Annotated in this window: 21 protein-coding genes and 2 pseudogenes (1 of these 23 running past the window's edge); 18 read left to right on the top strand and 5 right to left on the bottom strand. The window is 42.9% G+C overall.

Annotated features, from left to right (window positions below; all coding sequences use genetic code 11):
* Positions 1-307 precede the first annotated feature (307 nt).
* Together HMPREF0106_RS19865 and HMPREF0106_RS19870 are read left to right on the top strand one after the other, a co-directional pair.
* Positions 308-652, top strand: a complete 345-nt coding sequence (locus tag HMPREF0106_RS19865) for a hypothetical protein (RefSeq protein ID WP_009039104.1) — start codon at positions 308-310, stop codon at positions 650-652.
* A 333-nt stretch (positions 653-985) separates the two neighbouring features.
* The gene (locus HMPREF0106_RS19870; protein WP_004307476.1) at positions 986-1,462 is read left to right on the top strand and encodes an HU family DNA-binding protein; all 477 of its coding nucleotides are present in this window, start codon (positions 986-988) and stop codon (positions 1,460-1,462) included.
* Between the two features lie 96 nt (positions 1,463-1,558).
* On the opposite strand, the pseudogene HMPREF0106_RS19875 reads toward HMPREF0106_RS19870, so the two are convergent.
* The 4 genes and pseudogenes from HMPREF0106_RS19875 to HMPREF0106_RS19890 form a co-directional block, all read right to left on the bottom strand.
* Positions 1,559-3,214 (bottom strand): annotated as a pseudogene (locus HMPREF0106_RS19875) (RagB/SusD family nutrient uptake outer membrane protein).
* Between the two features lie 8 nt (positions 3,215-3,222).
* Positions 3,223-5,994, bottom strand: a complete 2,772-nt coding sequence (locus tag HMPREF0106_RS19880) for a SusC/RagA family TonB-linked outer membrane protein (RefSeq protein ID WP_009039103.1) — start codon at positions 5,992-5,994, stop codon at positions 3,223-3,225.
* 27 nt (positions 5,995-6,021) lie between these two features.
* Positions 6,022-7,818 carry a RagB/SusD family nutrient uptake outer membrane protein gene (locus HMPREF0106_RS19885; RefSeq protein WP_008776100.1) on the bottom strand — a complete coding sequence of 599 codons (1,797 nt, stop codon included), beginning with the start codon at positions 7,816-7,818 and terminating at the stop codon, positions 6,022-6,024.
* An 11-nt stretch (positions 7,819-7,829) separates the two neighbouring features.
* Entirely contained in the window at positions 7,830-10,955 is a 3,126-nt protein-coding gene (locus HMPREF0106_RS19890) for a SusC/RagA family TonB-linked outer membrane protein (RefSeq protein WP_008776101.1), read from the bottom strand.
* Between the two features lie 485 nt (positions 10,956-11,440).
* Here HMPREF0106_RS19890 and HMPREF0106_RS19895 point away from each other — a divergent pair, with 485 nt between their 5' ends.
* The 5 genes from HMPREF0106_RS19895 (at position 11,441) to lpxA (ending at position 21,545) form a co-directional block, all read left to right on the top strand.
* A complete protein-coding gene (locus tag HMPREF0106_RS19895; protein ID WP_009039101.1) occupies positions 11,441-14,548 on the top strand; it encodes a glycoside hydrolase family 2 TIM barrel-domain containing protein in 3,108 nt (1,035 codons plus the stop codon).
* 181 nt (positions 14,549-14,729) lie between these two features.
* Positions 14,730-15,905 carry an efflux RND transporter periplasmic adaptor subunit gene (locus tag HMPREF0106_RS19900; RefSeq protein WP_004316811.1) on the top strand — a complete coding sequence of 392 codons (1,176 nt, stop codon included), beginning with the start codon at positions 14,730-14,732 and terminating at the stop codon, positions 15,903-15,905.
* A gap of 16 nt (positions 15,906-15,921) precedes the next feature.
* Positions 15,922-19,353, top strand: a complete 3,432-nt coding sequence (locus HMPREF0106_RS19905; protein WP_009039100.1) for an efflux RND transporter permease subunit — start codon at positions 15,922-15,924, stop codon at positions 19,351-19,353.
* A gap of 11 nt (positions 19,354-19,364) precedes the next feature.
* A complete protein-coding gene (locus HMPREF0106_RS19910; protein ID WP_032851057.1) occupies positions 19,365-20,756 on the top strand; it encodes a TolC family protein in 1,392 nt (463 codons plus the stop codon).
* A gap of 18 nt (positions 20,757-20,774) precedes the next feature.
* On the top strand, positions 20,775-21,545 hold the full coding sequence (gene lpxA, locus HMPREF0106_RS19915) for an acyl-ACP--UDP-N-acetylglucosamine O-acyltransferase (RefSeq protein WP_009039098.1): 771 nt from the start codon (positions 20,775-20,777) through the stop codon (positions 21,543-21,545).
* 84 nt (positions 21,546-21,629) lie between these two features.
* Here the strand turns inward: lpxA and HMPREF0106_RS19920 are convergent, their stop codons facing one another.
* Complete coding sequence (locus tag HMPREF0106_RS19920) at positions 21,630-22,271, bottom strand: carbohydrate-binding family 9-like protein (protein WP_004310385.1); 642 nt, start codon at positions 22,269-22,271, stop codon at positions 21,630-21,632.
* Between the two features lie 187 nt (positions 22,272-22,458).
* Here HMPREF0106_RS19920 and HMPREF0106_RS19925 point away from each other — a divergent pair, with 187 nt between their 5' ends.
* The 11 genes and pseudogenes from HMPREF0106_RS19925 to HMPREF0106_RS19975 form a co-directional block, all read left to right on the top strand.
* A complete protein-coding gene (locus tag HMPREF0106_RS19925) occupies positions 22,459-23,469 on the top strand; it encodes a LacI family DNA-binding transcriptional regulator (protein WP_008023950.1) in 1,011 nt (336 codons plus the stop codon).
* Between the two features lie 125 nt (positions 23,470-23,594).
* A complete protein-coding gene (locus HMPREF0106_RS19930) occupies positions 23,595-26,231 on the top strand; it encodes a family 78 glycoside hydrolase catalytic domain (RefSeq protein WP_009039097.1) in 2,637 nt (878 codons plus the stop codon).
* A gap of 122 nt (positions 26,232-26,353) precedes the next feature.
* Complete coding sequence (locus HMPREF0106_RS19935; protein ID WP_009039096.1) at positions 26,354-28,756, top strand: glycoside hydrolase family 2 protein; 2,403 nt, start codon at positions 26,354-26,356, stop codon at positions 28,754-28,756.
* Positions 28,757-28,761: 5 nt separating this feature from the next.
* Positions 28,762-29,730, top strand: a complete 969-nt coding sequence (locus HMPREF0106_RS19940) for an ROK family protein (RefSeq protein WP_004310376.1) — start codon at positions 28,762-28,764, stop codon at positions 29,728-29,730.
* Positions 29,731-29,735: 5 nt separating this feature from the next.
* Entirely contained in the window at positions 29,736-30,314 is a 579-nt protein-coding gene (locus HMPREF0106_RS19945; RefSeq protein WP_004310374.1) for an SIS domain-containing protein, read from the top strand.
* 22 nt (positions 30,315-30,336) lie between these two features.
* On the top strand, positions 30,337-31,938 hold the full coding sequence (locus HMPREF0106_RS19950) for a hypothetical protein (protein ID WP_009039095.1): 1,602 nt from the start codon (positions 30,337-30,339) through the stop codon (positions 31,936-31,938).
* Between the two features lie 136 nt (positions 31,939-32,074).
* Positions 32,075-33,229 (top strand): annotated as a pseudogene (locus tag HMPREF0106_RS19955) (MFS transporter).
* Positions 33,230-33,241: 12 nt separating this feature from the next.
* Positions 33,242-35,341, top strand: a complete 2,100-nt coding sequence (locus HMPREF0106_RS19960) for a glycoside hydrolase family 36 protein (protein WP_004310368.1) — start codon at positions 33,242-33,244, stop codon at positions 35,339-35,341.
* Positions 35,338-38,847, top strand: coding sequence for an alpha-galactosidase (locus HMPREF0106_RS19965; protein ID WP_009039094.1), 3,510 nt, complete (start codon positions 35,338-35,340; stop codon positions 38,845-38,847). The genes HMPREF0106_RS19960 and HMPREF0106_RS19965 overlap by 4 nt, the downstream gene beginning before the upstream one ends.
* Before the next feature lie 37 nt (positions 38,848-38,884).
* Positions 38,885-40,633 (top strand): hypothetical protein, encoded by a 1,749-nt coding sequence (locus tag HMPREF0106_RS19970; RefSeq protein ID WP_004310365.1) that lies wholly within the window; start codon positions 38,885-38,887, stop codon positions 40,631-40,633.
* Positions 40,634-40,661: 28 nt separating this feature from the next.
* Positions 40,662-43,098, top strand: partial view of a SusC/RagA family TonB-linked outer membrane protein gene (locus HMPREF0106_RS19975; RefSeq protein WP_009039093.1) — the 5' portion only. Its footprint extends 803 nt past the window's final position; the window shows 2,437 of its 3,240 coding nt (coding positions 1-2,437); the start codon lies at positions 40,662-40,664; the stop codon falls past the right edge of the window.

The raw sequence follows: 43,098 nt of genomic DNA, 5'->3' as shown, positions 1-43,098 counted from the left end.
CTCTAAATAGGCTCGCAACCTTGATATTCTATCGGAGCTTTGCAGCTTGGCGGAGAGAGGCCGTTACGTGGGCTAGCCTCAAGTGCTTTCTCTTTTATGGTGTCCTCTTCCCGCCTATCAGTCTTTATCTTAATACAACAAAGATAATAAGACTGATATTTTCCTGATAAGATGCGGAGGTAATTATTCGTCTCGCTTGACTTTTTTAAAATAAATTTCCGACCTCTTATCTATTAACTGCAAACTTAGAGCTCTCTTTTTTAAACCGCGCACCACAGGGAAATGATGCGACAAACATAACAAAGATATGTACGATGACTTGAAAGAAAACATTATTCTATTAATGCAGCACCCTATCGCGCGCCGCCCCATCTCCAACTTATCAGATGAAGAACGAGAAAAAGCATTCGACTTGTTGAACTATCTTTCAACTTTATCCGTTGACGAAAACTATACCTTGTTAGATTACATCCAAATGGCACGTCTTGAATATGCACTTGGAGAGCTTGAGTATCAAACAACCAATGATACAGAAAAAGTAATACGACATTTTAGAACCGCCCTCCAACATCTGGAGAAAGGAGGGTTCGACTTAAGTATAAGCAAGTGGACAGAGTTAGTCAGCCTGCGAACCAAAGAAGATACGGAATAATTCAGAATCATACTCCTTACCAGTATATATAGAAGATAGACAACAAAGCGAAAAAGATTGCTTGTGCAAGTAGTCCTTTCGTTCTATCTTCGAAGAGGATGCCTTCCCCACACTTGATACCCCAATATCTTGATCGGCATCCTCTTTTTCTATCTTTCTGCGAAATCTTTTTTACATAGAATTTCCCAATACAGCAGCATTCTACTTATTAACTAATTTATTAACGCACAATTCTTTTTCAGCTTGGTCATGAATTTCGGAAATCATATCTTTGCATCGTGATCACAAAACAACAATAAAACAGATTAACTAACTATTAAAAAAAGAAAGATTATGGCATTAAAGTATGTTGTCAAGAAAAGAGTTTTCGGCTTTGACAAAACAAAGACTGAAAAGTATGTAGCACAGAATGTAATTACCAATACGGTAAATTTCAGAGATTTATGCAAGGAAGTATCCATGTTCGGTATGATTCCCGAAGGCGCAGTGAAACACGTGATTGACGCACTGATTGATGCGTTGAACACGAACCTCAACAAAGGATTGTCTGTGCAATTAGGTGACTTCGGATGTTTCCGTCCGGGCATGAACTGTAAAAGTCAGAATGAAGAAAAAGATGTAGATGCCGATACCGTTCGACGAGTGAAAATCGTATTTACTCCGGGATATAAATTTAAGGATATGCTGGATAATGTAAGTATCTACAAGACGGAAGGAAACGGCGGCACCTCTTCCGGAAATGGAGGGGGAAATAAACCGGAAAATCCGGACGAAGGCGGTAGCGGTGAGGCCCCGGATCCTGCAGCATAAAACTGGAACAAGGGACCACACATAGAAAAGGACTTCTTCCCATAAAAATGAACCCTAAAAGTTAGACAAAAACTTTTAGGGTTCGCTTAGTCATAGTTACCAGCCTGTATTTTGACCTAAATTAGGATTCTTATAATATTCAGTCTGTGGTATAGGATATAAGTACATCTTATCATCCCAGTTACGTGTTTCAAGCAATTCTTTCTTATAAACAGGCAAGCCGTTTTCCATAGTGATCTTGATGCAATAAATAGCTTTGGTTTTATCACCGATTTTCCAACGGCGGATATCCCAGAACCTATGGTCTTCGAACGCAAGTTCCACTCGTCTTTCACGACGGACGCTTTCAGTAAACGCATCGCCGCTTGTTGTAATGGCAGGCATATCAGCAGCAGCACGCACCTAATTCAGTGCCGCACGTGCAGACAACGGATGGTCATTATCCGTATAATCAGCGTCTTTCCAGGCATCCATTGCTTCCGCATAGTTCAGGAGAATTTCCGCATAACGGAATATGATGAAATGGTGCGGCTTCTTTTTCTCATTGGAAGGAGCTAGAGAAACAGTCTCATTCATATACTTCTTCAAATAATAACCTGTGGTAGTCGCTCCGGTTGTTCCGGCACCGTCTTTTCCTCCTTCATAAGACTGGATGGTCGAGTTCATCCATGTATCGCCATTGCAAAGCACCGTTTTATAGAATCTCGGGTCTCTGCCTTCATACGGATTCTGCCCCGGTGTAATCTGTTCCCAGTCAAAGTCTTTTCCATTAGTCATCTGGAAGGCATCCACCAGGTTCTGGGTGGGCACGTTGCCTGTTTTCCCCTTTTCATAACTGATGGGCAAATTGTTAGCTTCAAAATCAAAGCTTTCCCCATTTCTACGTTCAAAAATTAATTGCGGAGATTTCAATACATCGTTTCCACCATTCTTGTCATACAGAGGATCTACATTCGTCTTCGGCAAACTGTACCAGTTCTCTTTTATGATAGCATAAGCCGCATCGGCAGCCGCTTTCCATTTATCGGCATCCTGTGCGGGATTATGCAACAAACTCGCCGCATAAAGAAGAGCACGGGATTTCAATGCCAACGCTGTACCTTTGGTCACGCGTCCCGTCTCCGCCCAAAAGTCCTGATGACTGACAGGCAGAGTTTTGGCCGCGTCACTACATTCATCACAGATATATTTTATCACTTCATTGAAAGAAGTCTTTTCCACGCCGTTGATTTCATCCAAAGCATACGTACGTGTCAAAAGTGGAATATCACCGTATCGTTTAGCCAGTTCGAACAGATAAAAAGCTCGCAACACCCGTAATTCTTCACGATACATGGTAGCTTTGGCTATGTCTTCTTCATACGTATCGTTCCAGCGGAAACGCTCCAGTTTTTCCTGTGAATAGTTTTCAAGAAATGAATTGACGGAACGGATAGCTCCATAGCACTTCGACCACATATTATCGACTGCATTGTTGGGACTCCAGGCATTGTTATAAAAGTCGTGAACACTATTATCACTCCAGACATAAACAGAATTATCCGTTGCAGACTCCCTCAAAGCCCCGTCGAGCACTCCGAGATCTCCGGGCAACTGGCTATAAACGTAGGTAGCCAAACCTTTCACATTGCTAAAGTAGGAATAGGCCTCTTCCCTGTCCAAGCCTGTCGATTCGTCCAATTCGAGCAAGCTACACCCCGATACGGATAATAGCAAACCTGTATATAATAGGATATATTTTCTCATGGTCATCTCACATTTTAGAAGTTAATATTCAACCCGAAATAAACAGAAGTCATATCCGGATAATTGATTTTCAGATCTTCACAGTTCATATACTTCACATGATCGAGCGAAAAAAGATTGTTAGCTCTCGCATACACCTGAATCTTCTCCATTTTCACTTTCTTCGCCCAAGAGGAAGGAAGGTTATAGTAGACATTCAGGTTACGAAGTTTGAAATAGCTCCCGTTTTCCAACCACTGTGTACTGTTTCTGAAGTTATTGGCATTATCCAGCGTAGTCAGGCGGGGGACATTTGCGATGTCTTTCGTTTCTTCCGTCCAGCGGATTCTGTCATTCAGATACCAGTTGGAAATATTCGTGTTGTTTCTCAACGGCCAGTATACGCTGGCAGTGTTCAACATCACACTATAATGGGCTACTCCTTGAAACAGAGCATCCACGCCGAAACCTTTATATTCAAATCCCAAATTAATGCCATAATAAATCTCCGGTATGGCAGTGGAATATCCTATCGCCTTCTGGTCATTGTTGTCAATCACGTTATCGCCATTCAGATCCCTGTACTTGACATCACCTGGACGTACTTCCGAGAATTTCTGCACCGGACTGCTCTTTATGTCCGCCTCATCTCTGAAATAACCGATAGCCTCCCAGCCAAAACACTGCCCGACAGGGTAACCTTTTTTAGACAAATAGCCATACGGCTGATATCCCTCACCATTTTCTACGACTTTACTTTTGGCATAGGAGAAGTTGGCTCCGATATAATAGTTGAAGTCCTTGTATTCCTTTTTCCACATGGCAGAGAGTTCCGTTCCTTTCGTTTCCACCTTTCCTGCATTCATCTGCGGAATAGTAACCCCGATTGCCGATGAGATCAGCCCACTTCCGTCAATCAGGATATTAGTGCGCTTGTCATAAAAACCGTCAATAGAAAAAGTCAGTCCCTTGAACAGGCTCATATCCAAACCGATATTATATTTATCCGCAACTTCCAGATCCAGTTGTTCCATTGCCAACACTCCTTCCTTCAGGCTACTTCCGGCAGAAGTATTTCCGGCCTGAAAATAGTAAGCACCGCTTCCTACCCAATATTGCTTATCCATGTCATAATCATAAATATCATATCCGGAGCGTCCGTAAGAAGCACGAAGCTTCAGATAATCAAAAGCGGAAATTTCTTTCATGAAATTCTCGTTCGAAAGTATCCAGGCGGCAGAAATGGCGGGATATGCACGATACTTGTCGTTCTTCCCCAACACGCTGCTACCAAAACAGTTGGCTACGATATCCACCATATAACGGTTGTCAAAATTATAACCTGCGGTTCCGATAATGTATTGACGGTAACGACTGTTATTAGCCCCTGTCAACGTCATTGATTCTTGACGAAACATAGCACTGGCCGTAAAATCATGTTTATCCCATGTCCGGTGATAATTGACCTTCGCTTCAAAATTGGCATGTATGTATTGATTGGCCAATCCTTTGTTGCTGATTTCCAGTTCATCGTTAGGATTTCCGTAATTCGTGTAAATCGGTTCTCCATCTGTGCCTTTTTCAATGGTCTGGTACATAAAACTTTTCTTGGCTGTTTCCTGATAGGTCGCATTATTATCATAAGCAATAGCGAGTTCCGCACTCAACCCGCGAGTCAATACAGACAAATCCTGCACCAACCGTAAATCCGCCTGCAACATACGCTGATTCAGTTTATAATAACCTACGTCCGCCAGATTGGCTATCGGGTTTGTTTTCAGCACATTGTTACTGCCCCAGAATCCATTCTGTGTCTGCACGGGAAATGCGGCGGACGGGGTGTTGAAAATCTGTTCAAACAAAGTAGCTTCCGACGTGGTGGGACGCTTGGTCTCTCGCAGCATACCGAGCATACTCAATTTCAATTTTGTCGCGTCCGTAATATCCACATCCAGATTCATGCGAAGATTGAGGAAGTATTTCTTCATCTGGGAGTTATAGCGATCTGTATAATCAGTGTACTTGCTATTCAGCAGTCCCATATCGTTTTTGTAATTGAGGACACTGAAATAACGAAGCCGCTTGCCACCTCCGCGGAAAGTGATGTCCAGTTGATGACTGGTTGTATGATTGCGTAACGCTTCTTTCTGCCAGTCCACATTCGGATAAAGATCGCTATTGCCTCCGGACAGGAAAGAAGCCTCATCCATGTCCGGTTGCAAACCATCATATCTCAATGCTTCATTACGGGCTTTGGCATAGGTATAAGCATCGGCAAATTCCGGCTGATTAACAGGGAAGCCTAAACCAAACTTATAGTCTACTTTTATATCCTTCTGGCTATATATACCGCGTTTGGTAGTTATCAATACCACTCCGTTGGCGCCTCTGCCTCCCCAAAGAGCAGTAGCAGCACCGTCTTTCAAAACGGATATTGATTCTATTTCCGAAAGGTTGATATATTCGAGAGGGCGTGCAAAACCATCTACTACAAATAAAGGTGTATCTCCATTCAAAGAACCGCGTCCCCGCACATTGAGACGAGATTTATCTGTGCCCCAACTAGTGTTCTGCATCACACTCAATCCCGGCAACAAGCCATAAATGGCATTGTAAGGACTAGTGGCAGCATTTTTATCTAATTCATTCGAATAAATGGTAGAGACAGCCTGTGTCTTCCGTAATTCGGTGGTCGTCTGTGTGCCCAGATCGATTACCTTATCTTGTCCTTCATTATTTTGCGCTATACCCGTAGTGGCAAACGCCAACGAGAAAGCTACGATATAAAGTGATTTATTCATAATCATTCTTCTTATTGTTCAACGATTTGATTATTACCAACCCGGATTCTGAATCAATCCATATTTCTTGTTTATCTCATCTATAGGCAGAGGCAACAGGAAATACTTGTCGTTCCACTTTTCAGGTTTTGCATACTGACGCGTTTCCGCCATTGCATGAGATACGGTATAAGAAAAGCCGCTTGGCTCACCGGCCGCTTTTTTAATAATCAGACGTGACAATTGTCCGGTAAATATATCTGAGCGTTTCCAACGTACCAGATCGAAATAACGTACTTCTTCATAGCCGAATTCAATGGCTCTTTCGCGTAATATTGCTTCACGCAACGGTTTGCCGGCCGGAACATCTGTTGCCGAAATCGCAGGCATACCCGCACGCAGTCTGGTTTTATTCAGATAATCATAAGCCGTATTACCAAACTCATCACGGACTTCCGCCTTATTCAATTCGTTCATCGCTTCGGCCATATTCAAATAAACCTCCGGAAGACGGATCAACGGACAAGAATAAAATTTACCATTCACTTCGTCATTGAAGTTCCGTATGAATTTTCTCATGGCAACCCCATTGTAACTCATTCGTCCGTCTTTATAAGGCGCCTGGGTGGCTCCTTCGTAAATTTGCACTTTCTGGGCGCCCCTAAACTTATCTCCATTCACAGCAACCGTTTCATATAAGCGGATGTCTCTTCTCGGATTTCCGTCCTTATCAAAGAAGGGGAATTTTTTATGATCAGGATTGTTCCAGTCGAATTCTGTCCCGTCTTTCATCTGAAACATATCGACATAGGTCAGTGTAGGAGAAGCAACTCCATAACGTACCTGGGCGAACGGTGTCTTTCCCGTAGCATAAGTGGTGAATCTTCTAGAAGAAATCAAGACTTCACCGTTATGGCGATTGAAATATCCTGCTGCAAAATCATCGCGGGGATTACCTGTATTCACCAGTTGATAAGCGTCTGAGTTCTTTTTATTAGCCCGCATAAATTCTAATCCGGCATCCAACGCCTTCTGCCACCTGTCCGGTGAATAGTTGCCATACCAAGTAAGGAACTGAGACGAAGCATCTCCTTCCAGATAGGGCTTTTCAGCATTAAATAAAGGACTCGCCACAAACTGAAGCACTCTGGACTTTAACGCTAAAGCAGAAGCAGCCGTCATTCGTCCGTCATTATCTGCATTCACCTGCCAAGGCAGTACAGAGGCCGCCGCATCCAGTAATCCAACAATCTTCTGTACGGTTTCTTCTACTGTCATACGGGGAAATTTCATCGCATCTTCTGCCGTATATGCATGGTCTATCCACGGCATACCACCATAATAACGGAGCATTTGAGAATAATGATAGGCAATGATTACTTGCGCTTCCGCTTTTCCTATCGCTTTCTCATCCGCAGTCATATCCGGCACTCTATCCACATTCTCAATGTAAATGTAGGCTCTTCGAATACCATAAACCGGCCCTACTCCTATCGTAGTATTGGCGACATCCAACCGATATGGAAGATGTTCCAGATATGTATTTGTTCCGTCCACTGTTCCTGTATAGAATTTAGGCGCTCCCTTTTTCGTCCAGTCACCCAGATCGGTTAGCATTTCCAGAACGCCATATCCCAGACGTCCTTGCATCGGCAGATAATCCGGCAGGGAATGATAAGTTTCCGCCAGTGCCTGCTCAGCATATACCTTTTTGTTAAAAACAGAATCGATATTCTGTTCGTTACTTATCGGCTTATCCAGAAATTTCTCTCCAAATTTAAGGTCTTCGCACCCTATCAGTGTCAATACAGAGAGAGAAAGACAACCTATATATTTTTTATAGTTTTTCATTGTCAGCACTATTAAAAGGTTAGATTAATACCTAAATTATATATTTTAATGATAGGGTAAGAATCCGCATTATTCGGATTACATTCAGGGTCCATGATGTCAAACTTATCAAAAGTCAGCAGATTATAGCCTGTCAGTTTTATGCCTAACTGCTGGATACCCAGTTTCTTCAACATCTTCTTATCTGTGAAGTTATATCCTATTGTCACATTCTTCAGCTTCAAATAAGAACCGTCTCGCACCCACAAAGAGGAAGAACGCATATTATAGACTGCATTTGTCTCTGTAAACCGCGGTGTAGTAGCTGTATTAGCTGTTTCCGGTGTCCAGCGCGTATCTGCATGGAACTGCATCAAACCACGGATTTTACCATTACCAAAAGGTTCTCTGAAAGCTCCGTCCAGCAACAAAGAGCGTTGTGCAGCACCAGTCCAGTTCATCGTCAGGAAAAAGCCTTTGTAATTGATACCATAATTCAATCCGAATGTATAAGCCGGACGAGTCGGGTTTCCAATGATAGTCTGGTCGTCGGAAGTTATTTCCTCATCACCGTTCAAATCCCGGTATTTCACATCACCCGGCTTCACGGACACACCCGGATCGGGCAGACCTGCCACCAGTTTGCCGTTCTCTCCGAAATCCGCTTCTGTATAGAAACCGTCCGCCACATACCCGAAGAGTGTTCCGACCGGATTTCCTGTCCGCCACATATAAGGTTCATTAGGCTCAACTTCGTCTTGGAAAATAATCTTATTCTTTGAATAGGAAACGTTTGCCTGAACATTATACTGAACCTGCCCGATCTTGTCATTCCACCTCACTTCTACCTCATATCCACGGTTTTTCACTTTACCCATATTTACAGCAGGTAGAATAGATGAAGTCAATCCCGTTAATAAAGGTACTGTCTTACGATTGATGAGAATATCCTTACGTTCTTCGAGGAAATAGTCCAAAGAGATTTTCAGACGGCTCTTCAAGAAATGAACGTCCAATCCATAGTTCTGTTTCAGCGCAGTTTCCCAAGTCACGTTCGGATTGCCCAGACGCTTCTCCAATGCACCCAGAATTAACGCCTTGCTGTTATAACCAAAGTTGAATCCATACTTATTGTTATTCCACCCGTCTACTCCGCTCAGATTCACATCATAAGAATCCGGCAGGAACAAGAAGCGGTTATTTCCAAGATTGTCATTTCCGACCAAGCCGACAGAAGCACGGAATTTCAGATAATCAACCACCTTCTGTTTTTTCATGAAGGCCTCTTCCGACAGGATATAACCGATGGAACCGGCAGGAAACGCACCGAATCTCTTACCCGGAGCAAAATTCTCAGAACCATTATAACCGAAGTTAACTTCTGCCATATAACGAGATTTGTAATCATACGTCAGACGGCCTACAAAACCGATGTAAGCAGACGGTACTCCCACCCACTGAGCGGGATAGTATTTCTTACTCTGATTGTACAAGAACAATCCCCCGACATTATGAAAACCAAACTTACGATTATATCTCAAGCTGGCTTCCAGATACCAGTCTCGTGCCCGCGAAGAAGTTTCCTCATATTGCAAGTTCTTATTTTCTCCTTTGATCTTATAAACAATATTCTTGTTGAAATCCGGCGAATCATAACCAAGTGACGGATCTTCCAAAGAAGATTGATAGAAAGGCATAAATTGTTCCACTTGTCCTTTACGCTTTTTGGTAAAGCCATAACTCGTATTATAAGCACCTTTTATTTCCGCCGACAACCCTTTGGTTATGAAGTCCAACTTCTGATTCAACAGAAGGTCCAGATTCATCGTATTATTAATAGCTGTTGAGTAACCTGTCCCATAACACTTAGGCAAAGCACTATTGCCCAGATTGATTTTATTATCAAAACGTTCTTCGGGGGTAACTATGAGTTGTCCGTCAATCACACCCGGACTACTGAACGGAGTTGTCTGATTAATCAGTGTCCAAATCGAATTAGTCGCATCATTAATCATCGGCTCATTTCGGTTACCTACAATCCCGCCGATACCGATCTTCAGCGTGGTAGTCTTAGTTACATTAAAGTCTAAATTCGCGCGATAATTATATCTTTTGTATTTATAATTATTATCATACCCCACTCCTTCAAACTGTTTCAGCAAGCCATTCTGATATAAGAAACCTAAAGATATGAAGTAACGTATATCCTTTGTTCCTCCGGAAATATTAAGGTTATGCTGCGTTTGCACAGATGTTTTATTAAGCAGGTACTTTCTCCAGTCGATACTGGGGTACATAATAGGTTCATCATTCAATCTGAACCGTTCAACTGCATAATTATTAAACACCAAATCGTTCTCGGTAGCATTTGGCTTATCATTTGTTATAATCTCATTTCTCAAAGTAGCATACGTATAGCTATCTGCCATTTTAAGCATTCGGGTAGGCATCTGGATACCAACTGAAGAATTCACTGAGATTTTCGCTTTACCTTCTTTACCACGACGTGTAGTCACCAAAATTACGCCATTTGCACCACGCACACCGAACACGGCAGTAGCAGAAGCGTCTTTCAGAACCGTCACGCTCTCTATTTCATTCGGGTCCATTTGATAAAACGAACGTTCTATACCATCCACCAAAATCAAAGGAGAGGAAGCACTTTCTGTTAAGGAACCCACTCCGCGAATAAATACCTTAGGGTCCTCCTGCCCCGGCTGACCGCTAGTCTGAACGGATGAAAGTCCTGTAATCTGGCCCGCCAGCGAATTGGCCACACTTGCATTCGGCGAACGTATCAACGCCTCATTGTTTACAGCAGAAATAGCTCCTGTCAGAGTTTCTTTCTTTTGTGTACCATAGGCCACAACTGTAACTTCCTGAAGTTCATTGGCCGTTTCTTTTAAAATAATTTTCAGTTGTTTGCGTCCATTTAATGGCACTTCTTGAGGTTCATATCCCATGAACGAAATTTGCAGAACTGCTTTTTGAAGATTGCTTACTTTTAAATGGAAAACACCATTCATGTCAGTAATAGCACCGTTAGCCGTGCCTTTTTCCTTTACATTGGCACCAATCACCTCTAAGTTGGATTCATCCAATACAGTTCCCGTTACTGTATTTTGCGCCCATGCCAAGAGCGAACAACACATAAGCATTAACGTACTAATGCACCTCTTGCATCTTTTTAGTCTCGTTAGTTTGTTCATAATAATAAATTTAAGAATTTGAAATAGGTTTGTTAAAAACACTTGCCGCAAATTAAGTGAATGTAATAGTTTTTAAGATACAATTATCATACTAAAAAGGGACAAAATAGTACAAAACAAGAAATAAAAAGCATTAAAATTAGCTGTATTACTCATAGTATCAGGATGTCACGCTAGAAAAATATAGCCTATTCATCGTTTCTTCTTTACTTTACCATACTCGAGAGGTGATACTCAAAAAGTTAATTTACCAAGTTCTTCTTTCATCATAAATCTATGCCAACTTCACATACCATTACCAGACTCCATTGAATAGTTCATAAATAAATTAAAATTGAACTATTGACATACCTATTAGACTTATTATTCTCCTTTATTAATCAAATTATTCCCTATCTTTGACTCCAGAAATTCAAACCTAATACAAAAAACCCATGAAGAAACAACTACTCTCTTGCTGCTTGGCTGCATTGGGACTGACAGCAATTCAAGCGCAAAGCTTCAACGAGTGGAAAGATCCGGAAGTGAATTCCGTAAACCGTTCCGCTATGCACACTAATTACTTTGCTTTCGCATCGGCTGATGAAGCTAAAGCCGGCATTAAAGAAAATTCCACAAATTTCATGACCTTGAACGGTCTTTGGAAATTCAACTGGGTAAGACACGCAGACGCACGCCCGACCGACTTTTATCAGACTAATTTCAACGACAAAGGTTGGGATGACCTTCAAGTTCCCGGCGTTTGGGAGTTGAACGGCTACGGTGACCCTATCTATGTCAACGTAGGATATGCCTGGAGAAGTCAATTCAAAAACAACCCTCCGCTAGTGCCGACAGAAAACAACCACGTAGGCTCTTACCGCAAAGAAATCATCCTTCCTGCCGACTGGAAAGGCAAAGAAATTTTCGCACATTTCGGCTCGGTAACTTCCAATATGTACCTTTGGGTGAACGGACGTTATGTAGGATATAGCGAAGACAGCAAACTGGAAGCTGAATTCAATCTGACTAACTACCTGAAACCGGGTAAGAACGTCATCGCCTTTCAAGTTTTCCGCTGGTGCGACGGTAGTTACCTGGAAGATCAGGACTTCTTCCGCTACTCCGGCGTAGGACGCGACTGTTATCTTTACGCACGCGACAAGAAATACATCCAGGACATTCGCATTACTCCCGATTTGGACAGCCAATATAAAGACGGTACATTGAATATATCCGTTGACCTGAAAGGAAGCGGCACAGTAGCTTTAGACTTGACAGATGCTCAAGGCAACAGCGTAGCGACTGCCGACCTGAAAGGTTCGGGCAAATTAAACACAACTCTATCCGTTTCCAATCCGGCGAAATGGACTGCTGAAACGCCTAATCTCTACACGCTGACCGCTACACTGAAAAACGGCAACAACGTAGTAGAAGTAATCCCTGTTAAAGTAGGTTTCCGCAAGATTGAATTGAAAGGCGGACAGATACTCGTAAACGGACAACCGGTACTCTTCAAAGGAGCCGACCGTCACGAAATGGACCCGGACGGCGGTTATGTGGTTTCTACCGAACGTATGTTGCAGGATATCAAAGTGATGAAAGAACTCAATATCAACGCCGTGCGTACCTGCCATTACCCGGACGACAACCGTTGGTATGACCTGTGCGACCAATACGGCTTATATGTAGTAGCCGAGGCAAACGTAGAATCTCACGGAATGGGCTACGGCGACCAGACACTGGCAAAGAACCCAATCTACGCCAAAGCCCACATGGAACGTAACCAACGCAACGTACAACGTGGTTACAACCATCCGTCCATCATCTTCTGGTCATTGGGTAATGAAGCCGGCATGGGACCAAACTTTGAGAAATGCTACACTTGGATTAAGAATGAAGACAAGACACGTGCCGTACAGTACGAACAAGCAGGAACCAGCGAATTCACCGATATTTTCTGCCCGATGTACTATGACTACGACGCTTGTATCAAATATAGCGAAGGCAATATCCAAAAGCCGTTAATCCAATGTGAATACGCGCACGCTATGGGTAACTCCGAAGGCGGATTCAAAGAATACTGGGACATCATCCGCAAATATCCGAAATATCAGGGCGGATTTATCTGGGACTTCGTAGACCAGTCCTGCCACTGGAAAAACAAAGACGGAGTAAGCATCTACGGCTATGGCGGCGACTTCAACAAATACGACGCTTCGGATAATAACTTCAACGACAACGGTTTGATTAGCCCCGACCGCGTACCCAATCCGCATGCATACGAAGTAGCTTATTTCTATCAGGATATATGGACGACTCCTGCCGATCTTGCCAAAGGCGAAATCAACATCTTCAACGAGTATTTCTTCCGCGACTTATCTGCTTATTACATGGAATGGCAATTACTGGCAAACGGAGAAGTAGTGCAAACAGGCATCGTATCCGACCTGAAAGTAGCGCCCCAACAAACTGTGAAAGTGCAAATTCCATTTGACACAAAGAACATCTGTCCTTGCAAAGAACTGCTGCTCAACGTGAGCTACAAACTGAAAGCCGCCGAAACACTGCTACCGGCCGGAACCACCGTCGCTTACGACCAACTAAGCATCCGTGACTACAAAGCACCGGAACTGAAACTGGAAAACCAACAAGCCTCTAACCTTCCGGTCATCGTGCCCACCATTTTGGACAACGACCGCAACTTCCTGATTGTGAAAGGTGAAAACTTCTCTATGGATTTCAACAAACACAATGGTTACCTCTGCCGTTACGACGTCAACGGCATGCAACTGATGGAAGATGGCAGCGCACTGACTCCTAACTTCTGGCGTGCACCGACCGACAATGACTTCGGAGCCGGACTGCAACACAAATATGCTGCCTGGAAGAATCCTGAACTGAAACTGACTTCTCTGAAACATGCTATTGAAAACGATCAGGCAGTGGTTCGTGCCGAATATGACATGAAGTCGATTGGCGGAACATTATCGCTGACTTACACCATTAACAACAAGGGAGCAGTGAAAGTTACCCAAAAGATGGCGGCAGACAAGAGCAAGAAAGTTTCTGACATGTTCCGTTTCGGTATGCAAATGCGTATGCCGGTCAACTTCAACGAGATAGAATATTACGGCCGTGGTCCGGGAGAAAACTATGCCGACCGCAACCACGCGGCCATGTTAGGAAAATATCGCCAGACAGTGGAAGAACAATTCTATCCTTACATCCGCCCGCAGGAAACCGGAACAAAAACGGATATCCGCTGGTGGAGACTTCTGAACATCAGTGGCAACGGACTGCAATTCGTATCGAGTGCTCCTTTCTCCGCTTCTGCCCTGAATTACACCATCGAGTCATTGGATGACGGCGACGGCAAAGACCAGCGTCACTCACCGGAAGTAGAAAAGGCAGACTTCACCAACTTCTGTATCGACAAGGCACAAACCGGACTTGCCTGTGTCAACAGTTGGGGAGCTATCCCACTGGAAAAATATCGTCTTCCTTATCAGGATTATGAGTTAAGTTTTATTATGACTCCTGTATATCATAAAATAAAGTAAAAAACATAGTTAAAAAACACGGTATCAGAGAACAAGAATACCGAATTTAAAGTACTTTTGCAACCGGAAACTAAATTATCTAATTTAGTTTCCGGTTTTTCTTCCTTAACCCCCTTATCTATATAGATGAACAGCACACTGGCAACAAACGCATTAAATTAAAAAACAGATATTTATAAGTATGAAAAGTAGAATTGTTTTATTTGCATTTTGCGTAGCCCTCTTGTCTAGTTGTGGCAATAAGGGCAATGACACAGGAAAGGTTCCTGAATATGCAGTACAAGAGTTACAAAAAACGACTGCTAATTTAACAACTGCCTATCCGGCTACAATTAAAGGAAAACAAGATGTAGAAATCCGCCCCCAAGTATCGGGCTTCATCACGAAACTCTGTGTAGACGAAGGAGCAGCTGTACGTAAAGGACAAGTGTTGTTCATTGTTGATCCGACTCAATACGAAGCAGCTGTACGCACTGCCAAAGCAGCAGTAGCTACAGCAGAAGCAGCAGTGAGTACTCAACAGATGACGTATGACAATAAGAAAGAGTTGAACAAAAAGCAAATCATCAGTGACTATGACCTGGCAATGGCAGAAAACTCCTTGGCACAGACTAAAGCCCAGTTGGCACAAGCAAAAGCGCAACTGACCACTGCTCAACAGAACTTGTCATTCACACAAGTTAAAAGTCCGTCAGATGGCGTTATCAACAATATTCCTTATCGTGTAGGAGCATTGGTAAGCCCTTCTATCGCTACGCCGATGACTACTGTTTCCGAGATTGACGAAGTATATGTATACTTCTCAATGACAGAAAAGGAATTGCTGGCAATGACCAAGTCCGGTAGCACCATCAAAGAAGAAATCAGCAAAATACCGACTATCAAACTGCAATTAATTGATGGTTCCACATACGATATAGAGGGTAAAGTAGATGCTATCACAGGCGTTATCGACCAATCTACCGGTTCGGTAAGCATCCGTGCTATCTTCCCGAATAAGGAACATGTATTGCGTAGCGGAGGTACTGCAAACGTTCTGATTCCTTATACCATGGAGAATGTAATCACTATACCGCAGTCTGCAACAGTAGAAATCCAAGATAAAAAGTTCGTTTATGTTTTGCAACCGGACAACACGGTAAAATATACAGAAATCAAAATCTTCAATCTGGATAACGGAAAAGAGTACTTGGTTACTTCCGGTTTGAATTCAGGAGATAAAATCGTAATCGAAGGAGTACAAAACCTGAAAGATGGCCAGAAGGTTCAGCCTATCACACCGGCGCAAAAAGAAGCAAACTATCAACAACATTTGAAAGACCAACACGACGGTAATTTAGCCACAGCCTTCAACTAATAATCAGATAATCATTATGAAATTAGATAGATTTATTAACCGTCCGGTACTATCAACCGTTATTTCTATCCTGATAGTCATCCTGGGGGCTATCGGATTGGCGACACTGCCTATCACGCAGTATCCGGACATCGCGCCTCCTACCGTTTCGGTAAGAGCCACCTATACGGGAGCCAGTGCATCGACCGTATTGAATTCCGTGATTGCTCCGTTGGAGGAACAAATCAACGGTGTAGAAAACATGATGTATATGACCTCAACTGCGTCAAACACGGGTTCCGGTGAGATATCCATATATTTCAAACAAGGAACAGACCCGGACATGGCCGCCGTCAATGTACAAAACCGTGTTTCTATGGCACAAGGTCTGTTGCCGGCCGAAGTAACTAAAGTCGGTGTAACCACTCAAAAACGCCAGACTTCCATGCTGGTAGTATTCTCTCTCTATGACGAGACAGATACATATAGCGAATCGTTTATTGAAAACTATGCTAAGATCAACTTGATTCCTCAAGTACAACGTGTACCGGGTGTGGGTGACGCCAACGTTTTGGGGCAGGATTATTCTATGCGTATCTGGTTACGACCGGACGTCATGGCACAATACAAGCTCGTTCCCGGTGATGTTTCCGCTGCTCTGGCAGAACAGAATGTCGAAGCTGCTCCAGGACAGTTCGGTGAACGCAGTAACCAGACTTTCCAATACACCATCCGTTATAAAGGACGCTTGCAACAGCCTGAAGAGTTTGAAAATATCGTTATCAAATCTCTTCCTGACGGTGAAGTACTCCGTCTGAAAGATATAGCAGAAATTCAGCTGGACCGCTTGGGATATAACTTTACCAACCGGGTAGACGGACACAAGTCTGTGACTTGTATCGTATACCAGATGGCAGGAACCAACGCGACACAGACTATCAGTGATATTGAGGCATTGTTGGATGAAGCATCAAAAACGTTGCCTACCGGATTGAAACTGAACATCTCCATGAATGCCAACGACTTCCTTTTCGCTTCTATCCATGAAGTGTTGAAGACGTTGATCGAAGCATTTATCCTGGTGTTTATCGTAGTGTATATCTTCTTGCAGGATTTACGTTCCACATTGATTCCGACTATCGCCATTCCGGTAGCTCTGATCGGTACTTTCTTCATCCTGTCCCTGGTAGGATTCAGTTTGAACTTGTTGACGTTATGTGCGCTCGTGCTTGCTATCGCGATTGTGGTCGACGATGCGATTGTGGTCGTCGAGGGTGTGCATGCCAAGCTTGACCAAGGTTATACATCTGCCCGTCTGGCTTCTATCGATGCTATGAATGAATTGGGTGGTGCTATCGTATCTATTACGCTGGTCATGATGGCCGTATTCGTTCCGGTAAGTTTCATGGGAGGTACAGCAGGAACATTCTATCGTCAGTTCGGTATGACTATGGCTATCTCTATCGGTCTGTCCGCATTGAACGCATTGACTTTGAGTCCGGCTTTGTGTGCCGTTCTTCTGAAACCTCACAAAAAAGAAGACGGAACAACGGAAGACTCCACATTGAAAGAACGTATGAAAGTAGCCTATACGGCAGCCCATACAACCATGATCAACAGATATACCGAGGCTATCGGAAAGATGTTGCATCCGGGAATTACACTTACTTTCACGCTTATTGCCATTCTCGGCATGATCTTTGGTTTGTTCAGTATCAATCCGATAGTTACTGCAATTTTCGTAGTGCTTAGTATTCTGGCACTGATCGGAATGAGTACGAAGAAATTTAAAAACAGATTCAACGATACATACGAATCAATCCTGAAACGTTATAAGAAACGAGTACTGTTCTTTATCCAGAAGAAATGGTTGTCTATGGGATTAGTTGTCGCTTCCATTGCGATACTTGTATTCTTCATGAACACCACTCCGACAGGTATGGTGCCTAATGAAGATACCGGAACGCTGATGGGAGCAGTAACATTGCCTCCGGGTACTTCTCAAGACCGTTCTGAAAAAATCCTGGCACGTGTAGACAGTCTGATCGCTTCCGATCCTGCGGTATTGTCACGTACCATGATTTCCGGATTCAGCTTTATCGGTGGCCAGGGACCGTCATACGGCTCTTTCATCATCAAACTGAAAGACTGGGACGAACGTTCCATGATACAGAATTCAGACGTTGTAGTCGGTTCCTTATATATGCGTGCACAAAAGATTATCAAAGAAGCACAGGTATTGTTCTTCGCTCCTCCTATGATCCCGGGTTACTCGGCATCTACGGATATTGAGGTAAATATGCAAGATAAGACCGGTGGTGACCTGAACAAATTCTTCGATGTGGTTAATGATTATACGGCAGCACTGGAAGCACGTCCGGAAATCAATTCGGCAAAAACTTCCTTCAACCCGAATTTCCCGCAATACATGATCGACATCGATGCAGCAGCTTGTAAAAAAGCAGGTATCAGCCCGAGCGATATCCTCACTACCATGCAAGGATATTACGGAGGTTTGTATGCATCCAACTTCAACCGTTTCGGTAAGATGTATCGTGTTATGATTCAGTCAGATCCATTGTCACGCAAAAACTTGGAATCTTTGAAGAATATCAAGGTGCGTAATAGTGCAGGTGAGATGGCCCCGATTGCCCAGTTCATCTCTGTGGAGAAAGTATATGGTCCGGATATTATCAGCCGTTTCAACCTTTATACCTCTATGAAAGTAATGGTAGCTCCGGCAAGTGGTTATACATCCGGTCAGGCATTGACTGCCCTCGCCCAGGTTGCCCAAGAAAACCTGCCTACCGGTTATACGTATGAATTAGGAGGTATGGCGCGTGAAGAGGCTCAAAGTAGCGGAAGTGCTACCGGACTGATTTTTGTGCTCTGTTTCGTATTCGTTTACTTATTGTTGAGTGCACAGTACGAAAGTTACATTCTTCCGCTGGCTGTATTGTTATCCGTTCCGTTCGGTCTGTTAGGCAGTTTCCTGTTTGTGAACGGTGTAAGTGCTATCGGTAATATTTCGGCATTGAAGATGATTCTGGGTACGATGTCCAACAATATCTATATGCAGATCGCGTTAATCATGTTGATGGGTCTGTTGGCAAAGAATGCCATCCTGATTGTAGAGTTCGCCCTCGACCGTCGTAAGATGGGTATGAGTATCACTTGGGCAGCTGTATTGGGTGCCGGTGCCCGTCTCCGCCCGATTTTGATGACATCATTGGCTATGGTAGTCGGTTTGCTTCCGTTGATGTTTGCCTTCGGTGTAGGTGCCCACGGTAACCGTACACTAGGTACTGCTTCTATCGGTGGTATGTTAATCGGTATGATTTGCCAGATTTTCATCGTTCCTGTCTTGTTTGTTATCTTCCAGTATCTGCAAGAGAAAGTTAAACCGATGGAATGGGAAGATATCGACAATACAGATGCCGTAACAGAGATTGAACAATACGCTAAATAATGAAATTCGATATGAAGAAACAGATTCTATATATGTTGTGCGCAACTGCTCTCTTGAGCAGCTGCCACATCTATAAGTCGTATGACAGACCCGAAGACATCACTACTTCCGGCCTGTATCGCGATCCGGTAGCGGATAATGATACACTGGTTTCGGATACAGCCAACTTCGGTAATCTGCCGTGGAGAGAAGTCTTCACCGACCCGCAACTCCAGTCTCTCATCGAAACGGGACTGAAACAAAATACGGACCTCTTGTCCGCCGCTCAAAATGTGAAAGCAGCAGAAGCATCCCTCATGTCGGCACGCCTGGCTTATGCCCCGTCATTAGGATTGTCTCCGCAAGGAACGATCAGCAGCTTTGACAAGAATGCAGCTACAAAAACTTATTCATTACCTGTCACAGCCAGCTGGCAAGTCGATTTATTCGGTCAGTTACTGAACGCCAAACGAGGTGCCCAAGTTGCTCTGAAGCAAACAAAGGCTTATCGCCAGGCAGTACAGACACAGGTGATCTCTAACATCGCCAATATGTATTATACATTAATGATGTTGGACCGCCAGTTGGAAATAACCAAAGCTACGGCAGAAATCCTGAAAAAGAATGCCGAAACAATGGAAGCCATGAAGGACGCTGCCATGTACAACATCAATTCTGCCGGCGTGGAACAAAGCAAAGCTGCTTATGCGCAGGTACTCGCCAGCATCCCTGATATCGAACAGAGCATCCGCGAAACGGAAAACGCATTGTCTACTCTTTTAGGCGAAGCTCCCCATGCTATCAAACGTGGTGTATTGGAAGCACAAGTGCTTCCGACCGAACTTTCGGCTGGTGTCCCCATCCAGTTGTTATCCAATCGTCCGGACGTAAAAGCAGCTGAAATGTCATTGGCAGGCTGCTATTATGACACCAACTCCGCACGTGCCGCTTTCTATCCGCAAATCACGCTTAGCGGTTCGGCAGGATGGACTAATAATTCCGGAGCCGGCATCGTTAATCCTGGTAAATTACTGGCTTCTGTTGTCGGTTCGCTGACACAGCCATTGTTCTACCGGGGACAAAACATTGCTCGTCTGAAAGCTGCCAAAGCGCAGGAAGAACAAGCGAAATTATCTTTCCAGCAGGCCTTGTTGAATGCCGGTAGTGAAGTCAGCAATGCGCTAAGTTTATACCAAAAGACGAGTGAAAAGGTAGAATCTCGTCAAATGCAAGTAGAATCTGCCAAAAAAGCTTCGGAAGATACAAAAGAATTGTTTAACTTAGGGACTTCAACCTACCTGGAAGTATTATCTGCACAGCAGGCTTACTTGAGCGCACAAATCTCACAGGTTTCTGATTGCTTTGACCGGATGCAGGCCGTAGTAAGCCTTTACCAGGCACTGGGTGGTGGAAGAGAAGAATAACTTTAAACATATACTATTATGATTAGTCCGTTAGCTTACGTAGATCCCGAAGCAAAGCTGGGCAAGAATGTAACCGTTCTGCCTTTTGCCTACATTGAAAAGAATGTAGAGGTCGGGGATGACTGCGTCATCATGTCTTACGCTAGTATCCTGCAAGGTACTAAAATGGGAAAAGGAAACAAGGTACATCAGAATGCTGTCCTCGGAGCGGAACCACAAGATTTCCACTATACTGGAGAAGAAAGCAGCCTGATTATCGGAGATAATAACGATATTCGTGAGAATGTAGTAATCAGCCGCGCTACATTTGCCGGCAATGCTACCAAAATCGGAAACGGCAACTACCTGATGGATAAAGTACATCTTTGCCATGACGTACAAATCAACAATAACTGTGTGGTAGGTATCGGCACCACTATTGCAGGAGAATGTACATTGGATGACTGCGCTATCTTAAGTGGAAATGTCACCTTGCACCAGTATTGCCATATAGGTAGCTGGACACTGATACAGAGCGGATGCCGTATATCTAAAGATGTGCCTCCGTACGTTATCATGTCAGGAAATCCGGTAGCATATCACGGTGTAAACGCCGTAGTTCTCTCCCAACATCACAATACATCGGAAAGAATCCTACGTCACATCGCTAATGCATACCGTTTGATTTATCAGGGTAATTTCAGCGTTCAGGATGCCGTACAGAAGATTATCGACCAGGTTCCTATGAGTGAAGAAATCGAGAATATTGTAAATTTCGTGAAGAGCTCGGAAAGAGGGATTGTGAAATAAACAAAGTGAGTCCATATAAAGAAGGTTGATACTTTTTCAAGTATCAACCTTCTTTTTTATATTCAAATTCAAAGATTCAATTCACTATTCAAACTCCAACGTTCCGAAGAAATCAGGGCGGTGGAAATCCGGCTGTTCAATCTGTATCGGATTCCATGAAAGGAAATGAGGGGTCTGCAATTCATCGCCACATTTATAGAAATTAGCTTTTATCTCCTTTCCGTCGAGCGAATCAATCTGGTGCTTAAAGAACACAGAATACGGAATAATAAGGGCCACTTCCCAGTCCGTTTCACCGATGCGTTCAGCAAAAGGCTGATTACCCAGACTAGACCAGCGTTGTACAAGAGCAGTCACCTCTTTCGGTGCATGTTCGCGGTTGTTACGCACAGGTCCGGCACCCACCAGAATAGTTCCGATGCAATTGCATTCTATATTATAATAGATCCCGTCGCCTGCAGGTATGGAAAAGAATTCCACGCAGGAGTCAGTCCATACAGAACCGTTATCTTTTCCATACTTGGCACGTACACTCTCCTCTTTCACTTTAAAATGTAGCAAAATCGAGTTCTGTGTGTGAGCAATTCGAAAATTCACTTTAGGTTTGTAAGGATATTCAGCCCAATTGACACACTGAATCGACTGAAAATCTATTTTTTCTTCATCGAATAGTTTAGGAAGCGAACAAGCCTCCACGTTAGCCGCACTAATTTTCTTTACTTTCATATATCTTTCGTTTGAATGATACAAATATAGTTACTTTCTTTGGTTTACACCTTATTTCTATGTTATTTTTAAATTGCAAATTATTATATCAAAAAATAATATTTAGTTAAATATTACTCAACTATTATATAATGAGATATTTTTTCATATATTTGCCATCACTTAACCGATTAAATAGATACTGTTTATGAAAACATCCCTTAAAGACATAGCAGAAACCTTAAAATTATCCAAGACAACAATCTCTTGGGTACTTTCTGGTAAGGGGGATGAAAAAGGTATTAGTCTTGCTACACAAGAAAAAGTCTTTCAATGCGCCAAACAGTTGAATTACCAGCCTAATTTATTAGCCAGAAGCCTAAATACGGGTATATCAGGCACAATCGGATTAATCATACCGGATATTACAGACTCTTTTTACTCCAAAGTTGCCCGTTCTATAGAAAAGGAAGCGGAAACACAAGGCTATTCATTAATGATTTGTAGCTCTGAATCTGAAATAGAAAGAGAAAACAGAATGATCCGGTTATTCAAAGCGAAACAGGTGGATGGAATTATAGTAGCCCCCACAAAAGTTTCTAAAATTGAAATACAGAATCTAGTCAAAGAAGGCTATCCATTAGTCTTATTTGACCGCTACTTTCCTGAGATGCAGACAAACTACATCATTATTGACAATGAAGGCAGTAGCTACGAGTTAGTAAAGAAAATGATCGATAACGGATCATCTAAAATAGCTATTATTACCACGAATCCTCATCTCCGCACAATGAATATGAGACGAGAAGGGTATGCAAGAGCTTTAATTGAAGCCAACCTACCCGTTGATCCTGATCTATATGGAGAGGTGACCTTTGTTGATTATGAGAAGAATGTTTTCAAGACTCTTGATCAAATATTCAGCAAAGTACCTGATGTAGATGGGTTCTTCTTCACAACCCATATTTTGGCTCTGGAAGCATTCCGTTACTTTTATGAAAAAGGAATCAATATAAATAAAGGATATGAATTGGCTTGTATTCATGGAGTATCAGCATTCCGTGTCTTAGCACCTAATATGAACATCGCAAGAATGCCAATAGAAGAGATCGGTAAGAATGCCGTAAGGATTCTACTTGGCGATATCAAATATCGCTTGGAAAATTCGACCGAAAAAAGAGAAGTAGAAACACTTGTCCTGCCATGTTCATTACCCTAGTCATGATTTTACATTTTTTCTTCAATCACTTAACCGGTTTAGTGAAAATAAATAATGATATCAAATTAACAAATGTAACAATAAAGAAAATAGCCCTCTAATTATTAACATAAAGATACAGAATTATGAAGTTCCAAATTAAAAATGAAAAATACATGCTGGCTCTATTAGGACTTCTAGTATGGGCATGCAGCAGTAACAACATTGATATTGAAAATATGCGATGTGAATATCAAATTTCTCCAATTGGCATTGATTCACCAGCACCGCGTTTTACTTGGAATTACACAACCAATAATGAAGATGCAACAGAGTTTTCTCAAGACAGCTATCAGCTATATATCGCCACCCGGGAACAAGATTTGAGAAACTCATCCGATAATAGCTGGCAATCTGACACTATTTACTCTGATACTCCTCATGCGACCTATCAAGGATCAGAAAAATTGAAATCCAGAACTCGTTATTACTGGCAAGTAATAGCATGGGATAAAACAAAGGAACATAAGATTATCTCTCCTATATCCAGTTTTGAAACAGCTCAACTCAACCAAAGTGACTGGACAGGAGTATGGATTACTGATAATCATGATAAAGATTATACGCCAGCGCCCATGTTGCGCAAGTCGTTTATCGCTCAAGATGATATACAACAAGCAAGATTATATGTAAGTGCCGCTGCATATTATAAAATGACATTAAATGGTAAATCAATAACATCATCACATCTCAATCCGGGTTTTACTCATTATAATAAAAGAAATCTGTATAACACATACGACGTCACTTCACAACTGCTCAAAGGAGAGAACGTACTATCTGCAATACTTGGGAACGGATTCTACAACGAATCGGCCCCTGTAGCAACATGGAGCTATGAGCAAGCCCGCTGGCGTAACCGCCCAAGAATGATCTGCGAAATGGAGATATTATATAAAAATGGAGAAAAGCAAACCATCCATTCAGATTCTACTTGGAAAACGAGTATCGGTCCTTATATACAAAACAATATTTATAGTGGTGATACCTATGATGCATGTCTTGCAATTGCTGGATGGGACAAACCGGGTTTTGATGACTCTAAATGGACAAATGCAATTCAGGTGGCTGCCCCTTCTCCCCTACTAGTATCACAAAACATGCCTGCTATTGAAACGGAACAATTTATCACTCCAATCAATATGCGTTCTTTTGGTGATACAGTCTGTGTATACGATTTTGGAGTTAATATGTCAGGGGTCTGTACTCTTTCTATCAATGGCAAGAAAGGCACTAAAGTCAGTATGCAACACGGCGAATTGCTAAAAGATAACGGACGCTTGGAAATGCGCAACTTAGATATTTACTACAAACCATTACCTGGCCTCGCTTTTCAAACAGACACTTATATATTGGACGGAAAACAAGGTACATTCACTCCAGATTTTACATATCATGGATTTCAATATGTAGAAGTTCGTTCAGATCGTCCTGTAAAACTTACTAAAGAGAGCTTAACCGCTCAATTCATACATACGGCTGTTCCTCCTGTTGGTAAATTCAGTTGTTCAAATGAACTATTAAATAAAATATGGAAAGCTGCTAATCAATCATATTTATCAAATCTGATGAGTATCCCGACTGACTGTCCCCAACGAGAGAAAAATGGATGGACTGCCGATGCACACATAACAATGGATTTAGGATTATTAAACTTCGATGGTATTACTTTCTATGAAAAATGGCTGGATGATATGATTGATAATCAAAATGAAGAAGGACGTATATCGGGAATCATTCCTAGTTCCGGATGGGGCTATGATGACTGGATAGGTCCTGTATGGGATGCTGCCATGTTTATCGTGCCAATGGCAATTTACCACTACTATGGAGATACAAGAAGCATCGAAAAACTATGGCCTGTATGCACCAAATACCTTGCCTACCTCGCAGGACGCGAGGACGCGGAAGGAACCGTAACTTACGGAATTGGTGACTGGGTATTCCATAAAACACAAACCCCTACAGAATTCACCACTACCTGCTATTATTATTTAGACAATCTGTATATGGCTAAATTTGCAGAACTCATTGGAAAAGATGGTAGTAGTTATGCTAAGAAAGCAGAAGAATTGAAATTGCTTATCAATCACAAATACTTCGACACATCCAAAGCTATTTATGCCAATGGTTCGCAAGCAGCACAAGGAGTTGCCTTATACCTTGGAATCGTTCCTAAAGAATACGAACAGCAGGTTGCAGATAATCTTTCTACGATGATAAAAGCCAATAAAAACCTGCTCGATTTTGGAGTTTTAGGCAGTAAAACAGTCCTGCGGATGCTTTCCAAATATGGATATGCTGACTTGGCATATCAGATGGCCGCACAAGAAGAAGCTCCATCTTGGGGCAATTGGATAAAACAAGGTTTCACTACACTAGCAGAAACATGGATACTTTCACCTGAATTTAGAGATGCCTCCGTAAATCACATGTTTCTTGGAGACATTAATGCATGGATGTACAATATATTGGCAGGCATTAATTATGATGAACAGAAACCCGGATTCAAACATATTCTTATCCAACCTCATTTCGTAAAAGGTCTTGACTGGGTAAAAGCAGAATATAAATCTGTAAACGGAATCATTCGTTCTGAATGGGAACGTAAAGGAGAACAAGTGATTCTCAAAGTCACGATCCCAGTCAATACGAATGCAACAGTAGAATATAATGGTAAAAAGATAGATTTAAGGTCAGGAAAACATCAACTCACATTTTAATTGAAACAAAAGAAAGGAGGTTTAATAGAGGTATATAAAGAAGCAAAAATGAGACCGTTATGTAATACTATAAAAATATAACACTAGTTACTTTGTCACACCATCAATCAAATCTATTAACAATGAATAAAATCAGTACACTGCTATTTTTGATATTTCTCACTTGTACAAGTGGTGTTTTTGCCGATTCCGGTAGTTCCATCTCCTTAAATGGAACATGGGAACTCTCTTATTGGATGCAACCTGAAGAACCTATAACTTCGCCCAAGGACATGCAACTAGCTGAAGTGAAACATCTATCAGCCCAAGTCCCCGGTAATGTAGAACTAGACCTAATGGCTGCCAACTTAATTAAAGATCCGATGATTGGCAGTAATGTAAATGAATTACGCAAATGGGAAGGCTATCAATGGTGTTATTCCAAATCATTCGTAGCGCCACAACTAAAACCAGGACAACAATATCAACTCTTCTTTGCCGGAATAGACTGTCTGGCCGATATATGGCTGAATGGAAAGCACATTGGCAAAGCAGAAAATATGATGATTGAACATGCTTTTAATGTAACTAAAGAAATAAAAGCAGGAGAAAGCAATCAACTCCAAGTGATACTCCGTTCATCTGTTATTGAAGGACAAAAACATCTGTTAGGGACATTCAGTATTGGAAACTTCCCGTCTGAAGAATCCGTATTCATCAGAAAAGCTCCGCACACCTATGGATGGGACATTCTGCCACGATTAGTCAGTGCAGGTTTGTGGAGAGATGTAGAATTACGCGTATTGAATCCGGCACGTCTCACAGATGTTCACTATATGGTCGCCAATGTAGACACTGCTACCAGAAATGTACGTTTGTATACTGATGTACAAGTAAAACTACCTTTCGAAAAGTTCGACAAAGTGAAAGCCGTATATACATTAAGTCGCCATGGGAAAGAAATATATAAAGGAAGCTCTGTTGTCGTTTCCCCAGCATTCCGATATATAATGGAAATCAAGAATGCTGATTTATGGTGGCCAAGAGGATATGGAGAACCGGCTTTATATGATGCAAAAGTAGAGTTAGTAGATTCTGACGGCACTATTTTATCAACAGATAATAAACGGGTAGGCCTCCGCACGATTCAACTAGACATTACAGACATCAACCTCCCACCGGATCATCCGGGTAAATTCTGTTTCATAGTCAATGGAGAACCTATTTTTATTCACGGAACCAATTGGGTACCCATGGATGCACTCCATAGCCGGGATCATTCTTTCGTAGACGAATCTATCCGCATGGCTGTAGAATTAAACTGCAATATGATACGTTGTTGGGGTGGCAACGTGTATGAAGATCATCATTTCTTTAATTTATGCGATGAAAACGGCATTATGGTATGGCAGGATTTTACGATGGGATGTACTTTCTATCCTCAACGCAGCTCATTTACACAAGCATTGGAAGAAGAGGCCATTTCCGTTGTATGCAAGTTACGCAATCATCCATCACTCGTTTTATGGTCAGGAAATAATGAAGACGATTGTGCACTGCGCTGGTCTTTGCAACCATTTAATATTAATCCAAATCAGGATGTAGTTAGCCGCAAGGTCCTCCCGGCAGTTATTTATGAGTTTGACCCTACTCGCCCTTATCTTCCCAGCTCTCCTTACTACAGCCAAGCGGTATATGAAAGAGGAAGTGCTGACCAATATTTACCAGAAAACCATTTATGGGGTCCCAGAGGATATTACAAAGACAAATTCTATACGGATGCTACCTGCTGCTTTGTCAGTGAAATCGGCTATCACGGCTGCCCTAATTTAGAAAGTCTCCAGAAAATGATGACAAAAGATGCCGTATATCCCTGGACAAAAAATCATGAATGGAATGATGAATGGGTTACCAAATCTGTTCGTAGATTCCCAGAATGGGGAAAGACATTCGATCGCAATAATCTTATGATTAATCAGGTACGTTTACTTTTTGGTGAAGTTCCCTCCAAACTGGATGATTTTATATTCGCTTCTCAATCCGTACAGGCAGAAGCTATGAAATATTTCATAGAAATGTGGCGTGGAAAGAAGTTTGACGACAAGACTGGTATTGTCTGGTGGAACCTGCGGGATGGATGGCCAGTGATCTCTGATGCGATTGTTGACTACTACAATTCAAAGAAGATGGCATATTATTTCATCAAGAATGTTCAACAGGATGTTTGTGTACTAATCAATGATGCAGAAGGCGGAAATTACCCACTGATAGGAACGAATGACACACGCAACGTACAAAGTGGTAATGTAACGGTAACAGATGCATCCTCGGGACGTAAAATCTATGAGAGCACTTTCCGTATTCCAGCCAATCAAAAGGTCAGAATAGCCTCACTACCGGAAGAAAGCGGTCAAGGAATCTATCTGATCCAATACCAGATCGGTAATCAGAAATTCATGAATCATTACCTATACGGCAAGGCACCTTTCAACTTGAAAGAATACAAGCGGCTGTTACAAAAAACCGGATTATACGCTAAAAAATAATAGTTATGAAAGAGAACTTGTTAGGAATTGACGTAGGAGGCACCAAATGCGCCATCATCTACGGTATCAAAGAAAACGACGAGCTACATATCATCGACAAAAAGAAATTTGATACGACCACAGTCGACGAAACAATAGACAGAATTCTCTGTGAAACCGAAAAGATGATGAACCTCCACCAGCTAACCCCTACTAACACAAAAGCGATTGGAATCTGTTGCGGAGGTCCTCTCAACAGTGAAACAGGCATCGTGATGTCTCCCCCTAACCTACCGGGATGGGACAACATCCCCATTGTGGCAATGGTGGAAAAAAAGACGGGCATTAAAACCAATCTACACAATGATGCCAATGCCTGTGCTTTAGCCGAATGGAAGTTCGGAGCAGGAAAAGGAACTAAGAATATGGTCTTTCTCACATTCGGTACGGGACTGGGAGCAGGATTAATATTAAATGGCAAACTGTATACGGGCACCAATGACAATGCCGGAGAACTGGGACATATCCGCCTGTCGGATTTCGGTCCGATAGGTTACGGTAAAAAGGGCTCTTTTGAGGGATTTGCCAGCGGTGGAGGTATTGCTCAACTCTCCAAAATGTATGTGATGGAGAAATTGCAGACCGGACAGAAAGTTGAATGGTGTACCTTACAGGAACTAGATCAGCTTACTGCCCGAAAAGTGGCTGAAGAAGCTGCCAAAGGTGATAAATTAGCCCAAAGCATATATGAGACGTCTGCTATTTATCTGGGAAAAGGATTATCCATGGTGATCGATATCTTGAATCCGGAAGTCATTGTGATAGGTGGCATCTATACCCGGAATAAAAATATGATGGAACCCATCATGCAAAAGATAATCGATCAGGAAGCATTATCCTGTGCAAACAGAGTATGTAAAGTGAAACCAGCCGCCTTGGGAGAGCAGATAGGAGATTATGCAGCTCTTTCTGTAGCCGCTAACTTAACCGATTAACTATTATGAAAGAGCTTATTGAAACAACACTGGAAGAGGCTCGGCAAACGTTGGAGAGCTTTCTTGAGGAAACAACAACAGTCGGGATTATTTCACAGGCAGCCTCTACCTGCGCCGAAGCATTAAAAGCCGGAAATAAGATTATCAGCTGTGGTAATGGAGGTTCTTTATGTGACGCCACCCACTTTGCAGAAGAACTAACCGGACGTTACCGCAACAACCGCATCCCGCTACCGGCAATTGCAATCAATGACCCGGCTTACATGACCTGTGTGGGAAATGATTTTTCGTTCAACGAGATCTTCTCCCGCTATGTAGAAGCTATGGGATGTAAGGGAGATGTATTATTGGCCATCAGCACAAGCGGACATTCCGAGAACATACTGAAAGCTGCCGTACAAGCACACAACAATGGAATGAAAGTGATAGCGCTGACTTCAAAAGGAGAGAATGAACTGTCACGACTGGCAGACATTGCAGTCTGCGCGCCACGAGCAGCACATTCCGACAGAATACAAGAAATTCACATCAAAGTTATCCACATTCTGATTCAGGCAATTGAGGCAGAATTAGGCTTTGAATAATAACCTACTAAATTTAATCAATATGGCAATGAAAATGACACATATCAGTAAAACTCTATTGAGTATTGTTTGCACACTTTGGGGAATGTCCGCCTGCTCGGATGATTATAACAAATATGACGATTACCCGGCTTGCAACTATTATCCTGTTGCAGTAGGGAATTCAACAGGAACTCCGGTTCATGCTATCGGTGTCGAGATGGATCCACACTTCTTCTCACAAAACATCACCCGCAATGATGGTTCAAAGGCTGAAGATTGGGAAAATATAGTTGTACAACGGGTAAAGAAAATGAAAGTACAACAATTCCGAATCATGATGCAGCCACAATGGTGGGAACCCTCCAATGACAACAACGATCCTAATGTCGCGGATATGAGCAAATTCACTTTTGATTCGGAAGAAATGCAATCTGTATACAAAGTATTGGATCTGGCCCAGGAGAATAATATCGGAGTGACATTAGTCGTATGGGGAGCCATTACCAATATCGACTTACTATCAGGCATTAACAATGGTCAAAAGCATTTCTTGTGTGATGCACGAAGTTATAACGTTAATCCGGGTTGGATTGCCGGTATAGATAACTATGAAGAATTTGCTGAAAACTTCTCCACAATGGTGAAATACCTGATTGAAGAAAAGCATTATACCTGTATCAATCAAATTACTCCATTCAATGAACCTGACAGTCATATAGCAGGTTACGGCCGCATCATGTGGCAAGGTGATTTTGAAACCATGGGTTGGCAGGACACCTACGCCCCCATGGTGAAAGCACTGGATGCCAAGTTTAAAGCAGATGGAATACGCAGTAAGGTACACTTCAACCTTTCTGACAATACAGACGGTACACCCGGATATATCGCTGCCTGTGTTTCCGCTTTCACAAACGATGAAGCCGACCTGTATAACTCTCATGTATACAAGTTTGACTACAACACCCCTAATTCGACTCTCGTAAATTGGGAACGTCAAAATATAGCTTCTGCAGGAGGTAAAAGACATTTTGTTGGAGAATTCGGTTTTCCTGGATACGGAAGTGCCCGTCAATATGGTATAGACACGTATACGCGAGGGGTACAGATAATCCGCGTTGCTCTGAACTATCTGAATGCCGGTGCTTGCGGAGTAAGCTACTGGAGTCTGATCGATCAATATTATAACCGCAATGCCTCCTATTCGGAAATGCAGCAACTCGGTTTATGGAAATATCTAAAATCCGCTTATACCGAAGACCCAGATGTATATTCCAAAATCAAGGAAGACTACGAGGTACGTCCTCAATACTATGCATATAGTCTGTTGACACGTTTTGTCCGCCAGGGCGACGAAGTATATCCATTGGATCTCGGCGACGAGTTGATAGCCGGAAGTGCTTTTCTCAACACAGAGGGAAAATGGACGTATGTACTTTCCAACGCTACAGACAAAGACAAGATGATACAGTTGGAAAATGATAAAGAAGGTGCCAATGGAGAATACAATGTCTACAAATATATGGAAGGACGCCTACCGGAAGGTGATAATCTTATAGAATCAACAGAAACGGTCAACACGCAAGAGAATAACCTAAAACTTAAATTATCTCGTTCATCAATCAGGGTATTAGTACAAAAATAGAAGTATATACACCCCATTTAGTGGGGATATATATACACCGTATTGGGCATATATATTCACCATGTTAGCCATATATATCCACCGTGCTGGATATATATGCCCACCAACCAAGTAATTTATCATCAAAAGTACACGAATGAAAAAAGAAATATCCATAGTAAAAATGCTCTCCGTCATGTTCGGATTCTTCGTTATGGGATTTGTTGACATTGTCGGAATAACCACGAGCTATGTGAAGAATGATTTCAGCCATCTCACCGATACGATGGTTAATCTCATCTCTCTATCCTGTTTCTTGTGGTTCCTGGTGCTTTCTATTCCCACCGGAATGTTAATGAATCGCATCGGACGCAAGAAAACCGTACTACTTAGCTTCGCATTCCATGTATTAGCCATGTGCCTTCCACTCGTTGCATACGACTTTACCGCCATATTAATCGCATTTGCCTTGATAGGTATCGGTAACACTCTATTGCAAGTTTCACTCAATCCATTAGTAACGGATGTCGTTGCAAACGATAAGTTGACAGGTACATTAACCCTAGGACAATTTGTCAAAGCAGTCAGTTCATTCCTGGGTCCTATCCTGGCAGCTTGGGTGACTGGTAGTTTTTTCGGATGGAAAATGATATTCCCCATTTATGCCGGACTGTCACTGCTCGCTTTGATATGGCTATGGCTTACCCCTATACAAGAAAAACAACAGGAACGGAAGAACATTTCTTTCAAAGTCACTCTTGAATTATTCAAAGACAAATACATTCTTGCTTTCTTTATCGGTATTCTCGTGCTGGTAGGTGTAGACGTAGGTATCAATATGACTTTCCCTAAATTCCTGATGGAACGTTGTGATCTACCACTGACAGATGCAGGAATGGGAAATAGTGTGTATTTCTTCGCCCGCACTGTAGGAGCCTTTTTGGGTGGTATCCTACTGATGAAATATTCAGAAAGTAAATTCTATATTTATAGCGTCTGAATAGCTCTCGCAGGATTGATACTGATGACCATTAGCACTAATCTCTGGTTTATCCTCGGATGTGTAGCAGTTTTCGGGATAGGATATGCCAATCTGTTTTCCATCATCTTCTCTCTGTCTTTGAAACGTGTTCCCGAGAAAGCGAACGAAGTATCTGCACTTCTTATCGTCGGTGTATCTGGCGGTGCCGTCCTCCCGCCTATTTTAGGAGTAATTACCGATTCATTCCACAGTCAGTTATCTGCAATCATAGTACTTGCCATTGTATGGTGCTATCTGATCGGAATAATGAGAAAAATAAAAACCACATAAACCTATATTCTAATGAAACATTTCAAGAAAATCGAATCGAAATTCCTGTTCTCATTACTGATTATGAGTGTGTGGAGCATCATAGCCGTGGGTCAGACGACGGCTAAAATCTCCAAACACATTCCTGAAATCGAAAAATGGATTCAGAAACAATTCGCTAAAGGAAAAACACCTCCGTTCTCGTTTATATGTGACGGGAAACCTTCCGCAGAATTTATCCGCCAATGGGACTATTCCCAGCAAAAGATAGAATCCGAAGAAGCGGATGTGATAAAGTATCTCTTTACCTACTACAATCCTACCAACGGACTGAAAGTAGAATGTACCGTAAAAGGCTATCCCAGTTATCAGGCTGCCGAATGGGTATTGAACTTCACCAACAAAGGTACGAGCAACTCTCCCACTCTGGAACAAGTGAAAGTAGTGGACCTTGCCATGCAATACGCTTCTAAAGGAGAATTCAAGTTACACTATGCAGACGGAAACCATATCTCCAAATATGATTTCCATCCACGTTCGGTTACTCTGGCAACGGGTGAAACCAAACAGATGTCTCCACAAGGAGGACGCTCTTCAGAAGGGGACTATCTTCCTTTCTTCAACATTGAATCACCTGCCGGACAGGGAGTCATATTAGGAGTAGGCTGGTCGGGCACCTGGTATGCAGATGTATGCGCACAAGATAATCGTACAATATCCATGGCTTCGGGAATGAAAACCATGAAATTATACTTACGTCCACAGGAAACAATTCGTACCCCAAGTATCAGTCTGATGTTTTGGGAAAATATCGACCGGATGGCAGGACACAATAAATTCCGCCGTTTTGTCCTGGCACACAAGTCACGGAAAATCAACGGAAAATTTGCCGAATATCCTCTTTCCAGCGGATTCAACTATCGGGACCCCGCACCTTGTACGGAATACTCATGCCTGACAGCCGATTATGCCATTGCCATGGTGAAACGTTACATACAGTTCGGATTGAAACCCGAAGTATTCTGGCTGGATGCCGGATGGAACACCGATGCTGCAGACTTCGAACATGGCAAGACCTGGGCCAACACAGCCGGTAACTGGACTGTAGATACATTGCGCTTCCCCAAAGGACTTCGTCCTGTAGCCGACGAAATACACAAAGTAGGAGCTAAATTCATGGTCTGGTTCGAACCCGAGCGTGTCATCCGTGGTACCCAATGGGCAGTAGAACACCCCGACTGGATGCTCGACATTCCCGAACACAACAATGACACCTACCTACTGTTCGATCTGGGAAATCCGGAAGCCTGCCACTGGATGAGTAAATATATAGGCGATATGCTCGAAGAAAACGGCATAGACTATTACCGTCAGGATTTCAATATGCAGCCGGATATCTACTGGGCAGCCAACGATGAGCCCGGACGTACAGGAATGAAAGAGATACGACACATCGAAGGACTATACTACTTCTGGGATTATCTGCTGAGCCGATTCCCGAACCTGCTCATAGACAACTGTGCCAGTGGGGGACGACGTATTGACTGGGAAACAATCGGCCGAAGCGCACCACTATGGAGGAGTGATTATTATCATTACGACGATCCGGACGGCTACCAATGTCACACGTATGGCCTGAATTTCTTCCTACCTTTACATGGAACAGGTAGTTTACAGACCGATCCGTATTCTTTCCGCTCAAGCGTCAGCACAGCTTTGATTTATAACTGGAAAATAACCGATAAAAATGCCTCCGTTTACGAAATGCAACGTTGTCTGAAAGAATTCCACGAAATCAGACCTTACTATTACGAAGATTATTACCCACTGACGGGTACAGAAGACATGACGCGGGATAATATCTGGCTAGCCTATCAAATGCATCGTCCGTCGGACGACAGTGGTATTATCGTTGCTTTCCGCAGAACCGCCTCCAAAGACAAAAAAATCACCGTCAGACTTTCAGGAGTGGATCCGGAAAAATACTATACAGTGACAGACATGGATAGCCGACAGAGCAAAATCTATCAGGGAAAAGAACTGACCAGTCAGTTGCCACTGATCCTCGAAAAGCCACATAGTTCCTTATTACTAAAATATAAAGTTACCAACGAAAAACCGAATAAAGAATGAAAAAAAGAATACTATATTATCTATTCATTCTGCTTCTGTTCCCTCATAATGGAACAGGACAGACGGTAGCCCGCATGAGCGACCGCCCGGTAAACACCAGCCAATGGATAACCACCCACTTTGCCCGCGGTGTGGTCCCTCCTTTTTCTTTCGAATATGGAGGTAAACCTTCACAGGAATTTATCAAAAGCTGGTCTTATACGGCTACGCGTCAGAAAAGTGACGATCCCAAGGTTCTGAAATACCTTTATACTTATCGTGAACCATCCGGAGGATTAAAAGTCGAATGTGAAGTGAAAGGCTTTACCGACTTCAATACGGTGGAATGGGTACTCCGTTTCACCAACCAGGGAAAGAAAAATACGCCGGAGATTGCCAACATAAAAGTGTCTGATATCACATTCCGCTACCAGCATCCGGGAGCATTCAACCTTCATCATTCCGAAGGCAGCCATGCATCCAAATCAGATTTCAGCCAGCAACTTACAATCTTGTCTCCGGGTGATAATCTTTATATGAGACCGGAAGGTGGACGCTCTTCACAAATGCGTATGCCATTCTTCAATATTGAATCTCCGGCTAATCAAGGAGTTATCGTAGCCATCGGATGGACAGGAACCTGGTTTGCCGATGTGCGCTGTGCAGACCAGCAAAGCGTAGCGCTTACCTCCGGAATTGAACGTTTGAAAACCTATCTGTATCCGGAAGAGAGCATCCGCACTTCCAGTGTATGCCTGTCATTCTGGAACGGTTCCGACCGGATGAAAGGACACAACCAGTTCCGCCGTTTCGTGCAAGCCCACCACACTTGGAAAGTAGGTGGTAAACCGACCGTATATCCAATATCGACCAGTTTCAACTACGGTGATCCTACTCCCTGTAATGAATATACCTGCCTGACTACAGATTATGCCATTGCTATGGTGAAACGGTATGAACAATTCAAATTAGTACCCGAAGTATTCTGGCTGGATGCCGGATGGTACAATCACTCTGCAGATGTAGCCAATCATAAGAATTGGGCGAACACCGTAGGAAACTGGACCGTCGACTCTATTCGTTTCCCCGAAGGATTACGCCCCATCGCCGACGAAGTGCATAGAGTTGGTTCCAAGTTCATGGTATGGTTTGAACCGGAGCGTGTTATGAAAGGCTCAGCTTGGGCACTGCAACACCCTCAATGGATGTTGGATGCCAGAGGAAAAGCCAAACAGGAAGACTGGACAAAAGATGGTGAGCACGACTCTTATCTATTCAATCTCGGAAATCCGGAGGCATGTCGATGGATGAGTAAATATATCGGAGACTTCCTCGAAGAAAATGGCATAGACTACTACCGCCAGGATTTCAATATAGAGCCGGAAGGTTTCTGGGCTGCCAATGATGAACCTGGCAGACAAGGTATCTGCGAAATCCGATACATTGAAGGACTTTATTCTTTCTGGGAATATCTGCTGAACCGCTTTCCGGGCTTGCTGGTTGATAATTGTGCCAGTGGCGGACGCCGTATTGACCTCGAAAGTATCTCACGCAGTGCACCGATGTGGAGAACAGATTACAGTTATGGAGAACCAATCGGCTATCAATGCCATACTTACGGATTGAACTTATACCTTCCCCTGCATGGTACAGGAACTGTGAGTGCCGATAAATTCACTTTCCGTTCCAGCCTCGGAACCTCTATTATCTACAACTGGAAAATAACCGAAGCTGGACAATCCATCTATGATATGCGCGACCGCCAGGCAGAGTTCAAAGAACTCCGCCCCTATTTCTATGAAGATTACTATCCGTTGAGTGGAATAAACAACATTACTTCGGAAAATATCTGGCTAGCATACCAACTTTATCGTCCGTCGGATGACAGCGGATACATCGTAGCTTTCCGCCGCAAAGACAATCCGGACAAGAGCTATACTGTCAATTTATCAGGGCTACACCCTGACCACACTTATATACTCACCAATAAAGATACAGGAGAAGCTATAAAGAAAACCGGTAAAGAACTGGCTAACGGCTTCACGCTGACACTGGATAACCCGCAAAGTAGTCTGATAATCAAATACCAAAGTTCAACAACTGCCATACAGAAACTTTCTGTAGGAAAGAAAACCGGTGTAAAGCTCCGTGCTATAGGTGCAGAACTAGATCCCCACTTTCTCTCACAAAATGTGACCCGCAATGATGGAGCTAAAGCTGAAGACTGGGATCGCATCGTTGTGAAACGTGTCAAAGAAATGGGACTGCAAAGCTTACGGGTGATGGTGATGCCACAATGGTATGAGCCAAAGAATGACAATCCGGATGCATCCAAAATCGACTGGCATAATTTCACTTTCAACTCTGTAGAAATGCAATCACTCTACAAAGTATTGGATATGGCACAAGAACAGAAAATGGAAGTCACCCTTGTACTTTGGGGAGCCCCTCCGGGACATTTCCTGGCCGAAGGGAATTATGGTAACTGGGTAGTAGCCCCGACTAACTATGAAGAATGGAGCGAGAACTTTTCCGCACTTGTACAACACCTGCTCAACAACAAAAAATACACGTGCGTCAAAGAGATTACTCCGATCAACGAACCAGATTGGTCATATATCATCAAAGGTAAAGCTGCTCCCACCGCCGACTATATTGAAATGTGTAAAGTACTCGACAGACGTTTCAAAGAGGATGGAATAAGAAATAAAGTACATTTCAGCCTTTCTGACAATTCAGACGGAGGTACAGGAACGCATAAATATCTGGCAGCCTGCACGAAAGGACTGGCGAACGTTGCTGACGTATTCAACTCCCACACCTATATCTTCGGCTACGAAACTCCGAACTCCACAATTCTGGATTGGGAAAAACAAAACTCTCAATTGGCCTCTTCAGTTGGAAAAGCCCATTTCATCGGTGAATTCGGAGGTAATCAATGCGTAGGTGCCACCAGACAAAAAGATATCGACTTGTATGAACGAGGAGTACTCATGACACGCATAGCCATCAATCTACTCAATGCAGGAGCAAGCGGTGTTAGCTATTGGAGCCTGATAGACCAATACTATGGTAAGGATGCAGACTACGGAGCAATGCAGCAACTGGGTTTATGGAAGTATGTAAAGAAAACATACGCTTCGAAACCATACTACAACGATATCAAAAGTGATTACGAGGTACGCCCACAGTACTATGCCTATTCTCTGTTGACACGTTTCATACGCCCGGGAGCTGAAATCTATCCGATAGCAACACCGGAAGAATGGTATGCAGGAACTGCTGTTCGAAACACAAATGGCAAATGGGTATATGTTTTCGCCAATGGAATGGACCAGGAGAAAGCAATAAGCCTAATCAACCAACATACGCAAACCAAAGGGAATTATCAGGTTTACCGTTATATCAAAGACGGTTTACCTACCACAGACCAAATGTTGGCTCCGGACGCCCAGCCTCTCAAAGTGAACGATAAAATTCTATGTTTACTTCCGGCTCATTCTGTGATCGTCTTAAAACAAGAATAACTATGTACTCTATTTATTCATTAAACAAATAGTATTTATGAAAACACATTTCTACATTTTATTAATGCTTGGAATGGTATTCCTTTTGGGATGTGAAGACGAAAAGTTAGGCACAGACCTAGGAGTAACCAATGTAGTGCTTCCGGATATTTCGGAAGAATCCCTGGGCACAGAGATTACCATTCAGGGAAATGGCTTTATCGACTGTGATGTACTGGCTCTTTCTCCCCTTTCAGGAGGAACCGAACAGCCCATCTACATGGAAACCAGAGAAGTACAATCCGATCATATCACGGTACTTTACCCCTCTACGGCCACCAAAGATTCTTATGGACTTGTATTGGTACGCGGTAGCAAAATGCGAACATTAGGCGTCATCAACAGTACTGTTGGAGTTATGCCCGACGAAAACCTGCGTAATGCCTTGTCTGCTCTTTTCCCTGATATATTTAAAGGAGAAAAGATATCTTCCAGTGCTAAATATGTCACTTTCACTGATGGCACACTAAATATCAGCGATAAAAATATCACTTCTCTGGAGGGACTCGAATATTTCAGCAACATTCGGAAACTGATCTGCAACAATAATGATATCAGTGAAATTCCTGCAGAAGTACTATCCAGACTGTCTGAACTGACTGCACAAAACACTGGTCTGACCAAACTGGAACTAGCCACTTCGGAACAGCCGAACACGACATTGGTATCTCTCAACATAGATGGAAGTACCAAACTAGAATCTGTCGACCTGTATTATTGTTATAACATTGAGAAGTTCTCTGCTCTAAACTGTAAACTGGTATATCTGGATGTACGCAATTACCACAGTATCTATGGCGGATGTCTGAACTACAACAGCACAGACTTCAAATTTACTTTCAGCGATGACGCAAGTAAAGAACGACTCCTGAAAATGGAATCCTGGTGGATGGACTCATACTACAGCAATAGCGGTTCTATCGTAGATGCCATCAATAATGGAGTGACAGTGGAAGGGTACGACTGGATGCACGACTATCCCGATGGAAACAACAACTATTATTACAGTTACGGAAAATATCAGAAGACAATGAAAAAGTACGGAGAAATTCCTGATATCAATCTGCGAAACGCACTCAAAGCATTGGTTCCGGATGTATTCGATGGAGATAAAGTTCTGACAGTGGCTGCTCTGAATACTGAATACTTCAGGAATAACACGACCCTTGATCTTAGCAATAAGGGAATCACTAATCTGGAAGGACTACAATACTTCTGCGGATACAAAAACCTCATTCTGGATGGAAATAATCTGGGAGAAATCGATCTTAGTAAATACGCAATCAGTACCAGCTACACGGCAGGTCCGGTAGATGAGAAAGGAATTCAGACTTTCAGTGCCAAGAATGCAGGATTAACCAAATTCATTTCTGGCGATCAGTATATGATAACCTCTATAGATGTGAGCAACAATCCGGGATTAGCATATCTGGATATAAACCGGTGCAAATCCATCACATCACTAAATGCATCCGGTTGTCCGCTCACTTATGTTGATCTGCGTAATCTGGCAGGTACTTATTCCGTACTAGGTTACTCCGGTGGAGCTGTAGATGCCTCAAAAGTTCAGTTCTCATTTACCGACAGCTCTTCAACTCAAAGGAAGCTACTAGTAGAAGAATGGTGGATGGATAGCCCATGGAATGGCACAAGCCCATGTATTACCGCAAAGAATCAAGGTGTCCGGATAGAACGCTATGAATACATAGGATACGACAAGGATAAAATGTTGAGTTCATTTAATTAGACAGAAAACAATCTTAAACGTTATAGTTATGAAAAAAAGTTATTGGCTATACAAAATGTGCCTGTTGCTTGGGTTGGGAATCTGTATTCCCGTTACAGGAAATGCATCGGATATCGGAGATGCTACCCTGACACAGCAACAGTCTAAAATAACAGCCTCTGGAGTCGTCGTAGACGAGTCCGGTGAAAGCCTGATCGGAGCTTCCGTCATAGAAAAAGGAGCAGCAACGAATGGTACTATTACAGACATAGACGGTCGTTTCTCTTTATCGGTTGCCCCCAACGCTATACTGGAAATCAGTTATGTAGGTTATCAAAAGCAGGACATTCCTGCTAAAAAAGACATGCGTATCATCATGCATCCGGACGTAGCGAACCTGGAGGAAGTTGTAGTGGTAGCTTACGGTACCCAGAAAAAGGTTTCTGTCATCGGTTCCGTAGCTTCCATTGATCGAAAAGATTTGATGAAATCCTCATCGCCCAACCTAAGTTCCGCTTTATCCGGAAAACTCCCAGGATTGACAACTATCCAGACCTCCGGTGAACCGGGACGTGACGAAGTCACCATGTTCCTGCGTGGTGCTGCCACTACAAACGGAACAAACCCATTAATTATGGTAGATGGAGTAGCTGTAGACGATATGCGATCTATCGACCCGAACGAGATTGCTAATATCTCCGTATTGAAAGATGCTTCCGCAACAGCAGTATTCGGAGTACGTGGTGCCAACGGAGTGATAATGATTACCACTCGTAGAGGTGAAAAAGGAACTGCCCGTATCAGTGCCAATGTAGAATTCAGCATGCAGGAAATCGCTTTCAAGCCCGAACGTCTGGATTCATGGGACTGGGTCAGACTTCGCAATGAAGCACTCGTGAACGACGGAAATTCCGCTGAATTCCTCGGGCCGGACATTGATAAGTTCGACTCATGGAAAACAGGTAATCCTGTAGACCCGGATTTTTATCCGAATAATAACTGGCAAGATATCTTGTTCAGAGATTATGCTCCCATGACCAGAGCCAACATGAACGTTTCGGGAGGTTCGGACAAACTTCAATACTTTGTAAGTGCAGGCTATCTGCATCAGGGAGGTATGTTCAACGTAGAACCTAAATCCAAGTTGGGATACAATGCCCAGTCTTCATTAGACCGCTACAACTTCCGCTCAAATATCGACTACAAAGTCAATAAGTCGGTAAAGATTAACTTAAACGCTTCCTCTTATCTGGAACGGATCAACGGAACTTCCGCAAGTATGTCAAGTGTATTCAACAGCGCTTTGACCTCACGCCCTACTTCCATGTATCTCACCCCGGAAGGTGCATACGCTACTGATGCTATACGTACTTTCCCTATTGGTGCCGGATTATCCGTAGAAGATCCCGCCAACAATTCATTGAGTGCATATCCGCTAATCAACCGTTCGGGCTATCAACTGGAAACCAGATCGGGAATCAATGTTATCGGAGGAGTAGAAATAGATTTGGGATTTATCACTAAAGGGCTCTCTGTCAAAGGCCAGGTATCTTTCGACTCCAAAGGATTTGGGAAAACAATCGGAAAACGTTCCTATACCTGGTATACGTATCAGACATTAGCTTCAGGAGAGCATTTGTTTATCAATCGCCATCCTAGCCTGGAGGACGAAGACGGCCCGATTGAACTCACAAAGTCTTCCGAATCTTATTGGGTTATGAACTTACAGGGACAAATCAACTATAACCAGACCTTCGCCGGAAAGCATAATGTCACTGCTATGTTTCTAGCTCAACGGGACATCAAAGAATCCAAAGAAACATCCGGTGACCTACTGCTTCCTTACAACGTCATCGGTATTGCCGGACGTGCAACTTATGACTATGACAGACGTTATTTTGCAGAGGTCAACGTAGGTTATAACGGCTCTGAACAATTTTCACCGGACAAACGATTTGGTCTCTTCCCGGCTGCCTCTTTCGGTTGGCTGATTACTAATGAGGGCTTCCTTCAGGATAATCCGGTTTTGACCAATCTGAAGTTAAGAGCTTCTTGGGGAAAAGTTGGTAACGACGCCTTCGGTTCAGCCCGTTTCCTTTATCTGGATAATATCAGTCAATATTCCGTAGTCACCGACAGTAAAGGAGATCATTGGTTATCCCCAAGCTTGGGATGTGCTTCCAATGGTTCCGGTTGGGGACAAGGTTACAAGATAGCCGAAAACTACATAGGAAACAAAAGCATCACATGGGAAACAGCTGAAAAACAGAATTATGGTATAGACATATCCTTGTATCATGATCTTTCCTTCTCATTTGACTACTTTGTTGAAAAAAGAAAAAATATTCTGATTATCCCGCAGACTACTCCTATGATTCAAGGTCTTCCCTCATCCGCTCTTCCACTGATGAACGATGGTGAAGTAAAGAATCAGGGATTCGAAATGGTCCTCGGATATCAGAAACAATTCAAAAACGGGCTATCTG

The sequence above is a fragment of the Bacteroides sp. D22 genome, assembly GCF_000163675.1.
Taxonomy (GTDB): Bacteria; Bacteroidota; Bacteroidia; order Bacteroidales; family Bacteroidaceae; genus Bacteroides; species Bacteroides xylanisolvens.
The sequence above is the reverse complement of the archived record's forward strand: the minus strand, read 5'-3'. Positions and strand labels throughout refer to the sequence as shown.

What these genes read in the sequence shown, in the direction of transcription:
- HMPREF0106_RS19890 (WP_008776101.1), bottom strand. Translation starts at nt 10,955, where the DNA reads ATGCTTATGTGTTGTTCGCTCTTGGCATGGGCGCAAAATACAGTAACG.
- HMPREF0106_RS19920 (WP_004310385.1), bottom strand. Translation starts at nt 22,271, where the DNA reads ATGAAAGTAAAGAAAATTAGTGCGGCTAACGTGGAGGCTTGTTCGCTT.
- HMPREF0106_RS19925 (WP_008023950.1), top strand. Translation starts at nt 22,459, where the DNA reads ATGAAAACATCCCTTAAAGACATAGCAGAAACCTTAAAATTATCCAAG.
- HMPREF0106_RS19870 (WP_004307476.1), top strand. Translation starts at nt 986, where the DNA reads ATGGCATTAAAGTATGTTGTCAAGAAAAGAGTTTTCGGCTTTGACAAA.
- HMPREF0106_RS19905 (WP_009039100.1), top strand. Translation starts at nt 15,922, where the DNA reads ATGAAATTAGATAGATTTATTAACCGTCCGGTACTATCAACCGTTATT.
- HMPREF0106_RS19895 (WP_009039101.1), top strand. Translation starts at nt 11,441, where the DNA reads ATGAAGAAACAACTACTCTCTTGCTGCTTGGCTGCATTGGGACTGACA.
- HMPREF0106_RS19940 (WP_004310376.1), top strand. Translation starts at nt 28,762, where the DNA reads ATGAAAGAGAACTTGTTAGGAATTGACGTAGGAGGCACCAAATGCGCC.
- HMPREF0106_RS19935 (WP_009039096.1), top strand. Translation starts at nt 26,354, where the DNA reads ATGAATAAAATCAGTACACTGCTATTTTTGATATTTCTCACTTGTACA.
- HMPREF0106_RS19900 (WP_004316811.1), top strand. Translation starts at nt 14,730, where the DNA reads ATGAAAAGTAGAATTGTTTTATTTGCATTTTGCGTAGCCCTCTTGTCT.
- HMPREF0106_RS19945 (WP_004310374.1), top strand. Translation starts at nt 29,736, where the DNA reads ATGAAAGAGCTTATTGAAACAACACTGGAAGAGGCTCGGCAAACGTTG.
- HMPREF0106_RS19930 (WP_009039097.1), top strand. Translation starts at nt 23,595, where the DNA reads ATGAAGTTCCAAATTAAAAATGAAAAATACATGCTGGCTCTATTAGGA.
- lpxA (WP_009039098.1), top strand. Translation starts at nt 20,775, where the DNA reads ATGATTAGTCCGTTAGCTTACGTAGATCCCGAAGCAAAGCTGGGCAAG.
- HMPREF0106_RS19970 (WP_004310365.1), top strand. Translation starts at nt 38,885, where the DNA reads ATGAAAACACATTTCTACATTTTATTAATGCTTGGAATGGTATTCCTT.
- HMPREF0106_RS19865 (WP_009039104.1), top strand. Translation starts at nt 308, where the DNA reads ATGTACGATGACTTGAAAGAAAACATTATTCTATTAATGCAGCACCCT.
- HMPREF0106_RS19885 (WP_008776100.1), bottom strand. Translation starts at nt 7,818, where the DNA reads ATGAAAAACTATAAAAAATATATAGGTTGTCTTTCTCTCTCTGTATTG.
- HMPREF0106_RS19950 (WP_009039095.1), top strand. Translation starts at nt 30,337, where the DNA reads ATGGCAATGAAAATGACACATATCAGTAAAACTCTATTGAGTATTGTT.
- HMPREF0106_RS19880 (WP_009039103.1), bottom strand. Translation starts at nt 5,994, where the DNA reads ATGATTATGAATAAATCACTTTATATCGTAGCTTTCTCGTTGGCGTTT.
- HMPREF0106_RS19960 (WP_004310368.1), top strand. Translation starts at nt 33,242, where the DNA reads ATGAAACATTTCAAGAAAATCGAATCGAAATTCCTGTTCTCATTACTG.
- HMPREF0106_RS19910 (WP_032851057.1), top strand. Translation starts at nt 19,365, where the DNA reads ATGAAGAAACAGATTCTATATATGTTGTGCGCAACTGCTCTCTTGAGC.
- HMPREF0106_RS19965 (WP_009039094.1), top strand. Translation starts at nt 35,338, where the DNA reads ATGAAAAAAAGAATACTATATTATCTATTCATTCTGCTTCTGTTCCCT.